The organism is Pelatocladus sp. (assembly GCF_059505505.1).
The window spans coordinates 1-55,338 of record NZ_JCACKS010000200.1 but is presented as its reverse complement, the minus strand read 5'-3'; the positions used below and the strand labels follow the sequence as shown (position 1 = coordinate 55,338).

Here is a 55,338-nt window from a genome sequence, read left to right as displayed (position 1 = left end):
CAAGGTAATGTCTCTGTTTTCCTTTCCTCAAATACTACTAGCTAGGCAGTTACATAAATTTTGGGAAAGAGGAGCGATCGCTTCTCTGAATTATTGCCACTTCCAGGCGGGAGATTGTTAAAATTCTGATATCTTCATCACTACCTACGCAGAAAGCCTAAAAAAAGCGATCGCTATGTCTGAGTACCCTCAATTAGAAAAAACGCTGAAATATCACTTCGGTTACGATAACTTTCGCCTTGGACAAAAAGAAATTATCGAAAATGCGCTTTCTAATCGGGATTTGATGATTATTATGCCCACAGGCGGCGGAAAGTCGTTATGCTTTCAACTACCAGCACTGATCAAAAAAGGTGTGACAGTAGTAGTGTCACCTTTGATCGCTTTGATGCAAGATCAAGTGGAAGCACTGCGAAAAAATGGTGTAGCGGCGACATTTCTCAATAGCAGTCTCAACTCTTACCAGACGCGATCGCGTGAACAATACATTATCCAAGGTAAGGTTAAATTACTCTACGTTGCTCCAGAACGTCTTGTCAGTGATAGATTTCTACCATTTCTAGATTTAATTCATCATCAAGTTGGTATTTCTGCGTTTGCTATTGATGAAGCGCACTGTGTTTCTGAGTGGGGACACGACTTTCGTCCAGAATATCGCAAATTAATTATACTGCGAAAACGTTACGCTGACGTGCCAACTTGGGCATTTACAGCTACCGCCACTGATCGCGTCCGTCATGATATCATCCAGCAACTAGGGTTAAAAGATCCCAGCATTCACATCGCCAGCTTCAACCGCCAAAATCTTTACTACGAAGTTCGTCCCAAAAAAAAGAATGCTTACGCCGAACTCCTAGAACTAATTCGCGATTCTGAAGGTTCGGGAATTATTTACTGTTTAACCCGCAAAAAAGTTGATGAAATCACCTTTAAACTCCAACATGATAAAGTCTCTGTCCTACCTTACCACGCTGGTTTGACAGACGAAGAACGAAGTAAAAATCAGACTCGCTTTATTCGTGATGATGTGCGAGTCATGGTAGCAACTATCGCCTTTGGTATGGGTATCAATAAACCAGATGTACGGTTTGTGATTCACTTTGATATACCTCGTAATTTAGAAAGTTACTATCAAGAATCAGGTAGAGCGGGTAGAGATGGGGAGACTTCACGTTGTACACTATTTCTCAGCTATGGTGATGTCAAAATTATCGAATTTCTCATCAATCAAAAAAGTGAACCACAAGAACAGTTAATAGCTAAACAACAATTGCGACAGATGATAGATTATGCCGAAGGTACAGACTGTCGCCGCACAATTCAACTTAGTTATTTTGGCGAACGTTTTCCGGGAAATTGTGATAATTGTGATAACTGTCGCTATCCCAAACCAATGCAGGATTGGACAGTGGAAGCGATGAAATTTCTCTCTTGTATCGCCCGTTGCAAAGAAAAATTTGGCATGGGTCATATTATAGATGTTCTGCGGGGAGCGAAAACCCAAAAAGTTGCTCAATACGAACACGAAAAACTATCTACCTACGGTATCGGTAAAGATAAAAGCTTGGAAGAGTGGCGAATGCTGGGACGTTCTTTGTTACATCAAGGTTTAGTAGAACAAAGTACTGATGGTTACGCCGTTTTAAAACTGAACCCCTTGAGTTGGGAAGTCATGCGACGACAGCGCACCGTTTCGATTGCTGTCACCGTCACACAAAAGATCACTTGGACTGAAGATAATGCTAAAACCGTAGAAGCAGAAATGTTATTGCAGAGGTTGCGATCGCTACGGAAACAACTAGCAGATGAACAGTCTGTTCCACCTTATGTAATTTTTCCTGATTCAACTCTTAAATTAATGGTTCAAGTCAAACCCCAAACTAAAGATGCATTTAGTCAACTTTCCGGGGTAGGTAGCCATAAACTGAGTCAATATGGTGATAAATTTATTGCCGAAATTCGCGCATATTGCCAAGAAAACAATTCTCCAGAACAAAAACTGAACCTTCCATCTGCTTCTAGCTCGCTTTCCGCTACAGAATTACAAACTTTGCTGTTATATCAACAAGGTTTAAATATCTCAGAAATTGCCGAAAAACGCAACCTGCGCTCAACAACAATTTTTAGTCACCTCTGCGATTTAATTGAAAAAAATCAACCCATAGACTTAAATCATTTAGTACCACCAGAAAAACAGCAAAAAATCTTGCAAGTGTTAGAAATTCTGGGAGATATTGCCCTTACCCCAATTAAAGAATATCTTGGCGATAGTTATAGCTTTGAAGAAATTCGTCTAGTTAGAAGTAAGTGGCGAAAAAAGAGCCGTAAATGAAAATTGGAAATAAATTTAAAGCCTCTCTCCTTTTAGGAAAGAGGTTTTCCAGATATCGTGAAAAGTCAGAAACATATCTAAATTAATGGCTTAGGACGGCAAATTAGCTACTTCCGTGGTAGTTTCGGTTTCTTGCATCTTTACCTGTGCTGGTGTTGATGAGGTGTGTTTAGTCTTGGTTGCCAATATTATAGATAAAAGCTTGGGAAAGACAATACAAATCACTGTACTAATTAAAGTCAGTAATAAGCCATCTATTAAACTCATATCTAAATCTCCTTTTTGAAATTTGTATCTATATGCTCTATTTTTAAACTAAATTTCTCAGATTGATAGAGTATATGGGTTTGAATTTCTTTTGGTTAATATAAGCTCTTTTTAATTTTAATTTTAATTTTAGTTTTAATTTTTATTAAGATTTGAACTCTATTTTAGAGTATTGTAAAAGGCAATAAAATAGTGTAAATTTGAAGCGGCCGTTGTTTTTAGTATTCCATAAACTTTAAAAGGAAGCAAGATTAAACTCTAAATTTTAAGTTATATCATTTCCATATGAAGATGCATAGAAAGAACCCCACCACCTTCGGCACCTCCCCTTGGTAAGGGGAGGTTGGGAGGGGTTAAAATAATGTGCAGCTTCATATTTAATTGGTATTAGACATTAAACTAGTACCGCTTCCTTGTAAGTCACGATAAGAAAGCAGCAGTATTTCGGCGATTTCCTTTTACTTTGATTCTCAAAGAATCACGCTCTGATTCGACCGTATCGCCACTTAGATTAAAGATTGACCCCGGTGCAAATGTCACGGGTATTGCATTGGTTAACGATACTAATGGCGAGGTTGTTTTTGCTTCCGAATTGGAGATGTCTAAAGGTTTAAACTCTTAGCTGTACATTGAAAAAATTGAGATGCTCCCTTCGTATTATCTGTTGGTGTTGATTTCAAACATAATTTATTAAGCAACTATCACTTCAGTTTGGAGAACATCTAGCACAGAAACGAGGACTAAATTTACACGATGGACTACCTGTTAGCGCATAAGATGTACAAAAAGGAAAGCTAGTAAGTTTATGTTGAGTTTTCCTGGGAGTAGAAGCTTTCTGCAATAGCTTAGTTGGCTTGATTTTTAGATTGGTAATGATACTTAAAAGCCGAGGAAATGTTAGGCAGGTAATGGTGCTAATTAGAGTCAGCAATATAGCATCTATGCGATCCATAGGTAATCACCTCTTCCTTTTTGATGGGGCTTGGATAACAGGCGTCTATTGTTTTTAGTTAGTAAAAAAACTTATTGAAACCAACTAAAAACCTAAGTTGGTATTGCTTTTCGTTTATCTTGTTTAATCATACTATAGATTTTTTTATATATCTACATCAAATCTTCAAAAATTTTTCAGACAGAATAAATTGTGTATATTCAGGTTTGCTACTTTGTCCTGATTGCAGCATAAGCTGGAAAAACAAACTATTGATTACTTAGCCTAGAGTGTTATGTCAAAAACTTTTGTAGAAAATGCTTTTCTTGCCAATATCACTGCACAAGAACGCCAAGTGACTAAGGATTTGCCAGATTATTCTGGCGTGGAGTCATTACCAGAAATTTGGCCTTTAGCGGCACAAAGATTTGGTAACATTGTTGCCGTTCGTGATCCTCATGCTAAACCAGAATTAGTGTTCACATATACTCAACTAAACCAGCAAATTCAACAGTTTGCAGCTGGATTACAAGCGTTGGGAGTACAAGCAGGCGATCGCATTTCTCTGATTGCTGACAATAGTCCCCGTTGGTTTATTGCTGATCAGGGAATTATGGCAGCTGGGGCGGCGGATGCGGTGCGGAGTTCCCAAGCCGAAACAGAAGAATTACTCTTCATTTTGACTAATAGTGGCAGCACAGCGCTCGTAGTGGAAGATGTCAAAACACTTAACAAACTACGCGATCGCCTGCATGATTTGCCGATTCAATTTGTGATTGTACTCAGCAACGAAGCATTACCAGAAGCCGAAACCCCCAAGCTCTATACATTTACCCAGTTGATGGAAATTGGTGCGAAGCATTCCTTGCAACCAGTCAAACGCAAACCTCATGATTTGGCTACCCTAATTTATACCTCTGGAACAACGGGTAAACCAAAGGGTGTAATGCTGACTCATCGTAATTTGATGCATCAAATCGTAGCTATCCCAGTAGTTGTACAACCCCAACCCGGAGATACAGTTTTGAGTATTCTCCCCACTTGGCACAGCTATGAGCGTAGTTGCGAATATTTCCTACTTTCTGTCGGTTGTACTCAAGTTTATACCAACCTCCGCTCCATCAAGCGAGATTTAAAAGAATATAAACCTCATTACATGGTAGCTGTACCGCGTCTTTTAGAATCTATTTATGAAGGAGCGCAAAAACAGTTTCGTGAACAACCAGCTTCTCGACGACGCTTGATTAACTTCTTTTTTGGCATAGGCGAAAAATATATTAAAGCGCGGCGGACTTTGACAGGATTGGATTTACAAAATCTTAATCCTGGCATGGGCGATCGCTTAACAGCTAGTTTACAAGTTGCCGCTTTATCGCCTCTGTATAGCTTGGGAGAAAAACTAGTTTATAGCAAAGTCAGAGAAGCAACTGGCGGACGAGTCAAACAGATGATTAGCGGCGGTGGTGCGCTTCCCAAACATGTAGATGACTTTTTTGAAATTCTTGATGTCGAGATTTTGGTGGGCTATGGTTTAACAGAAACTTCCCCTGTCACCCATGCACGGCGTTACTGGCGGAATTTACGTGGTGCAGCTGGGCAAGCTATACCAGGTACAGAAACAAAAATAGTCGATCCAGAGACTAAAAAAGCGCTACCAACGGGAGAAAGGGGGTTAGTATTACTGCGGGGGCCACAAATCATGCCAGGTTATTACCAAAATCCCGAAGCCACAGCCAAAGCAATTGATCCAGAAGGTTGGTTTGATAGCGGTGATTTAGGTTGGTTAACACCAGAAAATGACTTAGTTCTGACCGGACGAGCCAAAGATACGATTGTATTAACGAATGGGGAAAACATCGAACCGCTACCAATAGAGGATGCTTGTTTGCGATCGCCCTACATCGATCAGATTATGCTGGTTGGGCAAGATTGTAAATCTCTGGGTGCTTTAATTGTTCCTAATTTGGAAGCCTTAGAAAAATGGGCAATTTCTCAGAACCTCCAACTAGATATAAAGGATGAAAATGTTACTTCCCCTACCAGTCAAAAAATAAACCTGGAGAGTAAAATAATCCAGGATTTATTTCGGCAAGAACTGAATCGGGAAGTGCAAAACCGTCCAGGTTACAAACCAGATGATCGCATCGGCCCGTTCAAGCTGATTCTTGAGCCATTTTCGATGGAAAATGGCATGATGACCCAAACTCTGAAAATCAAGCGGCATGTCGTGATGCAGCATTATCACGATATTATTAACGGAATGTTTGCCTTATAAGTCCACTGCAAACTATCAAAAAACGTGAACTCTTTTATGGATGTCTCCAAAACTCAACTGCTTTTAAAGCGCGTCGTCAACATTAAAGCCATTGTCACTCCCTTGTGGAAAGAGGAAGTGCAACAGCAACTGCAAGCGCAAATTAATCAAATTGACCAGCAATTGCAACAGTTGGACATCCAAGGGCAACGGGCAGTAGCAGAAGTACAAAAGCAAAATTTGCAACCACCCGGACCCCAAGCCCTCCAACAAATTGAAAGCATTCAATACCAGGTCAACCAAAAGAAAAGCGAACTGCTAGAGCAAAAAAATCAAAGCCTGCAAAATCTCCAGCAAGTCCAGCTTTTAGAGTTAGACCAAGAAGTCAATCAATTTCAGATGGAAGGCTTTTTCCGTGTGGAACCAGGGGATAACTTAATTAGTAAAATGCAGGTCGAAGTTGTGCTACGCGATGGTGTTGTAGAAGAAATTCGCGGCGACGTTTAAACTCAGTCAGCAGTTAATAGTTAACAGTTAACAGTTAACAGTAAGCAAATAAACCTGGTAACTGATAACTGTAAAACTCCTTACACCACACTTGGTTCCTCCTCACTGCTTGCTCCTCATTGCTCGCTGTTGTCGTGTAAGTGTATCTACTGGCAAATTACCTTGATCAAATGTTGTTGATCCTGGTTTGAGAAACATTTCTCTTGGGAACCAGCCCAAACAATTTGCCACAGAGGAGGAGAACTAGCCAACAGCGATCGCCCGAAGCTGGTCAATTCAACTCGGTACTTGACAGTGCTGATTTCTGTGTTACCAGAATCATCAGTTTGAACGATTGTTACCAACGCCTGGTTCGGTTGCGGGTAATATACCTCTACCTTCCGCCTTCCTTGTTCTGCTTCACTGTTATCAAAAGCATCAAGAGCCAGAGCAGCCGGGTCAGTACCTTGGAGAACAGACTTAATACTGTCTAAAGGTATGGTTTTATACTTAGCGCGCCCAGGATTAGTCACAATCTCCTGAGCAGCAGCTACGGCGGCAGAATGCTGCTGTGGTTTAGTGCTATTGATGATCAGTGCATTTTGCTGGCGATTGTTTAGATACACTCCAGCGATCGCAGTGGCGAAGATACTTAGTACCAAAATTACCAAAATCTTCAACTTTGCCGACATAAAAAAGTTAAAAAGAACTTTCAAACAGTTGATCTATCACTTTTGCATTTTAGATTGAAGAATTACTCTATTTCCTCTCACTTTTGAGTAATTATTCTGATGTAAGCAGCCGTGATAAGAAATACAAATTAATAGACTCCCAGGTAATAGAATAGTTCCTCACGTCGGTCGTCAAGATACAATTCGATCTGGCATTAATTTTGTTAAAGTCTATAATTTATCGATTTGCCAAACCCCATTATGAGCATTTACGAAGTATTCATGCCCGCGCTTAGTTCCACAATGACCGAAGGAAAAATTGTCTCCTGGGTAAAATCTCCGGGCGACAAAGTGGAAAAAGGCGAAACAGTGGTGGTTGTCGAGTCGGATAAGGCAGATATGGATGTGGAATCCTTCTATGAAGGATATCTGGCTAACATCCTTGTGCAAGCTGGTGAAACTGCACCAGTGGGAGCTGCGATCGCCCTGTTAGCAGAAACTGAAGCCGAAATTGAAACAGCCAAGTCTCAAACTCAAGGCGGCGGCACTGCAAAACCTGAAATGACTGCTACTACAGCTCCCACAAAAACCGCAGATCCAGCCGCTTCTTTCACACCTGTCTTGGCGACTCAAAACGGCTCTACCCATAGCTCTGGGCGGCTTGTAGCTTCACCTCGCGCCCGCAAATTGGCTAAAGAACTCAAAGTTGATTTGAATAACATTTCTGGTAGTGGTCCCCACGGTCGTATTGTTGCTGAAGATGTAGAAGCAGTAGTCGGTAAAGCTAGCCCCCAACCTGCTACGGCGATTTCCATTACCCCACCAGCAGTTGTGACACCAGTGGTAACTGCACCAGCTACAAAACCAACACCAGTTCCCACGCCAGTAGTTGCCGCAGTTCCGGGTCAAGTAGTGCCTTTGACTACCTTACAAAATGCTGTAGCACGCAATATGGTTACTAGCTTATCAGTGCCAGTGATCCATGTAGGTTACACAATCACTACTGATGCCCTGGACAAGTTATATAAACAAATTAAATCAAAGGGTGTAACCATGACTGCGCTGCTGGCAAAAGCCGTAGCGGTGACACTGCAAAAACACCCACAAATCAATGCCAATTACTCAGACCAAGGTATTGTCTATCCTGCTAGCATCAATGTAGCTGTCGCCGTAGCCATGGATGATGGCGGATTGATCACACCAGTGTTGCAAAATGCTGATCAGATGGATATTTATTCTTTGTCCCGTACCTGGAAGTCTTTAGTAGAAAGAGCAAGAGTCAAAAAGCTGCAACCAGAAGAATACAGCACTGGTACATTTACACTGTCAAACTTAGGGATGTTTGGTGTCGATAGATTTGATGCAATTTTACCGCCCGGACAAGGTTCAATATTAGCGATTGGTGCATCTCGCCCGCAAGTCGTCGCTACAGCAGATGGTATGTTTGGAGTAAAACAACAAATGCAAGTAAATATGACTAGTGATCACCGTATGATCTACGGCGCTCATGCTGCGGCGTTCTTACAAGATTTAGCGAAGTTGATTGAGACTAATCCACAATCGTTGACTATGTAAGGAAAATTGAGGTGAAAATCCTGTTTTAAGAGCAAAATAAAGACTTGGGGTTTTGACTCTCCAAGTCTTTTTGATTCTGAGACTGGAAACATCAATGCGATCGCGTTTCCACGAAATTTTTCACATATTCTTGAACAGCGCTTTTTTGCGGTTGATTTTCTTCTAAAAAGTAATAGCTATGGGGTTCGTTCTTAGCAATAACTCCATTGACTACTTGACCCAAGACATTCTGACCAGACTTTTCTAAAATTTCTATAGCAGTAATAGCATTAACAGAATCTGCTATCCCTGGTCGAACTACCAACAAAACACCGTCACTCATTTGACCCAAAATAGTAGCATCAGCAGCAACTGTTAATGAAGGAGCATCAATAATTACAAAGTCATAGTTAGCAGCAAAACTATCAATTAACCCAGCCATTTTTTGAGAGTCAAGTAAGGAAACTGAAGAGGAAGACAATACGCCAGCAGTAAGAACATCCAAATAATTCATGACGGTTTTGACTGCTGTCTTAAATTCTATCTGTCCACAAATTACATTGCTCAGACCTTCATTATTTGTCAATTTCCAGATTTTATGCTGAATTGGATGCTCTAAATCTCCATCTACCAGTAATACTTTACGCTCCATCTGAGCCATTGCCATTGCTAAATTAGCAGCTACTGTTGATTTACCTTCTCTTGGTACGGAACTAGTAACAACAATAACTTTTAATTCTTTATTAGCACTCATAAATTGTAAATTTACCCGCAGCATCCGGTAGGCTTCACTCATTGGAGAACGAGTCAAACTTGGAATCAAAAGCCTTTGATTATAAAACTCTGTTGTCTCTCGCGCATTTATCGTTTTTTTTAACTTACTAGAAGTAGGAATAACTCCCAATGTAGTTAATCCCAATAATTCTTTTGCTTCGTCAACAGTCTTAATTGATTTATCTGTTGCTTCCAAAAAATAAATATTTGCCAAGGCTGCCAAACTGGCGACTACACCTGCACTCAGAAATATAATTGCACGAGAAGTCACAGGTTCTTCTGGAATAATGGCTTCGGAAATAACGCTGGCATTTCCAACATTTTGATTTTCTGCTATTTGGCTTTCTTGCAACTTTTGTAATAGAAGTGAGTAAGTAGATTGTGCAGCTTGTACTTTACGTTCTAATTGACGCTGTTGTTGTTCCAATCTTGGCAGATTATTTAACCTTTGCTTATATTCAGCTTGCAAGTTAGATAAAGCAGTCGCTTGATTTACTAAACCCAGACGAGTTGATTCTAATTCTAGAAGCTTTGCTGATATTTGCTGTTGCAACTGTCCCAATTGAAAATTATTATTTTGGTTTTGAGAATTCTTTCCTGCAACATTTTTGACCCGTTGTCGCAGTATACTTTTTAAAGAAGTTAATTTATCTTCTAAATTTACAATTTCTGGGTGATTGTTCTGTAAAATATTGCGTCTAGCTGCTAGTTGTGATTCTAGCTGTTGAATCTCTTTAAGGATATCTTGCACACCTGAATTTTGACTGAGGGAAGTCATAATTACCGCCTGCTGAGAATTCATATCTAATTGCTTGCGGATTTCTTGGGACTGTGCCTCGACCTCAGCAATTTGAGATTGAGTTTGACTAATTTGTTTTTGTAAATCTGTAATAATTTCTACACCTTTGGTTGCTTCTTCATTTAAAGAAACAATTTTGTACTTTTCTTTAAAATTTGCTAACTCAGCTTCTGCTTGGCGAACAATTGACTCAGCTTTTGGTAATTGTTTGCCTATAAATTTGCGAGCCGCAGTAGCTTGAGTTCTGTTCGCAAATATGTTGTTTTCTAAATAGATATTTATGAGAGTATTGACAACTTTTGCAGTTGTTTCAGGATTAGTATCTTTATAGGAAATTTGTATAACGTCGGCTCCCCTAACATCTGAAACATTAAGCTTTTTCAGAAAAGGTTTAATTTTTAAGGGTTTACCTTGATTATCTGTTAGATTCAGTTGCTTGATAGTTTTTTGCACAATTGGTACAGATCGTATCACTTCTGCCTCGGTATTGAGAGGACTAGTTTTATTATCTTGTACTACTGGTTGTAATGTGCCTATTTCTGTTCCTAAACTTGTAAGAGTTGAAGTAGCATTTGTTCTTTGAAACTTGAGCTTTCCTTCTGCAACATAGGAAGGCTTTTTCAAAGATGCAATTAGCAGTGAAATTATAAATACAGTGAGAAAAACTATTAAGCTAGGCGACCAGCGTCGCTTTATGATTTGCCAATATGTTAGAAAAGATAAGTTAGATTCTTGTAATTCCATGATCAATTTTTTGTTTTTGGTACTCCAATAAATTTTTTGCTAAATCATGAATAGAGGAGTTTGAGATTTTTTATTGCCATAGTGAACAGATGCGATCGCACTAATTACTCGCTCTAAATCTTCATTGGTTAAATTTGAACCGGATGGTAAACAAATACCCCGTCTAAATAAATCTTCAGCTACCGCACCACCAATATATTCACATTCACTAAACACAGGTTGGAGATGTAAAGGCTTCCATACAGGACGAGTCTCTATTTGCTGTGCGCTAAGAGAGTTGCGGACTTGTTCACGATCTGCACCAAAAGCTTCAGGATCTATCGTTAGGCAGGTTAACCAACGAGTAGCACGTCCAAAACCAGCTTCTGGCATAAATTCTACTCCTGGCAGATTTCCCAAACTAGAGATATAAATCTCAAAATTGCGTCGTCTGGCTGCGACTCGTTCACTCAAAACACACAACTGACCACGACCAATACCAGCTAAGACGTTACTGAGACGGTAATTATAGCCAATTTCTGAGTGTTGATAGTGAGGAGCGCGATCGCGTGCTTGTGTTGCCAAGAAACGGGCTTTTGCGACTAAATCTGCGTTGTTGGAAACCAGCATTCCGCCACCAGAGGTAGTAATGATTTTATTACCATTGAATGAGTAAATGCCAATACATCCAAATGTTCCAGGATGTTGTCCTTTGTAGGTAGCTCCCAAAGATTCAGCAGCATCTTCTATTAAGGGAACACCATAGTGATTGCAAACTTGCAATATAGGGTCGATATCTGCACTTTGACCATATAAATGTACAACGATCACTGCTTTCGGCAATTTGCCAATGCAAGCACGGTGCTTTAGTGCTGATTGCAACAGTTCAGGATTCATGTTCCAAGAAGTGCGATCGCTATCAATAAATACTGGTTTAGCTCTCTGATAAATTATTGGACTGGCGGTAGCAGCAAACGTTAGGGTAGAGCAAAAAACTTCATCTCCAGATTCAACTCCAATTAATTGCAAAGCTAAATGAATCGCAGCTGTACCAGAACTAACAGCAGCAGCATAATCAGCACCAATGATTTGACAGAATTCTTGCTCAAAAGCATCTACATGAGGACCTATGGGAGCAATCCAGTTGGTGTCAAAGGCTTGTTTGACCAATTCTAGTTCGCGATCGCCCATATGCGGAGTTGAAAGCAAAATAGGTTTAGTCATGTTTAGTCTTCTTTCCTACTTTGATTTTCCTCAAGTTTCTTTTCCACAAGCTTGTGCAAAGTCTCTGTATTATCCTTTATGTCTGATAATTGATGTTTGGCTTCTTCTTTGTCTAAGAATCCAGTAATGACTTCCCGTGAGAGCAGTTGCAACTCTGGATGATAACCCAGTCTCTTGTTAACTTGGTATTCCACTAAACCAGGTAAAACACAGTTGGTGCTGTTACCATGAATCTTTACAGTTGACCAACCAATCTCATCCAATATTCTATAAACGTCCTTTTCAGTTAATTGCAACACAAACGGTAGAGAAAAAATCTGCAATTTTATACCCGTCTTCTCATCCGTTATCCATTTTGTGGAACGTACTTCTGGCTCTATCCAGTGCCACCAATTCCGTCCCATAATAATCCGATTGATATGATGCTCAACACAATAATCTTGAATTTCCTTGTAAAACATGTCCCCACATTTATAACAAGGGTATCCATTCTTAAAGTTATTATCTATCATTTCTTTAACATAAGGCGCAAGGTAGATATTCAATACAACTAGTTCTACACCCAATTTGTCACACAACTTTCGACCGTTCTCGACTACCTGTTCAGGAATAAAGCCATTCTGAACCAAAACAGCAGTTACATCTAAACCTAATTGCTGTCGTGCCGTAATTAGAGAAACTGCACTATCCTTTCCACCAGAAAAACCTACAACTGCATCAACCTTAGCACCATTTTCTCTTGGGGTATTCACAAAAGTTTGCAGTTCACTATCGAGAATTTCTTGTTTAAAATTCTTTTTGTATGTCATACACATATTGCAAACACCATCAGCACCAATATAGATGTTTGGTATACGCGTATCGAACAAACATTCCTGACACTGTACAGGTTGAAAAAAAGGATTTTTGCCTGTATTAAACCACGTCTTAATTTTATTTTGCAAATGTATTCTCCGCGCGCGTAAATTATAGTTAATTCCATTCACAGGAATATTACATTTGTACGGAGAATAATCTTCGCTGATAAACTTAGGAATAAATAATCTAAAATATCGTAAAAGAGTATTTTGTATTCTCATAACTACCTCCAAAAAATTAGGTTTTCATAAAATTGAATTAGAGTAGAGACTATTTATAAAGTCAATAATTAGGGTACAATACGGCTTTGTTATCACGCACCACTATCTAATATGCTTCATTAAGCACCTTATTTGATTTTTTAGGAAAATTTCAAATTTCACATCTCTAGGTTAAAAACCTATTTTTTAAAGTGAACGATAAGCAGGAAAAAACGATGAATTGAATAGTGCTTCTGCCTGCTTATTTAAAAATTTGGCTCGTAAATTAACTAAATAGTTATACTTTTCCTCGTCTGTAATTAGGCGTAATGTCAGAAATTTGTATCGTAATTTTGAAAATCCTGATTTAAAATCATATATGCCATCTTTTGCACCTCCATATCCACCTCCCAGATGCATAAATTCATTTCCACGTTCTTTTGCCCAAAATCTCACATAATCAAACATGAGCTTATCAGGAGAAAGTTTTAAAAATTGGTTTTTTGTTCCACTCAAGTAACTTTGAACTATTCCACAGCATTCAGTAAATAAACAAGCACTAATAATCTCATTATCTAATTCCACAATACTCAAATGTAGATTATTGATTAATTTTTTTGACAATTTCCAAAAAAACTCATGGCTAAAATAATATAATTTAGTAGCTCCTACACGCTCCATACTTTCATAATATATTTCTAGAAAATCTTCTAAATATTCATCAAATAAAACCATTTTTACTTTGATTCCATTCCGTTTATGTCGATTAATTACTTTACGATGGCTAGAGTGTGTCTGCGTCCATATTTCCTCATGAGAAAGCTTTAAATTGATAGCCACAGTCTCACCAGTGATTTTGCATATCTCAGGTGAATATATTTTTTCTAAACCTTGATTGAGTATGGGATGCAGTCGAAAGAATGCCGAACAAATATTCTGATTACGCAATACAAAGATTAAGCTTTTGATAGCTAATTCCAAAAAATCTGGTGAGTTAGCTGCTGCTTCACTCAGCAAAATTCCTGGATAGCCGTATGGCGAAACTACATCAAAAAGCTCTGGAATTAATTCTCCATCAAGTAAATCATCACATCGACGTATCAAATAAGGTAAAAAAAATATTTTTTCTCCTTCAGAAATCAAAAGAGCTTGTGGAGTAGTGTTAGTTCTTTGAGATTCTAAATACACAAATTGAGGTAAATGATAAAAATCATAACGCAATTTTTCCAGCGTTTCTAACCATAAGGGATTTGATAAATCAATGATTTTAGTTTTCATGATTAATTAATTGTATAAAAGTCTCAAAAAGGATTTTTAACATTTACGCCAAAAACCTCTCAAACTATTCTGTATACTTTACGTCCTCTATGGCGTAATTCCAGATTTTGAACATTAGTAAGATTTAGTTAATATATTTGACGAATCAGATAAAAAGCTTCCGCAGCAAAAAGATTAACTGTACTCCCACGTAAAGTAGCTAAAGCTCGCAATGACTCCTCAGAACGCTCATTAGGAAAAGGTTTGATTTGTGAAGCGTACAGTCGCATTGCTTCTAGTTTAGTTTCCAAAAAAGCAGAAATATTAACGAAAACATTAGGAACAAAATTTGCAGTTATATAAGGAGCATTCCAATTAGTTTCCGAAAGTGTTTCGTAGGCATATATTGATTTTGGTGCATAAGGATTATTTGGTCTTGCTGCTACCAAAGATGATAAGAATACTCTTTGATGATCCATATGTAAATCACCAATAAAAGGAACAAAAAGCATATCTGGTTGAATTCTTTGAATTAACTTAAGCAGCTGCTCATTCATATCACGGTGCGGTACATTGTCTAATCTAGCTGCTGGAAACGAAAGAAAAATGGTTTCTTTAACACCTAAAATTTGATGTGCTGCTAATGCTTCTTGGCGATCTATTTGATTCATCTCCTCCGAAAAATCGGGTGGATAGCCTTGAGTCATAATTACTACATAAACTTCATTTTTCTCAGCTGCAAACCGAGCTATTGTTCCGCCAACACCTAGTATTTCATCATCAGGATGTGGTGCAATAATCAGTATTTTATGGTTCATAATTTTACTCAACAAATATCCAATAATTTTCTAGTTTCTGAACCACAACAAAACAGAGTATCTATAATCGACAGATTGGGCAGAAATCCTAATTCTGGAAAAACTTGAGCGTATGATGGATAAGTGAATTCTTGCCACAAAACATTAATATCAGCAGCTTTAAAAGCTTCCAAATCCATATACTTTTTGCCTCCATAACCAGATAAATAAGTATCAGATCCTACAGCTTTACAGATATCGATTAATAGTTCAGATTTGTTACCTTCAACTTCCAATGTAGACAGGTAAACAATAGGCTTTTTGATATCTAACACATCCATGACCCATTGAATTAGTGCCATGTTGAGTTCACAAAGATTACTCCATTCTCTACTGAGAATTTGCTGGATTTCTGAACTATATTTATGGAAGTAGGGAGCGCGGGAATAATTTGTTACCAGGGTCTGCCAATGCTTCCGAGACCAAGGAAAATCTGAATTGATCAGCATTTCATTGATGAGTTCTTCGTCTCTTGAGCGATGAACTACTGGTACTGTTAGCCATTGCGCTCCTTGACAGGTCTTGATTTTGTTGCGATGTTGAATACCGCGCCTCTCAAACTGTACATTGTCCATTGCCACAAAGATGTCACTTTGTTGCAGCTTATGAAAGAAACCCATGTAGGGTAAATACTGTGGTTGGTGAATGACTACACTCTTCATAAAAGCCCCTATCTTTGTTCGTAGATACCTTCTTTGCGAAGAACTACTGGAATGGTTCGCAAAAGAATGACTATATCCAACCAAAAATTCCAGTTGTCTACATACCAAACATCTAGCTTAAGCCGTTCATTTAAATCATTTTCCAAACCACCATTGATCGCTTCCCAAGCTGTCAGACCTGGTGGCATTAACAAACGCCGTTTTTGCCAATTGCTATAGGTTAATAGAGTCGAAGTTAATAGCGGTCTCGGCCCAACCAAACTCATATCACCACGGAGAACATTGAAAAGTTGAGGTAATTCATCGAGATGATATTCGCGTAAGAATTTACCAATAGGTGTAATGCGAGGATCACCTTTGAATGTATTTAGACCAGTACCAATGTGGATAGCTCCATCAATCATTGTGCGAAATTTATAGATCACAAATGGCTCTCCCAATATTCCTAAACGTTCTTGACAAAAGAGAATCGCTCCAGGAGAACTCAGCCGAACTGCCAAAGCAATCAGAAACAAGACAGGTAAAAAGAATATGATTGCTATACTGGCGATGCTGATATCTAACAAGCGTTTGTACATCAGTTGTATTTTTCTACTCTTGTATTCTGTGAGATAAGCTTGCTTAACTTCTTGCCACTTTTTGGCTGTCCAAGTTTCAGTCATCCGATTTTAGACTTTGAATTTTGGATTGCTAGATCAAAGGTCGGTAAGACAATTCCTAGCTTTCGATAGAATTCGCAGAGTCGTTGGAATACGAATCTTTCATCATATTGACTTTCAAGCCGCCATCGCCCTGCTTGCCCGTAAGCTGTTCGCTGGTCTGGATTTGATAGTAATATTTCCAAAGCTGCTGCTAACTTTTCGCTATCGTGTGAGGGTACGATTAGACCTGTTTTTCCATGCACAACTGCCTCTCGACATCCGCGAATATCTGTGGTGACAACGGGTAAAGCCATTGCCATTGCTTCCAGAATCGAACGAGGGAGTCCTTCATTGTGAAAAGTAGGTAGTGCAAAGATATCTAAAAGACCCAGTAATTCTGGGATGTCGGTACGTTGACCTGTAAGAGTTACGTGTTCTTCAATTCCTAGAGTGTGAATTCGTTCTATTAACTCAGTGTGGAAAGGGTCAGGATCTCCGATGAGTTGACTGCCGATCACCAAAATGTGTAAGTTAGGAAACTTAGGCAATAACCAAGCAGCTGCTTCAATTAAATATTCACTTCCTTTTTTGCGAGTTAAACGCCCAATTGTGCCGACTATCAAATTAGTATTCGCAGGGATACCCAAAGATTCTTTTAATTGTGCTTGATTGCTTTTTGAGAGGCGATCGCATTGGAAGCGATTAATATCTACACCATTACCCAGGTAAACAATCTTTTCGGGTGGACAAAGACCCTTTTTACGAGCTGTGCGGATATCTTCGTAATTTAGGGTAAAGATCAGGTCAGTCAACAAAGCAGCTATCTTTTCAACGGTAAAGTAAAACCAATATTGGAGGAAAGAAGATTGCTCATAGAAGGGAAAGCCATGAGCAGTATAGACAATCCGTTTGACTCCGACTAATTTGGCAGCAATGCGACCCAGAACAGCAGCAATTGGAGTATGAACGTGAACAAGGTCATACTGATTCTGTCGCATCAATTGGGCAAGTTGGTAAATAGTTCTAATGTTCAGTAGTGGAGAAATTTGGCGATCAATTTGAATGGGATGAATAACATAACCCTCTTGTTGGAGCCGTTCCATCTCAATTCCTGGAGAGCAAGCAATTTCCACTAACAAATTACGAGATAAAAAGTAATCAATCTGAGGTTTTAAAAGGGTTTCAACTGTAGCTCCGATGGCGCAAATATGCAGGATTTTCATTTCATCACCTATTTCCTGTTCCCTATCTTCACAAATGAATTTAATTTTGCTTAACTACTTAATAGGGTCTGTTTTCGAGCTGATCTAGTGCTTGCCAATACTCTTGTTTTTGTTCATTCAGCCACACCTGCGTTGTTTCTCGGATGTAGCAGTAGAACTCAATTCGTTGCTCACGCAACCTTTCATCTGTGTATTTTTTTGCCTTCTGCAAGTTACGAACTGACATGCGAGTCATGCGCTCTGGATCAGTTACCACCTCACGAATTTTACTGAATAGCGCAACTACGTCTCCGGGTGGCACCAAATCTTCACACACAAGCAATTCAGGGATACCCCCTACTGTAGATCCGATGCAGGGAAGTCCTCTGGCCATTGCTTCAACCATTGCTCTTGGTAAGCCTTCTTGATGGGATGGTAGGACAAAAAGATCTGCTCTATCTAACTGAGTACATACAGCATTACCAGCAGGTAACCAACCCAGAAAATTAATATGCTCTGTCACACCCAGAACCGCAGCTTTGGCTTCCAATTCTGCCCGGTGCTTGCCATCCCCTATCAAGACCAACTTTAGGTTTAGCCCCTCTTGAATACATCTAGCAACAGCTTCAATCAGTACGTCAGGAGCCTTATAAAGTTGATCCATTGTGCCTACATAGATTAGGCTCACAAAATCTTTTGTTGGCGTCAGAATGCGAGGTAAACAGACAAAAGCGGAATGAGGTAGATCAACATCTGAAAAGTAAGTTGAAAAAGTTTTTATCCCTGCTGGATACCGATGTTGTAGCGCACCTTCGGTGACATAAGCTGCTGCACAGGCTTCAGTACAAAGTCGTCGTAACTGACGGGGGAACAACCAACGGAAAAAGCGTCTTAAAGGATGTCTAACTGAACTAGGAGCAAAGACATCGTAGGGGTCAGCAACAACTTCTACTCCGTAAGGATAGTGATTTCGACGTAAGATAGGTAGAAAATGATTGGCAATTTGGGAGGAAACACGCAAAATTACAGCATCATTAAGAGTCAAAGCATTAGCGATCGCTTGCTGGACTTGTCGTATCCGCAACAGATACTGCACTGGCCCTACATAATAAGGTATAGCTACAAATGAGACTCCATCGCCATCAGCGCGTTTCCATCCAGTCGAAACCAATGATACTTCGCGTACACGAGCTACCACACGCACATGCTCAAAAACTTCTAAATAACGTATCCAGAATGAATGTGGAAACATAGTGAGTGTCCACACCTTACCATCTGGTGTTCTCTCAAAACGATGCTCAAGTGCTACCAGCAGATCCATATTGGGAATTAATAAATGGTAAAGTAAATTGCGTCAATAGCTGAATCTTTGTCTAATCTGAAACTACAAAATTTGTATTTTTAGTATTTCTAAAAATTGGAAATTTAGCACCACTTTTTACCTGCAACTTATTTCCAGATGCCTCACAGATATTTATACATTTAGCTGAAGAGATAATGCCTCCCTTTAGGGTATTATGTCGCTGATTATCAAGTAGCAAATTCTTCTTAAACTTAACGTTCTCAAAAACTCCATCAACTATCATTCCTGCTCGATAATCGTCGTGAAAGTTACCGTTACTTTGACCTGGATTTACAATCATATTATTAGATATTTCACCTGTTTTAATCGGCATAAAGATATAAATTCCACCTGCCAAAGAATTTTGTATTTTGTTACCTAAAATACGAATATTTTCACTTTCTACATTCGCAGCAGCATCTCTCCATAATCTGATGCCATTAGCAATATTGTCATTAACACGACCTCTTCCCGAAAATTTGATAACGGAGATATCATTATTAACAATATCTAAGTTTTTTATGGGAGCATCTGAGTCTGGTTCTAACATAATACCTACGCTAGCACTATCTCCCCATAACCTACGCCAACCATCAACATTCAAACGAATTTGATTTTTCCGAACAACACAATTACTAATTGCAGGATAATTAGTATTTCCATAACTAAAAAATGACCATATCATAATGCCCCAGTATGCATCATTAATGATATTATCGGTTACAATCAGATGATTTGCACTGCTAGCATAACCTGTAATATATATCCCATTAGCAAATCCATTAATTTTATTATCCTTAACAGTTTGTTCATCTCCATGTATTTCAATTGCTGTCCTGGCTCCATTAGTACCTGCCCCATTTCTGGATGAAAAATAATTGTTAGCTATTTCAATACGTTTACCATGAGTGTAAATTGTTGAATGGTCATAATCTACTTTCCCTCCACCAATTAATTCAAAGATATTATTCTTAATTAAAACATCTGTAACTGAGACTTTAAATGGAGCAACATAGCCATTAACAGTAATCACATTTCTGCTATTTAAATTCCGAAATCTACATCTCTCTATATTAATTCTGGAACCGACATAAACTCGAACAGCATATCTCATTCTTGTGATTGGTGTCGGCTTTTTTGGATCTGGGTCTGGTTCAGCTGGATTGGTGGTGCTATTACCATCAATTGTCAAGTCATACATAGCAAAGTCTGACAAATCTGAGTCTGGTCTTTCTCCAGCTAAAATAGAACTATAATTCCCTTGTTTAGCAGCTAATTTAATCACACTTGTTTTATTTGAAGCTCCCCTGAGTGTGACTTTAGAACGAATTGTAATAGCGTGTGATTTAGAATGATTTATCTTGACTATATAAATGCCATTGGGAAAAAAGACAGTTCCTCCCCCTGCTTGATCAACAGTATCAATTGCTTTTTGAATAGCGTTTGTATCATCTGTAATATTGTTACCAATAGCCCCAAAATATTTGACAGAAACGATAATATTTGATTCATTAGTCTGCTGAAATGCTTGGAATAGCTGATTGTTTTGGATGTTTGCAGACTGTTGTATTTTTTGAGGAATTGTAGAACATCCTTGAACTAAGAATATAATAGAAATTAAATATGAATTTGTCAATCTCTTAAAAAAAATATTTTTCATGTAAAGTAGCATGATATTTACTCTCTTATATTGATATTTTCAATTTGATCAAATTTTCAAAAACTTATGCTTATCAAAGTTTATTTTGTAAGTTTTTTAGATGAAGATTGGCTGAGAAAAACAACACCTAGATAGGGAATAAGTGAGTACCACACTAAGGGACGAACCACCATCGCAGATTCAGCACGGGCATAGAATAGAAAAAATGAAAGAAAGCTAGCAACCATTGCCATTTTTGCAGGCTCACGATATTTTTCTGCCCATAACGTTAGCTTGGTGAAAATAAAACCGATTACTCCTAAAGCAATTGGTGTTCCAATCCAACCAAAATTAAGATAAGCCTCAGCAATAAAAGAGAACCCATAACTACCACCTACGGAAGCAAAATATGGATTTAATTGCTCAGTCAACCAATGATTAGGAATACCACGAGCAATGGTTGGGTGGAGTTTTCCAAAAATATTGGGGACAAGGGTGAGTAAAGCATAAAAATATTCAGCCCCCATTTGGAAATTTCTCTCACTTGGAACTATTTGGATAGTGTAGGCAACTGTTAGCATAGAACCTCCCATCTCGGATATAGAAGCTATCACAGGATTATCTATAGACGAAAACGCTTCTAACAGAAAATTTATAGATAAACGGTCTTGACCAGCAGTATTTCTAGTAATTGCAACTAGCGGAAAAATCACAAATATTAACAGCGATCCTATACTGAATAAAAAAGTTTTGGGTATTGGGCGAATCAAATTATGCCACAGCCACGCTAAAGCAATTAATGGCATCACAGCTTGATTTCTTTCACCCAAAAAAAATCTCACAATTGCGTATATTACTATCACTGTTACGGATATTAATTTGCCTTTATATCTGGTCTGACTTCCAGCTAGTAAAAAGAGAGATGCAGGGATGATAAAATCAGCTAAAATTTTGGGAGTAGCACTAAAACTTGTTGCAGAGTCTTGTAAGTAAATTGAATTGTAGCCAGAAGCCATTACAGTCAAAAAAGTATTTTTGAGGACAAAAATAGCTGGAATCAAAGATATACAGAGTAGAAACCAGCCAACTATATAGCAATACCTACTATTCAAAGAAAACTTTGTTTTTTGGGAATTAAATATAGATGATTTCACTTTGAATTTAGCAAGACTAATCAATGCTCCTAAGTGAAATGTTCCTAAACTAATAATAACTAAAAAAAGTGTATTCAGGATATTATCTGAAGATAAAGGTGGTGTCTCAAATATTATGTCCCAAGTTCCTATTCCATCTTCGTTAAGATGAAAAACTTCTAGTAATGCCTGTCCACCATTAAATAAAAAGGCAGATAGAAAAAATAAAAGATAAGGATTAAACAGATTTTTAGTTAGTAAATACCACGACCATAAAGACCAAATAGTCAGTCCACATAATAAACAACAGAAAGGATAAATCAGCGATTCTGGTTTATAAGTAAACGGCTCATAGATAAACCGAAAGAGAATCAAAGCTATGAGAAAGGCACATTGAATCCTGATGATAATTACCAGGTTAGTTTTATTTGGGTTGACAATTTTTGTCGCATTCATCAACATAAATTTTTGTGAGTGCTTTGACACTGTAGGAAATATTAAATTCACTGTTTTTCAAGACAGCTATACTATCTGTTTGAGTGATTCTTGCTTTGAAGTTTCTGGCTGCTAAAACCGCATCACTCCAAACTTTAACTGATTGTGACAGGCTAATTTTTTGGATTAAAGGTTTGATCTTATTAATTTCGTCGGTAATGACATCGGATAAAATCAGGGGTAGCCCAGCAGCTTGAGCTTCTATACCTACCATCGGTAATCCTTCACTCAGCGATGGTAAGAGGAACACATCCATAGCACCGAGCATTAGTTTAGGGACATCAGAATGTCTGCCTACAAAGATGACTTGTTTCCCAAGTCCTAATTGCATAACTTGCTGCTCAATTGTTGGTCTTAGAAGACCTTCACCCACTAGCAAGAGATATGCTTGTGGTTCTCGCTTGGCAAGTTCTGCAAAAATTTCTATGAGAAATTGATGATTTTTTTGTTTGTGAAAGCGACCAACGTGACCAATGACAAATGCGTTGGTGGGAATACCGAAGTTGACACGAACGTCAACGACATCAATAAATGCTTGAAAGGGAGTCAGATCAATGCCGTAGCAAAGAAGTTGCCAACGAGGATCACTTTTCCAGGCGGAACCAAATAAGTCTACTATGGCAATCTGGCTACATCCTAAACCAAGGGTGGCATGGTGAGCAATCAAACTTTTCATTAAAGTCAGATACAAGCGGCGATACCAGGCTGCTTGAGTTTCAAGTGGGGAAGAATCGATATGACTATGGGCAATGCGGACAGCTACACCAGCTTGTTGTGCTAGACGAAGTACATAACCACTAAAGTGATGAACATGGCTGTGAACAATGTCATAGGAACCATATTCATTGAGTATGCGTTGGAAGTTGTGAGCGTATAACCAAGGTCGTGACGGATGCACGCATGGAATAATCTGGCTACCGAGAGAGCGAATCTCATCATCATAAGCACAAGGTTGAATTGTATGAACCAGGAAGTCTATGTGAAAGCGATCGCGATCAATATGTCGCAAAATATGCATCAGCCAGGTTTCCAGACCACCTTGATTCATTCCACCCACAACATGGAGAATACGTATTGGATACTGCTTAGTAAATTGCATGGTTGTTTTCAGAGTTGTTCTTGAGTCTATGTAGTGCATAAATGACTATTGCTAAACTGAAGCCAAGTTGGACAACAGCTGAAATATTGAGTGCGATCGCTGCACCCAGCAATCCTTGCTTTGGCACCAACCAGAAACAAGTCATGGCTGAGATACTTGTCACAACAACAAACAAAGGTATTTGAATGCGAAAGTATCTAGCTGCGGTCATACCATAGCCTAAGAAGGAAGATATGTAGCGAATTCCAGCAGCAACCATCAGCCACACAAATAAATTTGCCTGCTCAGCATACTCTGGTCGATATAAAAGAGTCAGGATCTGCCTACCAGCAACAATGGCTATGAGTACAACTGTTAGACCCAGTATGGCAGCGATTCCTACCAGCTTGAAAAGCAACTGGCAAAACGCCGTACTATCTCCCACTGCATAATATTTGGCTAGCCTGGGACTAGCTGACTCTCCTAACGCATTCACCACCATGCCTCCTACTACCATCAAGTAAGCTAAGGCTGCAAAAATTCCCAGTTCCCGTTCGCCCAAAATTTGCTCAATGAAGTAACGAGGAATATTGGTATTGAGTGAAATTAGCATCATCACAAACCCCAGAGGTATAGAGAGCGAAACTAGCTTTGTGAGTGTTCTCAGATGACATCGAGCTTGTGGAGTCTGATTGAGTATCAAGGCACCGCTACCAATGTCGTAGATGAACAGAACCATACCCCAGGCAACAACCAACCCTGCTACTCCCCACAGCAAGTTTCCCGATATATATACTCCAAAACCTAGTAGTAAAAGCGATAAAGAGCCTTTAATCATTAGTGATATCGCAATGCGATCCATCCGTTCGTGCTGTTGAATTAGCCCATAAAACACATCACTGATAGACTCGAATGCTTTAGCCAGACCAATCAACAAGATAACTAAAGATGTTTGCCAACGGTATCCTGCGGACAAAGTAATTAATGCAATCATCAAAAGCGCCAAAACTGTAGAAATCAGTCTCAGACCCAGGTAATCCCCAAATACATATTGGTGTCTAGCATCTGTAGCTTGAACACTTCGCAAATGGAGGTTTGTAAACAACATCACGGGTGCTGTTATTGCTAGCCCCAAGGTAAACTGTCCTAATATCTCTGGACTACCGAGTTTAGCCATGACTACTAGCATCCCCCACTGACAAGTTGCATAGATAGCATTACCAATAAATGTCCAGGAAAAGTTGCGACGTAATGTTAGTGGCTTTAGCTGTTGCATGGCTTACAATCTTCTAACTTTAGTTAGCTCTTTTATAAAGTTTGATTAATTCTTGATCTGTAAGAATTTGCTTGCTTTTCTTACCAATAAAATAAAATGCTGAAGCTGCATCAAGAGTACCAAATCGAGCAATCAAGAAACAATCGAAATATTTTAATGGAAATGCTGTTAGTCTGACAAAAAATGTAATTAGCTTTCTCCAAAATTTTGAATTTGTAAAACTCAAAAGGAAATAATAGTAAGACCAAGCTAATGCCATTCCTGAACCACATACCGCTCCACTATCAATTTCCTCAAATTTTCTAAACAGGCGACGATGTCCTAAATAAGTAAACCGAGTAAAGTCATAGCAACCTCCATGCACTTGTTGCATAAATGGGGTTTCAGCATAGACTAAACAATCATCTTTTAGTACTCTATGAATTTCTTCTACACATTGCCACGGATCAACAACATGTTCTAATACAGCTTGTACTATTACACCATCAAATGAATTATTTGCAAATGGAATACTATGAGCATCACAAATTATGGTTGTGCGAGATCCAAAGGAAACATCAGTTTCAACTAACTCTATCTTAGGATTATCTACTATTGCTTCTGTTCCTTTACCCAAAATGCTACCACCAATCACTAAAACTTTGGGATGACTAGAAAGAGAAAGTAATATTTCTGCAAAATGTTTGTAGTTTTTTCTAGATTTTATGTTTAAGCTAATCTCAGGTATCAAGCTTTTTAAAGCTTCCAAAAGCTTATTTTTTGGGGATAAATCAAAAAATGTATTACGCTCATTCAGAAAATCTTCAATGGAAAATATACTTGATTTTTCATCAATTAAAATTGGGATACCATTTTTGATGGGAAACAGAACTTTACATTCAGGGTTTTGACATTGATAATCTTCGCGACCCAGTTCTAACTGGCTATGACATAACGGACAGCACAGCATTAATTGCACTTTTTTTGAAAGCTTTATTTGAGGTTGTATATCTTGATTTATTTGAAACTGCATAAATTTGCTACTTTTAAATAATTATAAATATGGTTGACTAGTAGTCTGAGGAGTTATAGCTCCTCGACTTCTATAATAAGTCGGGGAGCTGAACATCCAAATTATCAGGAACCTTCTGGCTTAATTCTTGACCAAATATTTCCATTGAAATTTGCCATGACATCACTACTTCTTGACGCATTTGATAAATGTTTTTCTAAAGTTTTAGGGTTATATCCTGGCACTATTCGCTGGAGCAAAAATATGATAGAGTAAACATCGTTTTTTACTGATGCTTGACACAAAGCTTCTACTGTGGCATCTAAATTTTCTGGAACAATCTGACTAGCATTCTTCACAATCAATAATTTCTCGTGTTCAGTTGGTTCATATTCTTCTCCTGTAACTAATAATTCTTCAAATAACTTTTCTCCTGGTCGTAACCCTGTGTATACGATTTCAATATCTTTACGAACTTCATATCCCGAAAGACGAATTAATTCCTTTGCTAAGTCAACAATTTTGATTGGTTGACCCATATTGAGCATCAAGACTTCACCAGTGTTACCAAGAACAGCAGCCTGCAAAACAAGTTGAACAGCTTCTGGGATAGTCATGAAATAACGACGAATTTCAGGATGAGTAACGGTTACTGGTCCACCTGCGGCAATTTGTTTTTTGAAGGTGGGAACAACACTCCCACGGCTACCCAAAACATTCCCAAAACGTACAGCGACATAATGCTTACTGCTTTTTCTACCAGCTTGTAATACCAACATTTCAGCGACTCTTTTACTAGCTCCCATAATATTGGTGGGATTAACAGCCTTATCTGTGGAAATCATCACAAAATGTTTGACATCATATTGCAGAGCGAGATCTAACAAGTTTTTTGTTCCCAAGACGTTATTAGTGATTGCTTCTGGAGAGTTTAATTCCATAAGGGGGACATGTTTATGAGCCGCAGCGTGAAAAATCACGTCTGCTGAGAATCGCTCAAAAGCATGTTGTATTCGATGGCGAAAGCGGATATCTGCAATGAAGCAGAAAATATGAGGGATATTTTCTAGGGATTCCCCATCCTTTTTGAGGCTTTGAGCAAGTTGATCTAGTTCTTGTTGGATATTGAATACAGAATTTTCACCATGTCCCACAAGCATCATTTCAGCAGGACGACACTTAAAAATTTGACGGCAAAGTTCGCTACCAATTGATCCACCCGCACCAGTAATCAATACTTTCTTACCATGCAAAAATTTGGCAACTTGTTCAATATCTGTCTGCACGGGTTCGCGTCTGAGCAAATCTTCTATTCGGACATCCCGAATGCTATCTACACGTACGCGACCATTCAAGATTTCATGTATGCCTGGTAAAGTAAAGGTTTGAATTCCTTTGCTGTTGCAAATATTGACTATTTCCCGAATGATATTTCCTGCAACCGTAGGCATGGCAATGATAACTTTGTGGATGTGTAGAGACTTTACAGCATCAGGAATTTTATAGCGATCGCCAACTACAGGTATACCGCGAATGTGTGCATGTAATTTACTTGGATCGTCGTCAATAAAGGCAACAGGATAAAAACTGAGTTGGGGATTCCTTTGCATTTCTTGCACTAGGGAAACCCCTGCATTCCCAGCACCAATTACCAGTACTCGTTCTCGTGAGTTAAATAATGTACGCCCTTGCCATATCCTTTCTACAATTCTCATACTAAAACGTAACATCCCAATAAAAATGCATGAAAGTAATCCATCAATGAATGGTAGTGATTGTGGAAGTTTTTTGAGGGCAATATATGGTATGTAGTAAATAATATGAAATGAGAAAGTTTGGATGACAACTATAGCTGTTACTAGTACAGCTATATATGTTAGTTCCTCAATACTGGCATAACGCCAATAACGCCTATAAAAACCAAAATACCAAAAAATACTCAGTTTTACTATTAAAAAAATTATTATGGCATTTACTATATCTGGTGTGTATGCTTCTAAAATCAGTTGTCCATCTAAACGCAAGCAAAGAGCTAATAATGGTGTAATTGAAAAAATAATAATATCAAAAATCAAAAAGTGTCGATTTCTCAGCCTCAGAAATTTACGCACTAAAATATTTAATATTTTTTGTATTAAATAGTGAGAAATTAGAAATAAAAAATTCATACCTTTAAAAACCTCTAGCGCATTCTGAACAAGTATCTGGGCTGGATATCAAACAATTTTGGATTTTGGACTTTGGATTTTGGTTGGCTCCACAGATAAATCTGCTTGCTCTGTAGCATCAAATGAGTATCGATTATCAATTAAGCAAAAAACACATTAGATCAAATTACATGACTTGATAGAACAAAAAACTAATTATAAGAATATTGCTTAATATTTCATCATTCGGCAATTCTGAATTTACCAGATTATTTTTATCCAAACATGCAAAAAACATGAAAACTGAAGGGTTAAGATTAGCAAAAACTATCTAGCCTACTCGCAGAATAAAGTTTGGTAGACACTACAGACACCGCACTCTGAGAATAGACAGTCAAAACTATTTTGTAAAAAAGAGGAAATGTTTAAGTCTTGGATGTATTGCTCTATGAACAGAAATAATTTATCAACACTTTTCAAGACTATCATAAAAATCTTTAGCTGTTTATTAGGGCCACTTTTTTTTTATGCTCGTGTTTTTCGCTAAACAGCTTGTATTAGATTTTATAAAATATGAAAACAAGTTTATTTTTAATATTTACTTTGGTTTCACAAAAAATAGATATACAAAGGCTTTTCATCAATTGTAATAATAAAGTTATATTTAATACAAGCGATCGCACGTAAAATAATTTTTATATGATTGACTAATTTTTTGTATAAACTGTTTAGAATTATTTTTCTAACTAAGAGCGTTTAAAAAATATTTAAAGTGTGTTTTTATACATAACTTTTTAGATCTATTTATAATAATAATAAGCTATTCATGAAAAAAACTAAGTATTTGAAATATAAAAACAAGTAATTTTGGTCAATAGCGCTGTAAATATTACTTAGAAAATTTACCTGTCTATATTATTTATTTATATAAAATAAAACTCAAATAAAACAAGAAAAATCAGTTGTTTTAAGCTAATAGTTTATTATTTATGGGTTTATCTGCTTTCTCAAACTAAACAGCAATATAACTTTGTTTAATTGAATGCAAGTATCATGAATCTTATGACTTATTTTTCAGTTTTTCTTACTTTTACAACTACACTAAGAGAGATTTTTATTCAGAATATTCTATGTAATTTATTCAATATGATTATATTGATTTTTTATAATACCCCCTTGAAAAAGTTAGTTACTTATGATTATATTTTTTGTTTAATCAAGTTAGATGTCTTAAGCATATTATATTATAAATTACAAGTTCTATGCAATTTTGATGCAACTTTATGCAACACTGGATTTGACATATATATAGTGCATAAAGAGAGGAATAATATTGCTGAACTCATAAAATTTTGAAGTCTTCTCCTATTAACTTAGATTGTTACACATATTATACTGCTGAGATCCTTAAATGCAACTCATGTGCAACATTTGCGCTATCGCTTGAGATCATGAAGAACCTTAGTACGGCTTGGCGTGAAATCGTAGGGTTTTTTAAAGCAGAGGGTGTGCAACTGTAACCTAATTTCTAAACAAAGCTACCCATTACTACTCAGACTTGGGTAGATTTTCGCTTGCCATACGTTCAATCACATCACTTAAACTTCCAGCTTGCATAGCTAGAGAGCATCATCGGCTTTAGCCATGAGTCGTTGACATCTTGTCCTATCAAATTTGATTGTTACTTATATTATGCTATTGAGATACTTAAATGGAACTTGTATGCAACATTTGTACAATTGCTAGAGAACATGAATCCCTAGCGAAAAAAAAGACAAACCTGATATTGCTTTTTTCATAGAGAAAAAGGACAAAATGATTACTAAAGAGTGCTATGGCATTCCTAAATCATTTGTAAACAACAAGATCCCCGACTTCTTGTATACACTCGTAGGGTGGTTTCTCGGATGGTATAAGTCGGAGATCTGACATCTCAATTTTCACAACTAATTTAAGATTGCTATGCAATAACTTCTTTGGTTATAGGAATCAAAAATCAGTACTTATACTGATTTATCTATCTGAGTAACTCTACTAACATTTATCTACGAATAAAATTTTAATTTAGAATGTAAGTGATAAAAATAACAGTATTTTTTCTAACATTTAATTAACGCCAATTAAAGTATGTAAACTATAGGAATCCGCTTTGGTTTATGAACTTACTGGTTGAGCTAAGGAACGAGGAAGGTGGGGCCTGGGGATAAGGGTAACGGGAAGCAGGGAACGGGGAGCAGAAATTGTACTGAGTTATGTAAGCGCAGAGTGCAGGCTACGCCAACAACAATTAAATAGGAATCCTATATGTAATGAATAAATTTAATTGGTTTCGCTGGCTTTTAAGATAAATTAAGGAGAATCCAAGATGAACAAGGTTCAATTAGCTTTGGTTATTAGTTACCTATTGATGACCTGCTATTTTTTAGTGAACTGGTTAAGATTTCATTTTCGTCATCCTGCTAATTCCCCCGAAGATACGTTTTTATCTTTAGTAATGTTGGCGATCGCTACGATCTTCTGGCCGCTTGTTATTCCCATACACTGTTTACAAACTTTCAAAACAAGACAATTTGAATTTAGCACTGCGGTTCCTGTGCTGGTTGCAATCTCTGCATTTGGATTAGTGTTTTATATGATCTAGCACTGCTACGTTGGAAGTCACGCATTCAAAAGTACTGTGGTTTATGATTTTGGCGCTAGTGGTTAAAAATATAAATAAATTTACCTTAGATAAGTTGACACAAAAGTAGTTACAACAAAAACAAGGCACACAAGGAACTGTATCATTTACAGAAAGCGTAGTATCCAAGTGTGCCTTTTGTTGTTAAATTAATTCATTGCAGTGGGAAATGCACCTGGTTGTACGGCTAAATTGACGGTTTGACCTTGACGGCGCAATTCGATGCGTAAGTTTCCACCGATTTGGCTATTATCTACTGCTTTTTGAATGCTGCTAGCATCTTTTACGGTTTCACCGTTGAGTTTTTGAATTACATCACCAGCACGTATACCTGCTGTTGCTGCTGGTGAATTAGGCATAACTTTGACAACTAATACGCCTTGATCTTCATTGACGCTTAAATTAATGTTGGGGTCTGAGTTGAGACTCTGCTTTAACTCTGGTGTCAATCCGATCATTTGAATGCCTAAGTAAGGATGTTGGGCTTTCCCTGTAGTAATGAGTTGTTCGGCTATGCGTTGAGCTGTGTTGATGGGAATGGCAAATCCGATTCCTTGCGCCCCTTGAATAATAGCTGTATTCATGCCAATTACTTGACCACGATCATTTAACAAGGGACCGCCGGAGTTACCAGGGTTAATTGCTGCGTCTGTTTGAATATAGTCTACTCGTTTATCACTAGCACCAATTAAACTGCTGTTGCGCCCGGTAGCACTGATAATTCCTGTAGTGACGCTATTATCTAACCCCAAGGGATTACCGATCGCGATCGCTAATTGTCCGGGTTGTAATTGCTCAGAATTGCCCATTGCTAGGGTTGGCAGATTATTTGCTTGAATTTTAACAACTGCTATATCGGTCAATTCGTCTTTACCCAACACCTTTCCGTTAAAACTACGTCCATCTGTGAGTGTCACTTTTACCGTATCTGCACCATCAACGACGTGAGCATTAGTGAGGATGCGACCATCACCACTAATAATAAAACCTGAACCAGTGCCACGTTCTACTCGTTGTTGTGGTGATGATGGTAGTTGTCCCCCGAAAAAGCGGCGGAAGAACGGATCGTCAAATTCCTCTGGTAAGCGAGTTTTGACGGTTCTCGCAGAATCAATTCGTACTACTGCGGGGCCAACTTTTTGAACAACATTTGTGACAAAGTTTGGATCGTTGCTTACTGGTAAGGGTAGAGCAGCATTAGCTGGTGTCACCGCCAAATTACTTGCATCCTTAGACATTTGCTGGTGGTTATTGGCCACATATCCGCCAGCAAATGTCATTCCAGAACCGAGCAATACTAGCGATAAATTCACAGCTGCTCTGCGCCAAGGTGTGATTCGACGGGGTTTTTCGGTAGATGAAGACAAGGAAAAGTTGTTTGATAAATTGTCGCGATCGCGTGGTTCTTGTAACATTTTTTGTACGAAGTATCTCTAAAGTTACTTCCAATCTAGATACTCATTGTGAAGTTTTTGTTGCACAAATATGGCGTTGATGTGAAACTTATTTGAATTATGCCAATTTCTAAATGCCAGATAATTTCCTTCTTCGACAGGAGGTAAATAAATATTTTTTGCAAAAGTATCAATAGCTTCGTTAATACTAGCAGCAATATTAGACCTTTGGCACAAATATTTTTTAGCCTGCACTATCTAACATTAAAAATTTCCCGTGTCCCCGTGTAAAACTTAATTCTCATCAAACCTTCCCTTAAGTCAGATAAATATGCTTAAATTAACTTAAGACAATCTAGATTTTATGCCAAGCACATTTGTTTATTCAGCGATGTGACCATAGGATTTTTTTGTTATACTCCCAGTAACAGGATTTATATTCGGTTGAGAAATTCGTTTTGATTTTTTAGAAGCGTCTCTCCGAATCTAACTCTCTACAGCAAATGATTGGGAGATGCCCTATGTCTATTTATATCGGTAACTTATCCTATCAGGTTAGGGAAGAAGACTTGAGGGAAGTTTTTGCTGAATATGGTACAGTTAAGAAAGTTCAACTACCTACAGATCGTGAAACCGGACGTCTGCGTGGTTTTGCTTTTGTCGAAATGGAATCAGATGAAGAAGAAGAGCGTGCTATTGAAGCGCTAGATGGTGCTGAATGGATGGGAAGAGATTTAAAAGTTAACAAAGCTAGACCTCGTCCAGAAAGAAGTAGTCCAAGAAGTTATTCTTCTGGTGGTGGAAATTGGGGTGACAGCGGCCGCAACAATCGTCGTTACTAAATCATTATATAAAAAATTTTAAATTTTAGAGTCTCCAGCAGATCAAAAAAATGACTCAACTCTGCTGGAATGTTTTTTCTTTTTTCATGCAAAATATCCACCCATACGAGGAGTAATTAGAATGACGCAAGTAGTATTAGGAGAAAATGAAGGGATTGAATCAGCCTTGCGACGATTCAAGCGCCAAGTTTCCAGAGCTGGTATATTCCAAGATATGAGGAAAAAGCGTCACTTTGAGACTCCATTAGAAAAAGAAAAGCGCAAAGCTGTTGCAAGACACAAACAACGCCGTAATGGTGGTTCTCGTCATAGGTAAAATTGGGTTATAGGTCTCCGACTTTTTTAAAAAGTCGGGGACCTTAGCAATAATTATTCCAAAATCTAAAATTGAGTGACTGCTAAAGCACCAGCGATCGCAGAAGCAACTAGAGAAGCAAAAGCAGTATTAAATAACCACCACGCTGCATCTGCAACGGCTTTTCTTGTTTCTGTTGCTTGCTTTTTGGTTTGTTCTTTGAGTGTAGCAAGGCGTTTGTTAACTTCTTGTTGGATACGTTCAGCACGATGGAGAACGCTATCTCTTGCCACTTCAATTCGGTCGATAATCTGATTAGCTTGTTCTTGGGAAATATCCTCACGAGAACTGAGGATCGCAACTAGGGTATCACGATCAAATTGACTGAGGCGATCGCGTAACGCTTCCAAACCCATTTGGGGATCATCAAATAATTTGGCAAAGTCTTGCTGGATTGCTTCATAATTAAGTTCGGGACGATCCAGGGAATTAAGATAGTTACGCACTCTAGCAAAAATCCCATCAATTATTGATTGTAACCTTTGCTGGAGTTGCTGATATTGTTCGACAATCGAGTTGCGAACAGATTCAATTTGATCCACAATTTGATTGGCTTCTGTTTCTGAAATATCCTCACGTTGAGACAGCAGCACCACAAGTGTCGAACGATCAATTTTGGCTAGACGATCGCTCAAACTCCCAACTCCTGTGCGGGGATCTTGCAGCAATAATTGTAAATCTCGTTTGATACCCTCTGGGTTGAGTTCTTCTTTATTGGTATTCCGCAGATAGTTTTCGAGATTAGCTTCAAAATCTAGAACTTGTTTAGTAGTGCGGTTTGCCAAGCGTCGTGGCGCTCTAACAATTTTACCAATAGCTTGTTGTACTTGGTCAATAATACGATTGACATCTTCTTCACTTAAGTCTCCTCGCTGAGTCAGCAATTTGACTAGAGTTTCTCGATCCATTTGCGAGAGGCGATCGCGTAAAGCTAAAGCACCTTCTTGGGGATTTTCGAGTAATTTTTCTAAATCTTGCTGGATACTTTCTGGGTTGAGTTCTTCCAAATTAGTATTGCGAAGATATTGTGCGATCGCTCTTGCAGTTTGTAGGTATTGTTCTTTTGCTTGATCAGCTAATTTTTGTGGTGCTTGCAAGATATTATGGCGTACTTGTTCCAAGTTATCGAGGATTTGATTAACCTGTTGTTCACTCAAATCTTGCCGTTGACTCAGTAATTTTACTAGTGTATCGCGGTCAAATTGCGATAATCTTGATCGTAAAGTCGAAATTCCTGCTTGCGGATCTTCTAGCAGCGTTCTAAAATCGCGCTTGATACCTTCTGGGTTGAGTTCCTCTTTGTTGGTGTTCCGCAGATAGTCTTCTACCCTTTGTCGCAGTTGAGCAGCTTGGGTTCTTGCTTGTTCTTGCAGTTCTGTAGCACGATTCAAAACGCGATCGCGAGTACTTTCGAGTTGATCAACAATATTATTTGCTTCCTGTTCGTTGATATCTTCACGTTGCTGGAGTAACTGCACCAATGTATCACGATTGAATGGGGAAAGGCGCTGACTTAATTCTTCAAAACCAGCTTCTGGATCTTCCAACAGCGTTGCAAAATCTCGCTCAATACCTTCTAAATTGAGTTCTTCTTTAGCAGTAGAACGCAGATAATTTTCAATGCGCGTACGTGTATCTTGGGATTTTTCCCGTGTTTGAGCTTGACGGACTGTTTCTAAAACTTCCTGGCGAATGTTTTCTAGTTGTTCAGAAATTTCCTGGATTCTTGCTTCACTAATATCATCGCGTCTCGAAAGCAAACTAGTCAGATATTCCGGCTTAATTTCCTCTAATTCGCGGCGGACTGTTCCAGGATCAGCATTTGGATCATAGATGACATTTTTGAATTCGTCTGCGATCGTAATGCGATTGAAATGCCAAGGTAAAGAATACAGGATGTAATCTTCTACATCTGCCTTAACAGTATTGTAAGGTAGTCCTGGTAATCTTTGAGTTATTTGTTTGTTTGCTTGATCTCTGAGTTGTTTTAATTGGGAAGTTATTTTCTCAACATCAACTTCCTGAACTTTGTCTTTTAAATCTTCCAGTTGATGACTGATTTTATCCACATCTATTTCAGAGAAGTCTAACCTGTTGACAACAGCAGGTACAGCAGCAGTTAAGCCATATTGAAAAGCTTGCTTCATTACACTATTACTTTGCTTACCATTACCTCCATCTGCTGTTACCCATTCCTGAAGTCGTTCACCAAAATTTTCAGATTTCAACTCTTCAGGACTAGCTTGTTTGAGCAAATTAATTACCTGTTGTGTCGGATTTTTGCGCTTTAAAACTTGCTCCCAAGCTGCTTGGAATTGGTCGGCAATTTTATTTATATCTGCTTTGGGAAAATCTGTGCGGCTACTGATTAAATCAACAAAAGTCTGGCGATTAATATTTTGCAGTAAATCACTATTAGCAACAGATTGTAAATCAGATTCACGCAGAAGTTTATCAAATTGACCACGAATTTCTTTTAGATTTAATTGTGGTAATTGTACAGAAGCTAAAGAACTTTGTAATGTATTGCGGATACTGTCAGGATTAAAACCTGATGCTAATTCCCGACGTACTGTGGCTGTAATATCTTCCGCAGTCGAAATCATCTGGCTTTTCGCTACGTTAGAACCAATAGCTGTACCTGCTACACCCATCAGTCCTTGTAAACCAGAATTCACAGTAGTGATCACGGAACCAATTAAAGAACCGACCGCATTTGAACCGAGCCACATTAATATTGAAAAGTAGGCAGACCAAATGACTACACCAATAATAGCTCCGAAAAAAGCACTGCTGATAAAACTAAGTTTCACTGCTAAAAAAGAAGCGCTAAATAATGCAATAGTTGCAGTTATTAGCGCCCACCAACCAACTTTAGCTTCTACTTTGCGAATTGTACTCCCCAAACTTTCTGATTCATCAGCATCTAAATCTACTCCCGATGAAATTCCTATAGCTACAGAAAAGTTTGTTAATAGTAATTGGAAAGCAAACGCCATGACTAATCCTGCTAGGAATGCTACCAAAAACTTTGGTCCAGAAAAAACAAGAGTTGCTTCTTCTGGAATGACAAGCGCCTGAGCAAAATTAATCGGTACTAATCCAAAATCTAAGGGACACCATTTCAGAGCCAATTCTGTAATGGTAAACATAAATATTTCCCTCACTTTCACTCAATTACACACTTCCTTTTGCCCGGGAAATGTGATTACTTCTTCACCCTAGCCAGTAGTTTTTCAAACTGGTACTTCCTCTGGATATAAACACTTCTACCTTAAGTATGATTCAAAAGAATTATGTTTATTTTTTTTAAGACTTAGGTATTTATTATTTAGTTGTGAGTAGTTATTTGCTATAGCATTCCTAAGATCCCCGACTTCTCAAAGAAGTCGGGGATCTGAACAAATGATCTTTCTTAATTCCTGCTTTTTCTGTTAAATTTATGCTGATTTACTAGTAGTCAAGCTGAATTTAATAAAAGAAACCAGGGCTAAAAATCATGAACAAAGTTATCAACGCTAGCAAGAAATATATTTTCTCTGTAATAGTTTTGGCAATAGCTGCTAGTCTTGGCAGTTGTAGTTCTAATTCTACTGATGAAGCTAAGTTAAACATCACAACATCACCAACTCCAAACAGTGAAACCACTGCAACCGCTACACAATCACCAACTCAAAGTGCAGCTAGGCTCAACGTTCAACCCAACAGTGAATCACCTATCACAGATAAAACTGTGAATGTCACTCTATACACAAGTGATGCACAATGTCAAGAACTCATACCCCAAAAAACGACAGTACCAGCACAGGAACCTGTGACAGGCGCGGTAGGTAAAATTTTAGATCAACGGGATAACGGTGACTTTAGCTTTTCTGGGTATCGAGTCAATATTAAAAACGGTGTCGCTACAGTAGATTTACGACTCACTCCCAATTCCCAACGTCAAATCACTTCTCTATCGAGTTGTGAACAATTTGCTTTATTTGGTAGTCTCCGTAAAACCCTCACAAGTAACCCACAATGGGGAATTAAAGATGTTCGTTTCACCGAGCAAGGTAAAGATATAGTGCTATAAACACATTCACCATTTAATTACTAGCGGCAGTGTTGAGTCAAAACGATATAGTTTACCTTCCTTGCCATGATCAAATTCTAATTCGAGTTGGTTGCGATTGCCTAAGTGAAAATTGATCAATCCTTCTTCAATTAGTTTTGTCACTTCGGTGGATAAATTTTGCTCTCCAGGTAAAAAAACTCGCACTGCTGTCATTTCATTTAATGGAGGTTGGTGATCCAAAGGTTGACGTTTGTCTAACTGATAATTTGCAGGTTTTTGAGTCGCAGGCGAAATAAAAATCAGAGGTTCTGCTAAATTGTTCTTTTTGGTAATAATAGGGATAGCAGCTCCCTGTGGTAAAAAAGGTGCATAATAATCCCAGGTTGGGAATGGTAGTTGTGAACCTGGTATTAGTGTACGCAAAGAAATACCAAATGGACAAGCCTGAGTTTGTTTCCAACGACAGCGTTCCCATAAACCTGTAGCTTGAACAACTGGAGACTGAATTTCGTTAGTATCATTCAGCCACAGTAACTCTAAATAAGCATTGTGAAAGAAAAAGCAAACATTTGCAGTACCCTGACCGTGATGAGTGCGACGTCTTCCTTCTTGAAGTCCAAAAGCTTTGAGAACTTCTGCTTCCGGTGCTTGTGGATCAACACAGACAAAGACATGATCAAGTTCTAACTGCATATTTCACACTACTTTCACTTTTTTGATCATACAAATACATGGGTAGGGGCGTACCGCCGTATGCCCTTACAGTAAATTTAATATGTGTCAGGATTTTTGGGAAACGGTATCACACTTCTACTTTATTTTTTAAGTACCCAACCAGATTGTGCAAAAACGAAGTACTGAGCGTAGTCATTTCTGATTCTGGGGATTTTTGACTTAGTAAAACAGAGGAGTCTACGCTGTTAACATTTAAAGGGTAATCATTCAATTCTGGAATAGATGTCTCAAGAGGAATTTCTTCAATCAAACCAGCTATCTTAAGCCGGAAAGCTGCTTGCTGAACTAAACTTGGTAGCTGATTCAGGTGATTAGCGATCGCACCTAAAGAAATAGTACCGTTTGCAAATTCCCATACCTGCCATTCTAAAGGTTTTAAGTGAATATTGGGTTTGTTTTGGGTAATGCTACATATCGCCGAATTAATATCTGGGAGAGCATCAGCTAAAATATCCCAGTTTTTTAGCGTTCTTAGAGCCATCAGAGCAACTTCAATGGCGCTTAAACTTAACCCTGTCATTTCTTTTCCAGGAATAGTTGCTTTACTATCCAGTCTAAATACACCCTTTTGAATTTCAAAAAGCTCCCGAATTTGCCGTAGTTGGCTGGCAAATAGTAAATTTAATTGTTCAGCATTCAATACTCCTGCTGTTTTGAGATGTAAACCAAAGGGTATTGTTGCTGGTGCGATCGCATAATATTCATCTATTATTTGTGGCTTTATCCACTTGCGTTGTTTTATTTGACTCATTAAACCTTCGCCATTTAAACAATTAGCCGCAGCAACAATACATCCTTTTCGGAACCAAATAAAGTAATATCGAGATTGACCTACTGAAGCAGGATCGTATAGTAAATTACAAACTACTAAACAACCAGATTTTCTTCCTTGGTCTACGATCTGAAACAATTCAGCCAAGGAGAAATCTGTTAAAAAACTATGTAGACTCATTGTTTCAAGTATTATAAAAAGCTATTTTTTTCAAACTTGCACCCTGATAATTTATAGCTGTGCTTGCGGCAAGTTTTATACATACTTTTTTATTTTTACTTATGATTAAGCTTTCGCAGCCACAGAAGTAATATAGCGCTTTCTATACTAGTGAGGTAAACCTAAACTTCATATCTAAATCCTTTCAAGTTTTAGGATGTACACTCATCTGATAGAACTGCTATATGTAAACTGTATAACTAAAATGTGAACTTTTTGCTTAATTTTATTAACAAATAAGAAATGCTTCTTAATTTAAGTGAGAGTATTAATCTCAAGTAAATTCTATGGATTTGCTTTCAAATTTCGGCATTGCTGATTTCATGTATGAAAATGATTTTGCATAATGCCAAAATCTTTGTAGAGACACGATATATCGTGTCTCTACATTCAGATTCATACCGCATTCAGCAACGCCCAAATTTCTACTGATACTGACTTTTAAAGTCTTTTGGAAAAATTATCGCTTGCTCTAATTCCCTAGCCCCTTTTATTTATTGCCGAGATATTTATAAACATTTATGAGAGCATTTACTCAGTTTATTTTTAAGCTTTATTAGTAAATCATTAATTATCAATAAAAACGCAGTTTTAGCTGTCAGATTAAGCACTATTTTGTTAAGTGTATCTGAGACTTTAGTCTTCAAGATGCTTATAAAACGATGGTTTCAAGCTTGTAAATAAAAATGTGGGTTGACTAAACTCAGCCCTGCAAACGGATTCCCAATCAAAAACTTTGAATGGTATGGTCTATTGCGGCATTAATTGGAACACAAAGATACTTATATGGCAGAATGCACCAGGTGTGAATTATTAGTAAGCGACATCAACTAACAGCTAAACAACTAACCTATGACAATTTGTTAAATTCAAATACATCGTATTTGCCACCACGCAATACAGATTCGGTATGCTTACCTTGCAGTCGGTGATTCAAAGCGATTTCTAGTACACCCCAAATAGCACCAAGGGTGTAGGTACACTTACGCTTTGAATCTTGAGGTTCGTCCGCGGAACATAAAGTTTCTGATGTATATACCTTGATGATCTCATTATCTTCTTGGACAATTTTCTCGACTATACACAGACGAGTGCCATCCTTGCCGAAAACATAATCAAGTTTGTCGGCTAGTTGCTCTAAGGACATCGAGGAGTTTGCTAGGTTTAACTCTTGAGCTAAAGTTTTACCACGATAACGACCCGCCGCAGTTAAGGCGATCGCAGTTGCTTTTTCACCCAAAGCCTCTTCCATACCTATAATTGCTGCCTTAAAACAGACAATACTGCTAAAATCTCCTAAGATAGGACGTAACATATGTGATGCTCCTGTACAATTGAATGCAATTTGAGATAGCAATCTTTAAAGATACAAAATTAGTAATCCAAACACTGGTGTAAGGACTGTTTTATGTTCCTAGTCAGGCTAACAGAGGCGCAATTCTAGCAACAGCACGTTTGACCTCTAGAAACAGTAAGCCTTGTTTGACACCTGCGCTAGCAAGTACTAGTAAAACTGCATCACTACCACAAGCAACTAACACACCGTAGCCTTTTTCTCCTTCTACAACGATACGCTCTACATTCCCACGAACTAGTTCGTGGCCGATGCGTTCACCTAACGACAGCATAGATGCAGACATAGCAGCAGTCCGTTCTTCATCCATCCCACCGGGTAACACAGAAGCCAAAGCCAAGCCATCTGGACTTACTAAAGCCGCACCTTGAATATCAGAGGTAGCAGACACGAAGTTTTGCAGTTCGTCTTGCAGCATTGAGACGTTAATCATAAATTTATCCTCCACAATCTTTGGTACAGATTTATGAGCTTGATCAGAAGTTGTTGGTAACAGATAGTCTACCGTTACTACTGGTAACGATTGTGCTGTATCTTCCGCAATTGTTGATTCTGGCAAATGTGTTTTTGTTGACACATAGGGTATTTTGTGAACATCCTTAGTCAATCGCTTGAGTAAGTAGCCCAGAAGCATAGCGGTTAAACAGCAGGCTATAAATAGCGTGATGGATCGCATTATTTGGGGTCAATAGCTGACTCCAAGACTTTAAACAGCTCAATATAAGTAACAAGGAAAATACCGTACAACAGGATAAAAAATTTGTTACATGTTTTAACTTTTACATTTTATCTGGGAGTTTGTTTACTGAAATCTTGCACCTAGAGAGCCAGTCTAGTAAAAGTAGTTGACAAAAGTAGTACTTTTTGTAGAGGCTCTTAAGTGATCTGAGTGCTGTTTGAGGAGTGTATCAATGCGTCCCCCAATCTTCAATCATTACCAAGTATTGTAGGCGGCAGCAATTGCTGCTTATCATCAACAGACAGACTATCCTGTTGTACAAGTTCTTGTCTATGACGATGCACCCCCAACTGTACTCGCCACAAATTAGCATAAATTCCGTTCTTATCCAACAATTCTTTATGAGTTCCCGACTCAATTAACGTCCCATATTCCATGACATAAATGCAATCAGCATTGCGGATAGTGGAGAGACGATGAGCGATCGCGATCGTTGTTCGATTAACAGTGATTCTTTCTAAAGAACGTTGAATAGCAGCTTCGGTTTCATTATCTACTGCTGATGTGGCTTCATCTAAAACTAATATCGGCGGATTTTTCAAAACAGCCCTGGCGATGGCAATTCTTTGGCGTTGTCCACCAGATAATTTTTGACCTCGTTCGCCAACTATTGTCTCATAACCTTGGGGTAGCTGCATAATAAAATCATGGGCTTCGGCAATTTTTGCAGCTTCAATTATTTGTCTATCGGTAGCATCAAAAGTGCCGTAGGCGATATTTTCAGCAACAGTCCCATGAAATAAGAATACATCCTGACTGACTAAGCCGATACTACGACGCAAATCACCTAAATTTAATTGTTGAATATCAATACCATCAATAGTAATTCTTCCTGAAGAAATGTCATAAAATCGCAATAATAATTTCACTAAAGTGCTTTTACCAGAACCTGTAGAACCAACAATTGCAGTAGTCTTACCTGCGGGTATATGTAAAGATAAATTTGTAATTACTGGCTCTCTATTGTGATAAGCAAAAGTGACTTGCTGGAAATCAATTTCACCATTTATTTTATCAATAGGTAAAGATATATTTCCCCTAATAATGTTGATAGAAGTATCTAATAAATTCATGACACGATTGGTAGAAGCCATTGACCTTTGATATTTGTCAAAGATTTCCCCCAATGTTACTAAAGGCCACAATAATCTCTGTACTAAAACAAGTAAAACACTGTAATTACCAATAGATATCGTACCAGCATATGTTGCCATACCTCCCCAAAATAGTAAGGCTGTGAACCCTATTAGAACTAGCATTCTGATTAAAGGAATAAATGCCGCAGAAAGTTTAATTGCTTTGATATTACTCTTTCTATATGCTTCACTTTCTCCTGCTAATCTAGCACTTTCATATTCTTCAGCAGTGAAACTTTTAATTGTATTAATCCCACTGAGATTATTTGCTAGTCGTGAATTCAGAAAACTTACTTTTTCTCGGACATCAGCATAACGATCTTCTAGACGCTTTTGATAAGTAAAGGAACCCCAAACAATAAATGGCATTGGCAACATTACTGCGAGGCTAATAGAAGGAGGTAGAATCAAGAAAGCACCGCCAATTAAAATGATGATGGAAGTGCTAATTTGAATAATGTCATTGGCTCCATAATTCAAAAAATCTTCTAATTGGTTAATATCATCATTCAAGATAGACATCAAGCCACCAGTGCTGCTTTCTTCAAAGTAAGCTGAATCTAATTCTTGCACATGATTGTAAGCATCCAGGCGTAAATTATGCTGAATATTTTGTGCCAAATTCCGCCAAAGTCTATCATAAGCGTACTGAGAAAGCGATTCGAGCATCCAAATAATCACAGTGAGAAATGAAAGCAACAAAAATTGCCAAAATATCTCTTGAACTCCCAACTTTGCAATTACAGAATCTTGCTGCTTTACGAGAATATCTACCGCAGTCCCAATCAACCACGGTGGTGCTAAGTCTAAAACAGTATTGATGATAGAAAATGTTGTTGCTTGCCAAATTTGTTGGCGATATTGGCTTCCATAATTTAGCAAGCGTTGTAAGGGATGGGCTGAATTCCTATGCTTGTTAGATACTCTAGGAGATTTTGATGTTACTGTCACGACTGTTTGTTGTTTGTAGTTACGTGATTGATACGGTACTTAAAACAAATATCTCAATAATCTATCCCATAAAAAATCCTAAAAATATTATCAAGGGTTATGTAACTACATCGCTACAGCAAAAAAGTTTATGTACATCTGTAGACCTCTTGCAAAAATATTTTTACCCCACCCTAACCCTAAGCGTAAACGGGGAGGGAACTAAATCTTCCCCCCGTGAACGGGGGGATTGAAGGGGGTTCATTCGACTTTTGCAAGAGGTCTTGTGAATCAATAAATTACTCTTTTCTAGAGTAGCAGCTTCTGCCTTACAAATGATATAAATTGTCAAAAAAACGAAAATAAATGATTATAAATAATAAGCAATAACTTAGGAATTACGTATTTGTCATGAGTAAAACAAGATTTTGAGATGGCTTCCTAACCTTGCAATGACGGGAATACCTGATCTGCGCGGAAGGGGATTATCACAATTTCTCAAAAAACAAGAGCGATGTTTCGCCCTACGGGCGTCTATGTCTGTGTAGCCAGCCCTTAGACTTCTAGTCTGTAGGGATTTTAAACATTTGGGATGCTCCCGTGCGTAAGTCCTGTAATTATTACTATTCCACCATTAAAGTAGTGAAACATCAAACTTTACACAATATTCCGCGCAATGTCTGGATTTTGGGCTTTGTTAGTCTGTTGACAGATATTAGCACTAAGATGATTGATGCAATTTTGCCCCTATTTCTTGTTTCCACTTTAGGAGCAAACTTGTTGACCGTTGGCTTTATCGAAGGAATTGCAGAATCAACGGCTTCTGTATTAAAAGTATTTTCTGGAATATTAAGCGATTATTTTAGACAACGCAAGCAACTTGCTGTGCTTGGGTACGGTTTATCCACCTTGGTAAAACCTTTATTCGCTATAGCCACTAGTCCTGCTTGGGTATTGATTGCGCGTTTTGGAGACAGAGTAGGGAAGGGTATTCGCGTTGCTCCTCGAGATGCATTGGTCGCAGATGTTACCAATAAAGCCAATCTGGGAGCAGCTTACGGTTTGCGTCAGTCCCTTGACACCATTGGCGCATTTACGGGACCAATTGTTGCATTTATCTTGATCTCTGTGTTTGGGCAAAACTTTCAGTTAGTTTTTTGGGTAGCACTTATACCAAGTATTTTTGCTGTAGTTTTACTGGCTGTTTTTATACATGAACCCAAAAAAGAATTTGAACAAACACAGAAAAATTTTCTAGATAGAGATAGTCTCAAGAATTTGGGCAAAGAATACTGGACGTTAGTTGCAGTTTCCTTTCTGTTTAATTTAGGTAACTCCAGCGATGCTTTTTTATTGTTGCAAGCACAGCAAGTGGGGGTATCGGCTGCTTTAGTACCCTTAACAATAGTTGTAATGAATATTACCTACTTTTTGAGTGCATATCCAGTTGGATTATTATCTGATAGAATCGGTCGGTTGGGGCTGCTAGCGAGTGGGTTTTTCCTGTATGCTTTGACATATTTGGGTTTTGCGTTTATTTCTGCCTCGTGGCAAGTGTGGGTATTGTTTACGCTGTATGGATTGTATCAGGGAATGAGCAAGGGCATATTGTCGGCGATGATTGCACAAACAGTTCCTTCAAATCTGCGGGGAACTGCTTTCGGGTTTATTAACTTGGCTATTGGAGTGGCGCTGTTGATTGCAAGTATTTTGGCAGGCAGCCTGTGGGAATTACTTACTCCAAAAGCTGCTTTTGTGACTGGAAGTGTTTTTGCAGTTGTGGCTACTGGATTATTGTTAGGGAGTAGAAGGCGATAATCCTAACCCGGAGGGAAAGCAAGCTAAACAGGCACGCGATCGCTCACAATAAATTGTATAGTTTGATTGTTGTTGAGCCTACTGATGTTTGTTATTTCCTTTCCCCTTGCGTCCTATCGGTACACACATTGGTGTGCCTACAATAGGGTCAGAAATAATCCGACACTCCAACTCAAAAACTTCCTGTACCATTTGCTCGCTCATCACTAATTTTGGTTCCCCAGCAGCAAAAATTCGACCATCTTTGACAGCAACTAAGTAATCAGCATAACGACACGCCTGATTTAAATCATGCAACACCATCACGATTGTTCGTCTTTGAGTCTGGTTCAACTCATACAACAAATCTAAAATTTCTATCTGGTGTGCCAAATCCAAAAAAGTTGTCGGCTCATCCAAAAGTAAAATATCTGTATCTTGCGCCAGCGCCATTGCAATCCAAGCTCGCTGTCGTTGTCCACCAGATAAAGTATCTAATGCTCGATCTGCCAACTTCAACAACTTTGTAATCTCTAGCGCTTGCTGCACGATTTTTTCATCTTTGACTGACCATTGCTGTAACCAATTTTGATAAGGATAACGTCCTTGTGCTACCAAATCTCGTACTGTTAACCCTTCTGGTGCTACTGGACTTTGTGGCAAAATACCCAACTGTTGTGCTACTTCTTTGGTGGAAAGCTTCAAAATAGATGTTCCTTCAAGATACACTGTACCGCTATAAGGTTTAAGCAATCTTGCCAGACCCCGCAGTAAAGTTGATTTACCACAACCATTAGCACCAACTAAAGCACTAATTTGTCCGGTGGGAATTGCCAAATTCAGGTCACGAATAATCGTCGCACCATCGTAAGCTAAAGATAGGTTTTTGGTTGACAGTCCTTTCATAAGTTACTCTAGTTACTTTTTGCGATTACGAATTAACAAATACAGAAAATAAGGAGCGCCAACAGCAGCAGTTACCACTCCACAGGGAAGTTCGATAGGTGCAAACAATGTTCGTCCTAAAAAATCTGCCATGACAACAATAACTCCCCCCAACAATGCTGAGGTAGGAATCAAACCTTCATGATTTGCACCTACCAACTGTCGTCCTAAATGGGGTGCGATTAAACCAATAAAACCAATATTTCCGGCGGTAGCGACTCCTGCACCTGCTAAGGATGCACCTACTAGCACTAGTAAACCACGTTGCCACTCTACCCGACTACCTAGACTTTTAGCGACATCATCTCCTAAATTTAAAGCGTTTAAATGCCTTGCTAAGGTCAAAGCTAATGGTACGAAAATAACTAACCAGGGTAATAAAGAAAACACTTGCTCACTTGTGCGTCCATAGACACTCCCAGCCAACCAAACCAAAGCATTGCTAACGTCATAAATATTCCCAAAGGTAATCATCAAGTTGGTGAAAGCAGTGGCGATCGCAGATAAACCAATACCCATCAAAATTAATAAAATCGGAGAACTACCTTTGTTCCAAGCCAGCAAGTAAATTAAACCAGCCATCAACAAAGCACCAGCAAAGGCTGAAAAAGGTAAAGTGTAAATTGGTACTGATGGAAATAAAATAATTACCGTTACTGCTGCCAAACCTGCCCCAGCATTGATGCCAATAATACCAGGATCAGCTAATGGATTGCGTGTTAGCCCTTGAAAAATAGTGCCAGAAATCGCCAGCGCCACTCCTACCATAAAAGCAACAAGGGTACGAGGTAAACGCAGGTTATAAATTACAAAAGCATGATCTGGGTTCCCTGTATCTATACCCAATACAGTTTTGACAATATCTAAAGGTGAAATTGGATATTCACCCCGTCCTAAATTTATTACCATTGCTAATGCGATCGCTACTGCCAAAGATAGCAGTATCAGTGGTACACGTCGGTCGATACGGAAAGATATCACCTGGGAACGGATGACTAGCCAATCAAAACTCATTTTTTCACCTTTGACTTAGCCAAGTACACAAAAAAAGGAGCGCCAACCACTGCTGTCATGATACCTACAGGTAATTCCTGTGGTTTAAATAACACACGGGCGCCAATATCTGCAACGAGGATCAAAATTGCGCCTACAATTGCCGAGTAAGGCAAAATCCAACGATAATCGGCTTTAATGAAAAATCTCACAATGTGAGGAACGACTAAGCCAATAAAACCAATTGGCCCTGCAAGCGATACTGAACTTCCTGCTAGTAAAACAACACTAATCGCGGTAATTATTTTTATCCAAGCTGTCTGTTGACCTAAGCTTTTGGCTACATCTTCACCGAGACTCATGGTAGTAATCTGTCTACCAAGAACAAAAGCAACTACTAGTCCAATAGCGACAAAAGGTAATGCTTGGAAGAATATATTAGTATCTCGACCTGCCAATGAACCGGCTAACCAAAATCTAATTTCTTCTAAGGTGCGTTGACTGACGATGAGAATAGCAGTGGTAAGGGAAGAAATCAGAGCCGTCAGCGCTGCGCCTGCTACTGTTAGATTCAGTGGGGTAGCTCCTCCCCGTCCTAGAGAACCAAGAAAGTAAACTAACATTGCTGTGGCTCCTGCCCCCAAAAAAGCCACAATGGTTAAAACACTCAAAGATGAACTACCCAAAACGAAAACTGTTACAACTACAGCCAGTGCTGCTCCTGATTCTATTCCCAAAATTCCTGGGTCTGCCAGGGGGTTGCGCGTCAAACCTTGCATTAACGCTCCGGATACTGCAAGGGCTGATCCCACAAGAATAGCGATGAGCGATCGCGGTAATCTTACAGTCTGGATTACTAAGTGTTCATAGGAACCATCAAAGCTGACAAAAGATGCCAAAATCTTATCCAAAGGTATTTCTGCTGCTCCTAGTGTGACGCTGTATACTAAACAAACTAGTAGGAGTATCAGTCCCAGAAGCAGACCTACTAAGGATTTTATCGGAGGCATCTTCCAGCCTCTAAGTAATGCTGTAGTTGTTTTTGTCATGCTGTGGCTTGAAGATATGACACTGGTGCTAGTTATCTGTTTTTTATTTGGCACTCTCAATATTTAACAGCTTTTTAATCATTGAATTGATAATCTTTCTTGATAAATTTATATATACATTACATTATTTTGGAGAACACATAGCTATTTAACGATTTTAAAACACGGATAAGGCATTGTGTTTAAGCTTTGATATAGTTTCTCAATAAAGTGGTATTGTTAGATCAACCTGAATCTGCTTTGTTATTCGTCAAACAATTTTGGATTTTGGATTGACAAATAACAAATAACGATTATGCAGTTTCAGTCACCAGGCGTTACACCTGCACATGGTGGTGGTAATGAGGATTGATATTTTACTCAGGGTTAACGAAAGAAAATCTATACGTGTTTTACCCTTAATACTTAGTTTGATAATGGTTTTGTTTGTAGGCAGTCGCACTATAGCCGTACCAACAAAATCTACAGAGATATTATGGGATACCTTTGGAGTACCGCATATATACGGAAAAGATAACCAGAGTGCATTTTATGCTTTCGGTTGGTCGCAAATGCAAAGTCATGGAGATTTGCTTTTGCGTCTCTATGGTCAAGCACGAGGACGCGCAGCCGAATACTGGGGAGAGGAATACACACAGTCAGACCAATGGGTACTGACAACAGGAATACCAGAACGCGCTCGTACTTGGTACAAGGCACAAAGTCTTACTTTTCGGAGTTATCTTGATGCTTTTGCGGCTGGGATCAATGCTTATGCTTCCCAAAATCCGAAGTTGATTGACGATGAAGTGGAAGTGGTGCTACCTGTCAAGCCAGAAGATGTCATGGCTCACCTACATCGGGTACTCAATTTCACCTTTGTAGTCAATCCAGAGCAAGTATTAGGCTTAAGCAAAGAAAAATCGCCAGCAGGATCAAATGGTTGGGCGATCGCACCAAGTCATTCTACCAGTGGCAAGGCAATGCTCTTGGCAAACCCACATCTACCTTGGTCAGATTTATTTTTGTGGTATGAAGCTCAGATCACTGCACCAGGAATTGATGCTTACGGAGCAACACTTGTCGGTATTCCTGTATTGGCGATCGCATTTAACAACAACTTAGGCTGGACTCACACTGTTAACACCTACGATGGCTGGGATGTTTATGAACTTACACTGGCAAGTAAAGGTTATCGCTTTGATGGCAAAGTTCGTAACTTCGACACAAAAACCCTCTCGTTGAAGGTGAAGCAGAAAAATGGCTCTTTGGAAGAGCAAGCATTAGTAGTGAAAAGTTCTGTCCACGGCCCTGTAGTCACCGAGAAAAATGGTAAAGCCTTTGCACTGAGAGTTGCAGGTCTTGACCGACCAGGTGTACTCCAGCAGTGGTGGGATATGGCGTGTTCCCAAAACCTCAAGCAATTTGAAACCGCACTCAAGCGCCTACAACTATCAATGTTTACGGTGATGTATGCGGATAAACAAGGGCATATTATGCACCTATTCAATGGTCAAGTTCCAGTGCGCTCAAATGGTGATTTCAAATACTGGGAAAGCATAATCCCAGGAAATACATCTAAAACCTTATGGACAAAAATTCATCCTTACCAAGATTTACCGCGCATAGTTGATCCTAAAAGTGGCTGGTTGCAAAATACAAATGACCCACCTTGGACAACTACGTTTCCAGTCGCGATTAATCCTGATAATTATCCGCCTTACATAGCTCCTCATTTCATGGATTTCCGCTCACAACGCTCTGTAAAAATGTTGGCTGAGGATAAAAAAATCTCTTTTGATCAAATGGTTGCAGACAAGCACTCTACTCGCATGGAATTGGCTGATCGTATACTGGATGATTTAATTCCGGCTGCACGCAAGTATGGTAATGAGTTAGGACGGCGAGCAGCTAGTGTCTTGGAAACCTGGGATCGCCAAGCGAATGTAGATAGTCGGGGAGCAGTACTATTTGCCTTTTGGGTTCAACAAATGGACTTGGATAAAACGTTTAGTAAACCTTGGAGTGAAAAATCTCCCCGCACCACACCCGATGGTTTAGCTGATCCAAAAATTGCAGTTGCAACACTCCAAGCAGTAGCAACTCAGGTAGAAAAAACTTATGGGACGCTGGATGTAGCGTGGGGAAAAGTTTTTCGCTTAAGGTTGGGTAATGTGGATTTGCCTGCAAATGGTGGAGATGGTAACTTGGGAATTTTCCGTGCGATCAATTTTGCTCCTAGTGAAAACGGACAGTTCCAAGCGGTTGCTGGTGATTCGTATGTTGCTGCAATTGAATTTTCTAACCCAATACGAGCAATGGCACTAACTAGTTATGGTAATGCAACTCAACCCGGATCACCCCATACTAACGACCAGTTACAGATGTTTGCCAACAAAAAGCTGCGTCCTGTATGGCGATCGCGCTCAGATATTCTTGCCCATCTAGAAGAACGCAAACTATTCTAAAAATTAATCGGGAGACAGCTATGAAAAATCAACTTACCAAAAACCAGACTACTAAGCTAGAATTGTCTCCCAACAACCCTATTCTCTGTGTCCAAGACTTAAGTCGAAAAGTTGAGGAACGCTGGATCTGGAGTAACCTAAATTTTCAAGTATTTTCAGGTGAACAAATCGCAGTGGTTGGAGCTTCTGGTTCTGGGAAAAGCCTACTGTTACGGACATTAGCTGGTCTCGATCCAGTGCAAGCAGGAAAAATTATGTTTCAGGGACAGGATATTGGCTCTTATTTTATGCCTAGCTATCGTTCCCAAATTATTTACTTGCATCAGCGACCAGCTCTTTGGGAAGGAGCTGTAGAGGAAAATCTCCAGCAAGTTTATCGATTAGCAGTCCACCGTCATCTAGTTTACAATCGCGAATTGATTCTCAATTATCTAGATCTTTTGCATAAAACGCCTGATTTTTTACAGCGTCCGGTGAGCGCTCTTTCTGGCGGTGAGGCGCAGATAGTCGCTTTTTTACGAGCTTTGCAACTTTCACCTTCTATACTGCTACTAGATGAACCCACCGCCTCACTGGATGCGTTAACTGCTCAAAGTTTAGAGGCTTTAGTTGCAGCTTGGCAAAATGAACAACCACACAGAGCGTATCTTTGGACAAGTCATGATTCTACTCAGTTGCAACGTATTACCAATCGCCAAATTACCTTGAAGGAAAAGGAAAAAGATTGATGGAAACCAATTATATCCAGATTAGTTATGGACAATTGGCTTTGGCGACTTTGTTTATTGTTATCAATATAGTGCTTTCCTTTAGTTTACGGTTGGGACTGGAGCAGAGTCTAGGGATAGCCTCACTACGGATGGTAGTACAGTTGTTGATGGTAGGGTACATTTTGCAGTGGGTGTTTACTCTCAGTAATCCTATTTTGATCATACTTTTGGCTTTGGGCATGACAGTTATTGCTGTAGTGTCTAGTGTCAACCGTACGCGCAGACGATTTAATGGTATTTATTTGAACAATTTTATTTCGCTTTTGAGCGGTTCATTTTTAGTCACGGGGATAATAGTTAGCGGTATTCTGCGCGTACAGCCTTGGTACGAGCCTCAGTATCTGATTCCACTTTTGGGTATGGTCTTGGGTAATGCCCTTACTGGTACATCTTTGAGTTTAGATCGGTTTATGGAGGATTTAACCAGTCGGCGTTTTGAAATAGAAGCGCTACTGACTCTTGGTGCAACTCGTTGGGAAGCAGCACATCAAACTATTAGAGAAGCTCTGAGAACCGGAATGATTCCTACAATTAATTCGATGATGGTGATGGGATTAGTTAGCCTACCAGGAATGATGACTGGTCAAATTCTCGCTGGGGCAAATCCTAGTGATGCTATCCGCTACCAGATTGTAATTATTTTTGCACAGGCAGCAGGAGTTGCGATCGCCACTATGGGTGTTGTCATCCTAGCTTTTCTTGTTTTGTTTAATCGAGATCACCAGTTCACAGATTTATTACGTAAGCTGGATTAGGCTGCTATTGTTTGCCCATTTTTCTAACCTAAAAATAGCTTATACGCCGGATTTTTGTTTTCATCCCAGTAACGATAGCCAAGTGTATCTAAAAAAGCCTGCCACTTTTCCATCTCGTGAGGAGGAACTTGGATTCCTACTACAATCCTCCCGTAATCTGCCCCGTTGTTGCGGTAGTGGAACATACTAATATTCCAGTTGGGATTCATAGAATTGACAAATTTCATCAATGCGCCAGGGCGTTCGGGAAACTCGAAGCGGTAGAGTAATTCATTGTGAGCGAGAAGAGAATGTCCGCCTACCATGTGGCGCAAGTGTAATTTTGTCAGTTCGTCATCGGTTAAGTCAATTGTCTTGAATCCACAACTTTCAAAAGTTGTAACCAATTTTGCGCGATCGCTACGATTTTCGATTTGCACACCGACAAAAATATGAGCTTCTTTTTGATCAGCAATTCGATAGTTAAACTCAGTCAGATTGCGTCTACCCATACATTCACAAAATTGGCGCAAACTTCCCCGTTCTTCTGGAATTGCTACTGCAAAGATAGCTTCACGGCGTTCACCTAGTTCAGCTCGTTCTGCAACAAAGCGGAGGCGATCAAAGTTCATATTCGCGCCACAAGCAACAGCTATTAATGTTTGTCCTTGAATTTGTTCTCGTTCTACATAGGCTTTAGCGCCTGCGATCGCCAATGCTCCCGCAGGTTCTACAATTGACCTTGTATCTTCAAACACATCTTTTATTGCTGCACAAATATCATCCGTATCAACCAAAATGATATCATCGACATACTGCTGACACAGTCGGAAGGTTTCTTCTCCTACTTCTCGTACTGCTACACCGTCAGCAAATAAGCCGACTTGGGACAAACGTACCCGTTGACCAGCTTGCAGTGATTGATACATAGCATCTGCATCTACTGGCTCAACCCCAATCATCTTGATCTCTGGACGTAACCGTTTTACATAAGCTGCAATCCCAGAAATCAATCCACCTCCCCCAATCGCGACAAAAATTGCATGGATGGGTTGCTGGTATTGGCGGAGAATTTCCATACCGATGGTTCCCTGTCCAGCAATGACATCGGGATCATCAAAGGGATGAATAAAAGTTAAGCCTTTTTCTGCCTCAAGTTGACGAGCGTAAGTATAGGCATCATCATAGGTATCACCATATAATACCACCTCGCCGCCACGCGCTCTGACTGCATCTATCTTTACCTGGGGTGTGGTTACTGGCATAACAATAATTGCTTGTGTTCCCAATTCGCGCGCACCAAGAGCCACACCTTGAGCATGGTTTCCCGCAGATGCAGCAATTACACCCTGAGCAAGCAGATCTGGGGGTAGATTTGCCATCTTGTTATAAGCACCACGCAGCTTAAAGGAAAATACTGACTGCATATCTTCGCGTTTTAGTAGTAGCTTGTTATTCAACCGTGCAGATAAATTTGGAGCGTATTCTAATGGTGTTTCTTGGGCAACATCGTAAACGCGAGCGGTCAGAATTTGTACCAGATAATCACAAAGCATGGGCGTGAACAGGTTGATAGATGCCGAATAGAGTTCATTTTACGGCAGTTGTGTACCTGTTTTGTGACTTTTGGAATAACTGTGATAACCTTCGGATGCTTAAGATCAAAAGAGTATTATTAATTGGGATCGAAACATGCAAAAGCGACGCTTGGGTGGATCGGAAGTTAAAATTACACCCATATTGATGGGAACTTGGCAAGCTGGTAAAAAAGCGTGGGTGGGAATTGAAGATGCAGATTCGATTAGAACCATACGTGCAGCTTTTGAAGCAGGTATTACTACGATAGATACTGCTGAGGTATATGGTGATGGACACTCAGAACGTATTGTTGCTGAAGCATTATCTGATGTTCGCGATCGCGCCGAATATGCCACTAAAGTTTTTGCTAACCATCTCAAGTATGATCAAGTTATAGAAGCTTGCGATCGCTCACAACAGCCAAGCTTTGAACTAGAACAGCCAAGCTTTGAACTAGAACAGCCAAGCTTTGAACTAGAATCGCCAAGCTTTGAACTAGAATCGCCAAGCTTTGAACTAGAATCACCAAGCTTTGAACTAGAACACTCAAGCTTTGAACTAGAATCGCCAAGCTTTGAACTAGAATCACCAAGCTTTGAACTAGAACACTCAAGCTTTGAACTAGAACACTCAAGCTCAAAGCTCCAACTTTGATGTTTAACAGTTATTTTCAGCAATTAAAATTCTTAAATCCTCCCAACCGTAAGCGATTTCATTTAGAAAAATTGTGATTTTCACAAAAAGCTGCACAACCTTGAATTCATCAACTAATATTGCTTTTTTGTATATCCCAGTATCCAATTATCTGAGTCTTTTAACTGTTTATATTTGCCTTGAAACATTAGCCATAAAGCCATGCGAGTTTGCAACCATCCCTTGCTCAGATAATATCCTGGCTTGGCATTAATACCGTCTGTGGTGTTTTCACCGAGATATGTCATGACTCCGCAGATGCTATTGATTCCTTCTATTGTCACTTTCAGAAAATGATCATTGATGTGTCCACTGGGAATCATGAAGATAGCATACACATGATGCCGACCGCGCCAAGGCTCAACAATAATTTTTTCTGGATGAATGTAGAATTTATTACTTGTTGATGTGGAAATAAATTCCGATTGCTGACAACTGATTATAGGCGATCGCTGTGAAACATAAGAAAAGCCAAGAATACCCAATAAGAGCAGCGTAAATAATAGATAGATTAGATTACGTTTTTGCACTAGCAATATCGATTTTCCTCTATCCGGTTTATATCCGAAGGCTAACAAAGGCTTAAAAAAGTTGAAGATAAACTGACTACAAAATTCTGATTTGCGAGGTGAAAAGCCCACACCAAATTAAAGATTGTGGTGTGGGAGTATGTCACGATTCAAGCAATACCGTAAAGACACTACCCCGTGGATGATTGTCTTCGATTCTGATAATACCGTGATGTGCTTCAATCGCCATTTTGCAAAAAGCTAATCCTAAACCAATTTGCGAAACTTCTTGCACCAGAGTTCCAATCTCATATTTCTCAAAAATTCTTTGTTGTAAGTCTTTACTGACTCCAGGGCCTGAATCAACAACTTGCACTTTAGCACCTGGTTCTAAATATTCTGCCTGTATAATCACTTGAGAGTTTGACGGCGAGAACTTAATCGCATTAGAAAGCAAATTATCCAAGACTCGCCGAAAGATCGCTGCATCTACTTTCACAACTCCACCAGGTTTAGGTAGTTCACTTACAAGGGTGAGATTTTTTTGAGCAGCGATCGCTTCAATATCTGCTACAGCTGAAATACAAATAGCACTCAAGTCTACTTCTGTGTAGTTGAGAGACATTTTGCCAGATTCTAACTTTGCCATGATCAGCAAGCTATTAATCAGCGATTGTAGTTGTTGTCCAGCGCTGGCTATTTCCTCAACCTTTTGTTGCTGCTTTTGGGGTGACAAACCAGGAAGTTGAAGAATTTCAGTCGTTGACGTACTCCCTGGACTAAAGCCGCAGGGATTCTCAAATGATGTTACGAGGCA

At 38.9% G+C, this 55,338-nt stretch carries 43 protein-coding genes and 2 pseudogenes; 14 read left to right on the top strand and 31 right to left on the bottom strand.

All coding sequences use genetic code 11. The features are described 5' to 3' along the window. Positions 1 to 175: 175 nt before the first annotated feature. Positions 176 to 2,332, top strand: a complete 2,157-nt coding sequence (gene recQ / locus AC5JMK_RS15545) for a DNA helicase RecQ (protein WP_495910498.1) — start codon at positions 176 to 178, stop codon at positions 2,330 to 2,332. Positions 2,333 to 2,422: 90 nt separating this feature from the next. On the opposite strand, the gene AC5JMK_RS15540 is transcribed toward recQ, so the two are convergent. After that, positions 2,423 to 2,599, bottom strand: a complete 177-nt coding sequence (locus AC5JMK_RS15540; RefSeq protein ID WP_495910497.1) for a hypothetical protein — start codon at positions 2,597 to 2,599, stop codon at positions 2,423 to 2,425. A 424-nt stretch (positions 2,600 to 3,023) separates the two neighbouring features. Between AC5JMK_RS15540 and AC5JMK_RS15535 the strand changes: the two are divergent. The 3 genes and pseudogenes from AC5JMK_RS15535 to AC5JMK_RS15525 form a co-directional block, all read left to right on the top strand. Continuing rightward, positions 3,024 to 3,197: pseudogene (locus tag AC5JMK_RS15535) on the top strand (RRXRR domain-containing protein); the annotation flags it as partial. 628 nt (positions 3,198 to 3,825) lie between these two features. After that, positions 3,826 to 5,805, top strand: a complete 1,980-nt coding sequence (locus tag AC5JMK_RS15530; RefSeq protein WP_495910496.1) for an AMP-dependent synthetase/ligase — start codon at positions 3,826 to 3,828, stop codon at positions 5,803 to 5,805. A 36-nt stretch (positions 5,806 to 5,841) separates the two neighbouring features. Continuing rightward, on the top strand, positions 5,842 to 6,291 hold the full coding sequence (locus tag AC5JMK_RS15525; RefSeq protein ID WP_096676567.1) for a YlqD family protein: 450 nt from the start codon (positions 5,842 to 5,844) through the stop codon (positions 6,289 to 6,291). A gap of 146 nt (positions 6,292 to 6,437) precedes the next feature. On the opposite strand, the gene AC5JMK_RS15520 is transcribed toward AC5JMK_RS15525, so the two are convergent. Further along, positions 6,438 to 6,962, bottom strand: coding sequence for a hypothetical protein (locus AC5JMK_RS15520; RefSeq protein WP_495910495.1), 525 nt, complete (start codon positions 6,960 to 6,962; stop codon positions 6,438 to 6,440). Positions 6,963 to 7,202: 240 nt separating this feature from the next. On the opposite strand from AC5JMK_RS15520, the gene AC5JMK_RS15515 reads away from it, so the two are divergent. After that, positions 7,203 to 8,516, top strand: a complete 1,314-nt coding sequence (locus AC5JMK_RS15515) for a dihydrolipoamide acetyltransferase family protein (protein WP_096676569.1) — start codon at positions 7,203 to 7,205, stop codon at positions 8,514 to 8,516. 91 nt (positions 8,517 to 8,607) lie between these two features. On the opposite strand, the gene AC5JMK_RS15510 is transcribed toward AC5JMK_RS15515, so the two are convergent. The 15 genes from AC5JMK_RS15510 to AC5JMK_RS15440 form a co-directional block, all read right to left on the bottom strand. Beyond that, positions 8,608 to 10,812, bottom strand: coding sequence for a GumC family protein (locus AC5JMK_RS15510; RefSeq protein ID WP_096676570.1), 2,205 nt, complete (start codon positions 10,810 to 10,812; stop codon positions 8,608 to 8,610). A 39-nt stretch (positions 10,813 to 10,851) separates the two neighbouring features. After that, a complete protein-coding gene (locus tag AC5JMK_RS15505; protein ID WP_096676571.1) occupies positions 10,852 to 12,015 on the bottom strand; it encodes a DegT/DnrJ/EryC1/StrS family aminotransferase in 1,164 nt (387 codons plus the stop codon). A 2-nt stretch (positions 12,016 to 12,017) separates the two neighbouring features. Next, the gene (locus AC5JMK_RS15500; RefSeq protein WP_495910494.1) at positions 12,018 to 13,094 is read right to left on the bottom strand and encodes a hypothetical protein; all 1,077 of its coding nucleotides are present in this window, start codon (positions 13,092 to 13,094) and stop codon (positions 12,018 to 12,020) included. 186 nt (positions 13,095 to 13,280) lie between these two features. Next, entirely contained in the window at positions 13,281 to 14,351 is a 1,071-nt protein-coding gene (locus AC5JMK_RS15495; RefSeq protein WP_096676573.1) for a GNAT family N-acetyltransferase, read from the bottom strand. Positions 14,352 to 14,479: 128 nt separating this feature from the next. After that, a complete protein-coding gene (locus AC5JMK_RS15490) occupies positions 14,480 to 15,148 on the bottom strand; it encodes a PIG-L deacetylase family protein (protein ID WP_495910493.1) in 669 nt (222 codons plus the stop codon). A gap of 8 nt (positions 15,149 to 15,156) precedes the next feature. Beyond that, positions 15,157 to 15,849, bottom strand: a complete 693-nt coding sequence (locus AC5JMK_RS15485) for a WbqC family protein (protein WP_096676575.1) — start codon at positions 15,847 to 15,849, stop codon at positions 15,157 to 15,159. Positions 15,850 to 15,857: 8 nt separating this feature from the next. Then, a complete protein-coding gene (locus AC5JMK_RS15480) occupies positions 15,858 to 16,511 on the bottom strand; it encodes a sugar transferase (protein ID WP_096676576.1) in 654 nt (217 codons plus the stop codon). Next, on the bottom strand, positions 16,508 to 17,713 hold the full coding sequence (locus tag AC5JMK_RS15475; protein ID WP_096676577.1) for a glycosyltransferase family 4 protein: 1,206 nt from the start codon (positions 17,711 to 17,713) through the stop codon (positions 16,508 to 16,510). Before AC5JMK_RS15475 ends, AC5JMK_RS15480 begins: the two co-directional genes overlap by 4 nt. 58 nt (positions 17,714 to 17,771) lie before the next feature. Further along, positions 17,772 to 19,013, bottom strand: coding sequence for a glycosyltransferase family 4 protein (locus AC5JMK_RS15470; RefSeq protein WP_495910492.1), 1,242 nt, complete (start codon positions 19,011 to 19,013; stop codon positions 17,772 to 17,774). A gap of 52 nt (positions 19,014 to 19,065) precedes the next feature. After that, positions 19,066 to 20,706, bottom strand: a complete 1,641-nt coding sequence (locus AC5JMK_RS15465) for a glycosyl hydrolase family 28-related protein (protein WP_495910491.1) — start codon at positions 20,704 to 20,706, stop codon at positions 19,066 to 19,068. A gap of 68 nt (positions 20,707 to 20,774) precedes the next feature. Beyond that, positions 20,775 to 22,268 (bottom strand): O-antigen polysaccharide polymerase Wzy, encoded by a 1,494-nt coding sequence (wzy, locus tag AC5JMK_RS15460; protein WP_096676580.1) that lies wholly within the window; start codon positions 22,266 to 22,268, stop codon positions 20,775 to 20,777. After that, the gene (locus tag AC5JMK_RS15455) at positions 22,231 to 23,400 is read right to left on the bottom strand and encodes a glycosyltransferase family 1 protein (protein ID WP_096676581.1); all 1,170 of its coding nucleotides are present in this window, start codon (positions 23,398 to 23,400) and stop codon (positions 22,231 to 22,233) included. Before AC5JMK_RS15455 ends, wzy begins: the two co-directional genes overlap by 38 nt. Next, positions 23,387 to 24,655: an oligosaccharide flippase family protein gene (locus tag AC5JMK_RS15450; protein WP_096676582.1), complete on the bottom strand. Its 1,269-nt coding sequence runs from the start codon at positions 24,653 to 24,655 to the stop codon at positions 23,387 to 23,389. Before AC5JMK_RS15450 ends, AC5JMK_RS15455 begins: the two co-directional genes overlap by 14 nt. Positions 24,656 to 24,674: 19 nt before the next feature. Beyond that, the gene (locus AC5JMK_RS15445; protein WP_096676583.1) at positions 24,675 to 25,667 is read right to left on the bottom strand and encodes a methyltransferase domain-containing protein; all 993 of its coding nucleotides are present in this window, start codon (positions 25,665 to 25,667) and stop codon (positions 24,675 to 24,677) included. Between the two features lie 104 nt (positions 25,668 to 25,771). After that, positions 25,772 to 27,814 (bottom strand): polysaccharide biosynthesis protein, encoded by a 2,043-nt coding sequence (locus AC5JMK_RS15440; RefSeq protein ID WP_096676584.1) that lies wholly within the window; start codon positions 27,812 to 27,814, stop codon positions 25,772 to 25,774. Positions 27,815 to 30,158: 2,344 nt separating this feature from the next. Between AC5JMK_RS15440 and AC5JMK_RS15435 the strand changes: the two genes are divergently transcribed. Next, positions 30,159 to 30,434, top strand: a complete 276-nt coding sequence (locus AC5JMK_RS15435) for a hypothetical protein (RefSeq protein WP_096676586.1) — start codon at positions 30,159 to 30,161, stop codon at positions 30,432 to 30,434. A 188-nt stretch (positions 30,435 to 30,622) separates the two neighbouring features. On the opposite strand, the gene AC5JMK_RS15430 is transcribed toward AC5JMK_RS15435, so the two are convergent. Then, the gene (locus tag AC5JMK_RS15430) at positions 30,623 to 31,888 is read right to left on the bottom strand and encodes an HhoA/HhoB/HtrA family serine endopeptidase (protein WP_495910490.1); all 1,266 of its coding nucleotides are present in this window, start codon (positions 31,886 to 31,888) and stop codon (positions 30,623 to 30,625) included. Positions 31,889 to 31,912: 24 nt separating this feature from the next. After that, entirely contained in the window at positions 31,913 to 32,104 is a 192-nt protein-coding gene (locus AC5JMK_RS15425) for a hypothetical protein (RefSeq protein ID WP_495910489.1), read from the bottom strand. 284 nt (positions 32,105 to 32,388) lie between these two features. On the opposite strand from AC5JMK_RS15425, the gene rbp reads away from it, so the two are divergent. Next, entirely contained in the window at positions 32,389 to 32,709 is a 321-nt protein-coding gene (gene rbp / locus AC5JMK_RS15420; RefSeq protein WP_096676589.1) for an RNA-binding regulator, read from the top strand. Positions 32,710 to 32,830: 121 nt separating this feature from the next. Further along, complete coding sequence (rpsU, locus tag AC5JMK_RS15415; RefSeq protein ID WP_026721887.1) at positions 32,831 to 33,025, top strand: 30S ribosomal protein S21; 195 nt, start codon at positions 32,831 to 32,833, stop codon at positions 33,023 to 33,025. A gap of 65 nt (positions 33,026 to 33,090) precedes the next feature. Here rpsU and AC5JMK_RS15410 read toward each other — a convergent pair whose 3' ends face one another. Then, on the bottom strand, positions 33,091 to 36,216 hold the full coding sequence (locus tag AC5JMK_RS15410) for an MFS transporter (RefSeq protein WP_495910488.1): 3,126 nt from the start codon (positions 36,214 to 36,216) through the stop codon (positions 33,091 to 33,093). A gap of 347 nt (positions 36,217 to 36,563) precedes the next feature. Here AC5JMK_RS15410 and AC5JMK_RS15405 point away from each other — a divergent pair, with 347 nt between their 5' ends. Next, entirely contained in the window at positions 36,564 to 37,139 is a 576-nt protein-coding gene (locus AC5JMK_RS15405) for a GerMN domain-containing protein (protein WP_096676591.1), read from the top strand. Between the two features lie 6 nt (positions 37,140 to 37,145). Here the strand turns inward: AC5JMK_RS15405 and AC5JMK_RS15400 are convergent, their stop codons facing one another. The 5 genes from AC5JMK_RS15400 to AC5JMK_RS15380 all read right to left on the bottom strand — a co-directional run bounded on the left by AC5JMK_RS15400 (position 37,146) and on the right by AC5JMK_RS15380 (position 43,027). Beyond that, positions 37,146 to 37,814: a VOC family protein gene (locus tag AC5JMK_RS15400; RefSeq protein WP_495910487.1), complete on the bottom strand. Its 669-nt coding sequence runs from the start codon at positions 37,812 to 37,814 to the stop codon at positions 37,146 to 37,148. A 109-nt stretch (positions 37,815 to 37,923) separates the two neighbouring features. Then, on the bottom strand, positions 37,924 to 38,808 hold the full coding sequence (locus tag AC5JMK_RS15395) for a DUF4388 domain-containing protein (RefSeq protein ID WP_495910486.1): 885 nt from the start codon (positions 38,806 to 38,808) through the stop codon (positions 37,924 to 37,926). 889 nt (positions 38,809 to 39,697) lie between these two features. After that, complete coding sequence (locus tag AC5JMK_RS15390; protein ID WP_096676594.1) at positions 39,698 to 40,162, bottom strand: hydrocarbon-binding protein; 465 nt, start codon at positions 40,160 to 40,162, stop codon at positions 39,698 to 39,700. 103 nt (positions 40,163 to 40,265) lie between these two features. After that, positions 40,266 to 40,835 carry a roadblock/LC7 domain-containing protein gene (locus AC5JMK_RS15385; protein WP_096676595.1) on the bottom strand — a complete coding sequence of 190 codons (570 nt, stop codon included), beginning with the start codon at positions 40,833 to 40,835 and terminating at the stop codon, positions 40,266 to 40,268. A gap of 293 nt (positions 40,836 to 41,128) precedes the next feature. Continuing rightward, positions 41,129 to 43,027 (bottom strand): ABC transporter ATP-binding protein, encoded by a 1,899-nt coding sequence (locus AC5JMK_RS15380; protein WP_495910485.1) that lies wholly within the window; start codon positions 43,025 to 43,027, stop codon positions 41,129 to 41,131. Positions 43,028 to 43,648: 621 nt separating this feature from the next. On the opposite strand from AC5JMK_RS15380, the gene AC5JMK_RS15375 reads away from it, so the two are divergent. Further along, positions 43,649 to 44,824, top strand: coding sequence for an MFS transporter (locus tag AC5JMK_RS15375; protein ID WP_495910484.1), 1,176 nt, complete (start codon positions 43,649 to 43,651; stop codon positions 44,822 to 44,824). Positions 44,825 to 44,902: 78 nt separating this feature from the next. Here AC5JMK_RS15375 and AC5JMK_RS15370 read toward each other — a convergent pair whose 3' ends face one another. The 3 genes from AC5JMK_RS15370 to AC5JMK_RS15360 are packed head-to-tail and all read right to left on the bottom strand — an operon-like array spanning position 44,903 to position 47,790. Beyond that, positions 44,903 to 45,709 (bottom strand): ABC transporter ATP-binding protein, encoded by an 807-nt coding sequence (locus AC5JMK_RS15370; RefSeq protein WP_096676596.1) that lies wholly within the window; start codon positions 45,707 to 45,709, stop codon positions 44,903 to 44,905. Between the two features lie 12 nt (positions 45,710 to 45,721). Further along, entirely contained in the window at positions 45,722 to 46,762 is a 1,041-nt protein-coding gene (locus AC5JMK_RS15365; RefSeq protein ID WP_096676597.1) for a FecCD family ABC transporter permease, read from the bottom strand. Further along, positions 46,759 to 47,790, bottom strand: coding sequence for a FecCD family ABC transporter permease (locus AC5JMK_RS15360; RefSeq protein ID WP_495910483.1), 1,032 nt, complete (start codon positions 47,788 to 47,790; stop codon positions 46,759 to 46,761). Before AC5JMK_RS15360 ends, AC5JMK_RS15365 begins: the two co-directional genes overlap by 4 nt. Positions 47,791 to 48,131: 341 nt before the next feature. Between AC5JMK_RS15360 and AC5JMK_RS15355 the strand changes: the two genes are divergently transcribed. From AC5JMK_RS15355 to AC5JMK_RS15345, 3 genes are read left to right on the top strand one after another with little or no spacing between them, the layout of a single operon-like run. Then, positions 48,132 to 50,237: an acylase gene (locus AC5JMK_RS15355; RefSeq protein ID WP_495910482.1), complete on the top strand. Its 2,106-nt coding sequence runs from the start codon at positions 48,132 to 48,134 to the stop codon at positions 50,235 to 50,237. Positions 50,238 to 50,257: 20 nt separating this feature from the next. Beyond that, a complete protein-coding gene (locus tag AC5JMK_RS15350; protein ID WP_495910481.1) occupies positions 50,258 to 50,965 on the top strand; it encodes an ABC transporter ATP-binding protein in 708 nt (235 codons plus the stop codon). Continuing rightward, positions 50,965 to 51,762, top strand: coding sequence for an ABC transporter permease (locus AC5JMK_RS15345; RefSeq protein ID WP_096676601.1), 798 nt, complete (start codon positions 50,965 to 50,967; stop codon positions 51,760 to 51,762). Before AC5JMK_RS15350 ends, AC5JMK_RS15345 begins: the two co-directional genes overlap by 1 nt. A gap of 23 nt (positions 51,763 to 51,785) precedes the next feature. Here AC5JMK_RS15345 and ilvA read toward each other — a convergent pair whose 3' ends face one another. Continuing rightward, positions 51,786 to 53,297, bottom strand: a complete 1,512-nt coding sequence (ilvA, locus tag AC5JMK_RS15340) for a threonine ammonia-lyase, biosynthetic (RefSeq protein WP_096676602.1) — start codon at positions 53,295 to 53,297, stop codon at positions 51,786 to 51,788. A 136-nt stretch (positions 53,298 to 53,433) separates the two neighbouring features. Here ilvA and AC5JMK_RS15335 point away from each other — a divergent pair. Next, positions 53,434 to 53,733 (top strand): annotated as a pseudogene (locus tag AC5JMK_RS15335) (aldo/keto reductase); the annotation flags it as partial. A 353-nt stretch (positions 53,734 to 54,086) separates the two neighbouring features. On the opposite strand, the gene AC5JMK_RS15330 reads toward AC5JMK_RS15335, so the two are convergent. After that, a complete protein-coding gene (locus AC5JMK_RS15330; protein WP_096679057.1) occupies positions 54,087 to 54,542 on the bottom strand; it encodes a hypothetical protein in 456 nt (151 codons plus the stop codon). Between the two features lie 142 nt (positions 54,543 to 54,684). After that, positions 54,685 to 55,338 (bottom strand): sensor histidine kinase (locus AC5JMK_RS15325; protein WP_495910480.1); only part of this gene is annotated, 654 nt, incomplete at its 5' end.

Bases quoted from the DNA above. Each gene is read 5' to 3' on its own strand.
- recQ (WP_495910498.1), top strand. From the start codon at position 176: ATGTCTGAGTACCCTCAATTAGAAAAAACGCTGAAATATCACTTCGGT.
- AC5JMK_RS15540 (WP_495910497.1), bottom strand. From the start codon at position 2,599: ATGAGTTTAATAGATGGCTTATTACTGACTTTAATTAGTACAGTGATT.
- AC5JMK_RS15530 (WP_495910496.1), top strand. From the start codon at position 3,826: ATGTCAAAAACTTTTGTAGAAAATGCTTTTCTTGCCAATATCACTGCA.
- AC5JMK_RS15525 (WP_096676567.1), top strand. From the start codon at position 5,842: ATGGATGTCTCCAAAACTCAACTGCTTTTAAAGCGCGTCGTCAACATT.
- AC5JMK_RS15520 (WP_495910495.1), bottom strand. From the start codon at position 6,962: ATGTCGGCAAAGTTGAAGATTTTGGTAATTTTGGTACTAAGTATCTTC.
- AC5JMK_RS15515 (WP_096676569.1), top strand. From the start codon at position 7,203: ATGAGCATTTACGAAGTATTCATGCCCGCGCTTAGTTCCACAATGACC.
- AC5JMK_RS15510 (WP_096676570.1), bottom strand. From the start codon at position 10,812: ATGGAATTACAAGAATCTAACTTATCTTTTCTAACATATTGGCAAATC.
- AC5JMK_RS15505 (WP_096676571.1), bottom strand. From the start codon at position 12,015: ATGACTAAACCTATTTTGCTTTCAACTCCGCATATGGGCGATCGCGAA.
- AC5JMK_RS15500 (WP_495910494.1), bottom strand. From the start codon at position 13,094: ATGAGAATACAAAATACTCTTTTACGATATTTTAGATTATTTATTCCT.
- AC5JMK_RS15495 (WP_096676573.1), bottom strand. From the start codon at position 14,351: ATGAAAACTAAAATCATTGATTTATCAAATCCCTTATGGTTAGAAACG.
- AC5JMK_RS15490 (WP_495910493.1), bottom strand. From the start codon at position 15,148: ATGAACCATAAAATACTGATTATTGCACCACATCCTGATGATGAAATA.
- AC5JMK_RS15485 (WP_096676575.1), bottom strand. From the start codon at position 15,849: ATGAAGAGTGTAGTCATTCACCAACCACAGTATTTACCCTACATGGGT.
- AC5JMK_RS15480 (WP_096676576.1), bottom strand. From the start codon at position 16,511: ATGACTGAAACTTGGACAGCCAAAAAGTGGCAAGAAGTTAAGCAAGCT.
- AC5JMK_RS15475 (WP_096676577.1), bottom strand. From the start codon at position 17,713: ATGAAAATCCTGCATATTTGCGCCATCGGAGCTACAGTTGAAACCCTT.
- AC5JMK_RS15470 (WP_495910492.1), bottom strand. From the start codon at position 19,013: ATGGATCTGCTGGTAGCACTTGAGCATCGTTTTGAGAGAACACCAGAT.
- AC5JMK_RS15465 (WP_495910491.1), bottom strand. From the start codon at position 20,706: ATGCTACTTTACATGAAAAATATTTTTTTTAAGAGATTGACAAATTCA.
- wzy (WP_096676580.1), bottom strand. From the start codon at position 22,268: ATGTTGATGAATGCGACAAAAATTGTCAACCCAAATAAAACTAACCTG.
- AC5JMK_RS15455 (WP_096676581.1), bottom strand. From the start codon at position 23,400: ATGCAATTTACTAAGCAGTATCCAATACGTATTCTCCATGTTGTGGGT.
- AC5JMK_RS15450 (WP_096676582.1), bottom strand. From the start codon at position 24,655: ATGCAACAGCTAAAGCCACTAACATTACGTCGCAACTTTTCCTGGACA.
- AC5JMK_RS15445 (WP_096676583.1), bottom strand. From the start codon at position 25,667: ATGCAGTTTCAAATAAATCAAGATATACAACCTCAAATAAAGCTTTCA.
- AC5JMK_RS15440 (WP_096676584.1), bottom strand. From the start codon at position 27,814: ATGAATTTTTTATTTCTAATTTCTCACTATTTAATACAAAAAATATTA.
- AC5JMK_RS15435 (WP_096676586.1), top strand. From the start codon at position 30,159: ATGAACAAGGTTCAATTAGCTTTGGTTATTAGTTACCTATTGATGACC.
- AC5JMK_RS15430 (WP_495910490.1), bottom strand. From the start codon at position 31,888: ATGTTACAAGAACCACGCGATCGCGACAATTTATCAAACAACTTTTCC.
- rbp (WP_096676589.1), top strand. From the start codon at position 32,389: ATGTCTATTTATATCGGTAACTTATCCTATCAGGTTAGGGAAGAAGAC.
- rpsU (WP_026721887.1), top strand. From the start codon at position 32,831: ATGACGCAAGTAGTATTAGGAGAAAATGAAGGGATTGAATCAGCCTTG.
- AC5JMK_RS15410 (WP_495910488.1), bottom strand. From the start codon at position 36,216: ATGTTTACCATTACAGAATTGGCTCTGAAATGGTGTCCCTTAGATTTT.
- AC5JMK_RS15405 (WP_096676591.1), top strand. From the start codon at position 36,564: ATGAACAAAGTTATCAACGCTAGCAAGAAATATATTTTCTCTGTAATA.
- AC5JMK_RS15400 (WP_495910487.1), bottom strand. From the start codon at position 37,814: ATGCAGTTAGAACTTGATCATGTCTTTGTCTGTGTTGATCCACAAGCA.
- AC5JMK_RS15395 (WP_495910486.1), bottom strand. From the start codon at position 38,808: ATGAGTCTACATAGTTTTTTAACAGATTTCTCCTTGGCTGAATTGTTT.
- AC5JMK_RS15390 (WP_096676594.1), bottom strand. From the start codon at position 40,162: ATGTTACGTCCTATCTTAGGAGATTTTAGCAGTATTGTCTGTTTTAAG.
- AC5JMK_RS15385 (WP_096676595.1), bottom strand. From the start codon at position 40,835: ATGCTTCTGGGCTACTTACTCAAGCGATTGACTAAGGATGTTCACAAA.
- AC5JMK_RS15370 (WP_096676596.1), bottom strand. From the start codon at position 45,709: ATGAAAGGACTGTCAACCAAAAACCTATCTTTAGCTTACGATGGTGCG.
- AC5JMK_RS15365 (WP_096676597.1), bottom strand. From the start codon at position 46,762: ATGAGTTTTGATTGGCTAGTCATCCGTTCCCAGGTGATATCTTTCCGT.
- AC5JMK_RS15360 (WP_495910483.1), bottom strand. From the start codon at position 47,790: ATGACAAAAACAACTACAGCATTACTTAGAGGCTGGAAGATGCCTCCG.
- AC5JMK_RS15355 (WP_495910482.1), top strand. From the start codon at position 48,132: ATGAGGATTGATATTTTACTCAGGGTTAACGAAAGAAAATCTATACGT.
- AC5JMK_RS15350 (WP_495910481.1), top strand. From the start codon at position 50,258: ATGAAAAATCAACTTACCAAAAACCAGACTACTAAGCTAGAATTGTCT.
- AC5JMK_RS15345 (WP_096676601.1), top strand. From the start codon at position 50,965: ATGGAAACCAATTATATCCAGATTAGTTATGGACAATTGGCTTTGGCG.
- ilvA (WP_096676602.1), bottom strand. From the start codon at position 53,297: ATGCTTTGTGATTATCTGGTACAAATTCTGACCGCTCGCGTTTACGAT.